This is a genomic window from Bartonella sp. CL435QHHD, from assembly GCF_042195095.1.
GTDB lineage: Bacteria > Pseudomonadota > Alphaproteobacteria > Rhizobiales > Rhizobiaceae > Bartonella.
The window spans coordinates 1-57,671 of record NZ_JBHINS010000061.1; the positions used below are offsets into that span (position 1 = coordinate 1).

Annotated in this window: 46 protein-coding genes, 2 other RNA genes and 2 pseudogenes; 19 read left to right on the forward strand and 31 right to left on the reverse strand. The window is 39.1% G+C overall.

What is annotated here, in order from left to right; genetic code table 11:
* The 6 genes and pseudogenes from ACFILH_RS03805 to ACFILH_RS03830 all read left to right on the forward strand — a co-directional run.
* Positions 1 to 138: pseudogene (locus ACFILH_RS03805) on the forward strand (exonuclease); the annotation flags it as partial.
* 119 nt (positions 139 to 257) lie between these two features.
* Entirely contained in the window at positions 258 to 476 is a 219-nt protein-coding gene (locus tag ACFILH_RS03810) for a hypothetical protein (protein ID WP_273791657.1), read from the forward strand.
* Between the two features lie 6 nt (positions 477 to 482).
* Positions 483 to 1,520 carry a tyrosine-type recombinase/integrase gene (locus tag ACFILH_RS03815; protein ID WP_375631159.1) on the forward strand — a complete coding sequence of 346 codons (1,038 nt, stop codon included), beginning with the start codon at positions 483 to 485 and terminating at the stop codon, positions 1,518 to 1,520.
* Between the two features lie 152 nt (positions 1,521 to 1,672).
* Complete coding sequence (locus ACFILH_RS03820; RefSeq protein ID WP_375667409.1) at positions 1,673 to 2,599, forward strand: D-2-hydroxyacid dehydrogenase family protein; 927 nt, start codon at positions 1,673 to 1,675, stop codon at positions 2,597 to 2,599.
* A 70-nt stretch (positions 2,600 to 2,669) separates the two neighbouring features.
* Positions 2,670 to 2,771, forward strand: a pseudogene (locus tag ACFILH_RS03825) (integrase); the annotation flags it as partial.
* A 162-nt stretch (positions 2,772 to 2,933) separates the two neighbouring features.
* Positions 2,934 to 3,293, forward strand: a complete 360-nt coding sequence (locus ACFILH_RS03830; RefSeq protein ID WP_375658202.1) for a hypothetical protein — start codon at positions 2,934 to 2,936, stop codon at positions 3,291 to 3,293.
* A gap of 1,152 nt (positions 3,294 to 4,445) precedes the next feature.
* Here ACFILH_RS03830 and ACFILH_RS03835 read toward each other — a convergent pair.
* The 7 genes from ACFILH_RS03835 to ACFILH_RS03865 all read right to left on the reverse strand — a co-directional run bounded on the left by ACFILH_RS03835 (position 4,446) and on the right by ACFILH_RS03865 (position 13,419).
* Positions 4,446 to 6,245, reverse strand: a complete 1,800-nt coding sequence (locus tag ACFILH_RS03835; protein ID WP_375664791.1) for an acetolactate synthase 3 large subunit — start codon at positions 6,243 to 6,245, stop codon at positions 4,446 to 4,448.
* Between the two features lie 270 nt (positions 6,246 to 6,515).
* Positions 6,516 to 7,388: a tRNA (adenosine(37)-N6)-dimethylallyltransferase MiaA gene (gene miaA, locus ACFILH_RS03840; protein ID WP_273790753.1), complete on the reverse strand. Its 873-nt coding sequence runs from the start codon at positions 7,386 to 7,388 to the stop codon at positions 6,516 to 6,518.
* A gap of 855 nt (positions 7,389 to 8,243) precedes the next feature.
* Complete coding sequence (locus ACFILH_RS03845; RefSeq protein ID WP_273790754.1) at positions 8,244 to 9,767, reverse strand: Do family serine endopeptidase; 1,524 nt, start codon at positions 9,765 to 9,767, stop codon at positions 8,244 to 8,246.
* A gap of 151 nt (positions 9,768 to 9,918) precedes the next feature.
* Positions 9,919 to 10,857, reverse strand: a complete 939-nt coding sequence (gene hflC / locus ACFILH_RS03850; protein ID WP_273790755.1) for a protease modulator HflC — start codon at positions 10,855 to 10,857, stop codon at positions 9,919 to 9,921.
* A 2-nt stretch (positions 10,858 to 10,859) separates the two neighbouring features.
* A complete protein-coding gene (gene hflK / locus ACFILH_RS03855) occupies positions 10,860 to 11,999 on the reverse strand; it encodes an FtsH protease activity modulator HflK (RefSeq protein ID WP_273790756.1) in 1,140 nt (379 codons plus the stop codon).
* Between the two features lie 119 nt (positions 12,000 to 12,118).
* Positions 12,119 to 12,628, reverse strand: coding sequence for a dihydrofolate reductase (locus ACFILH_RS03860; protein WP_273790757.1), 510 nt, complete (start codon positions 12,626 to 12,628; stop codon positions 12,119 to 12,121).
* A complete protein-coding gene (locus ACFILH_RS03865; RefSeq protein ID WP_273790824.1) occupies positions 12,625 to 13,419 on the reverse strand; it encodes a thymidylate synthase in 795 nt (264 codons plus the stop codon). Before ACFILH_RS03865 ends, ACFILH_RS03860 begins: the two co-directional genes overlap by 4 nt.
* 213 nt (positions 13,420 to 13,632) lie before the next feature.
* On the opposite strand from ACFILH_RS03865, the gene ACFILH_RS03870 reads away from it, so the two are divergent.
* The 3 genes from ACFILH_RS03870 (at position 13,633) to ACFILH_RS03880 (ending at position 19,171) form a co-directional block, all read left to right on the forward strand.
* Positions 13,633 to 14,940 (forward strand): MFS family transporter, encoded by a 1,308-nt coding sequence (locus ACFILH_RS03870; protein WP_375667411.1) that lies wholly within the window; start codon positions 13,633 to 13,635, stop codon positions 14,938 to 14,940.
* 959 nt (positions 14,941 to 15,899) lie between these two features.
* Positions 15,900 to 17,210: an MFS family transporter gene (locus tag ACFILH_RS03875; RefSeq protein ID WP_273790759.1), complete on the forward strand. Its 1,311-nt coding sequence runs from the start codon at positions 15,900 to 15,902 to the stop codon at positions 17,208 to 17,210.
* A 653-nt stretch (positions 17,211 to 17,863) separates the two neighbouring features.
* Entirely contained in the window at positions 17,864 to 19,171 is a 1,308-nt protein-coding gene (locus ACFILH_RS03880) for an MFS transporter (RefSeq protein ID WP_273790760.1), read from the forward strand.
* 68 nt (positions 19,172 to 19,239) lie between these two features.
* Here the strand turns inward: ACFILH_RS03880 and ACFILH_RS03885 are convergent, their stop codons facing one another.
* Positions 19,240 to 19,545 carry a DUF2853 family protein gene (locus ACFILH_RS03885; RefSeq protein WP_273790761.1) on the reverse strand — a complete coding sequence of 102 codons (306 nt, stop codon included), beginning with the start codon at positions 19,543 to 19,545 and terminating at the stop codon, positions 19,240 to 19,242.
* Positions 19,546 to 19,642: 97 nt separating this feature from the next.
* On the opposite strand from ACFILH_RS03885, the gene ssrA reads away from it, so the two are divergent.
* The 5 genes from ssrA to ACFILH_RS03910 all read left to right on the forward strand — a co-directional run bounded on the left by ssrA (position 19,643) and on the right by ACFILH_RS03910 (position 23,644).
* Positions 19,643 to 19,999, forward strand: a transfer-messenger RNA (tmRNA) gene (gene ssrA, locus ACFILH_RS03890).
* 180 nt (positions 20,000 to 20,179) lie between these two features.
* The gene (locus tag ACFILH_RS03895; protein ID WP_375631167.1) at positions 20,180 to 20,731 is read left to right on the forward strand and encodes an SspB family protein; all 552 of its coding nucleotides are present in this window, start codon (positions 20,180 to 20,182) and stop codon (positions 20,729 to 20,731) included.
* A gap of 8 nt (positions 20,732 to 20,739) precedes the next feature.
* A complete protein-coding gene (locus ACFILH_RS03900) occupies positions 20,740 to 20,922 on the forward strand; it encodes a DUF4169 family protein (RefSeq protein WP_273790763.1) in 183 nt (60 codons plus the stop codon).
* A 10-nt stretch (positions 20,923 to 20,932) separates the two neighbouring features.
* Positions 20,933 to 21,184, forward strand: coding sequence for a ribbon-helix-helix domain-containing protein (locus ACFILH_RS03905; protein ID WP_273790764.1), 252 nt, complete (start codon positions 20,933 to 20,935; stop codon positions 21,182 to 21,184).
* Between the two features lie 120 nt (positions 21,185 to 21,304).
* A complete protein-coding gene (locus ACFILH_RS03910) occupies positions 21,305 to 23,644 on the forward strand; it encodes an ATP-dependent helicase (RefSeq protein ID WP_375643459.1) in 2,340 nt (779 codons plus the stop codon).
* 56 nt (positions 23,645 to 23,700) lie between these two features.
* On the opposite strand, the gene ACFILH_RS03915 is transcribed toward ACFILH_RS03910, so the two are convergent.
* The gene (locus ACFILH_RS03915) at positions 23,701 to 24,330 is read right to left on the reverse strand and encodes a DapH/DapD/GlmU-related protein (RefSeq protein ID WP_375631169.1); all 630 of its coding nucleotides are present in this window, start codon (positions 24,328 to 24,330) and stop codon (positions 23,701 to 23,703) included.
* A 135-nt stretch (positions 24,331 to 24,465) separates the two neighbouring features.
* Here ACFILH_RS03915 and ACFILH_RS03920 point away from each other — a divergent pair, with 135 nt between their 5' ends.
* The 4 genes from ACFILH_RS03920 to ACFILH_RS03935 all read left to right on the forward strand — a co-directional run bounded on the left by ACFILH_RS03920 (position 24,466) and on the right by ACFILH_RS03935 (position 29,318).
* Positions 24,466 to 25,047, forward strand: a complete 582-nt coding sequence (locus ACFILH_RS03920; RefSeq protein WP_273790767.1) for an SCO family protein — start codon at positions 24,466 to 24,468, stop codon at positions 25,045 to 25,047.
* Positions 25,048 to 25,073: 26 nt separating this feature from the next.
* Positions 25,074 to 25,943, forward strand: a complete 870-nt coding sequence (locus ACFILH_RS03925) for a 50S ribosomal protein L11 methyltransferase (protein WP_273790768.1) — start codon at positions 25,074 to 25,076, stop codon at positions 25,941 to 25,943.
* A 22-nt stretch (positions 25,944 to 25,965) separates the two neighbouring features.
* Positions 25,966 to 27,792, forward strand: a complete 1,827-nt coding sequence (locus ACFILH_RS03930; protein ID WP_375667413.1) for an aminopeptidase P family protein — start codon at positions 25,966 to 25,968, stop codon at positions 27,790 to 27,792.
* Between the two features lie 830 nt (positions 27,793 to 28,622).
* Positions 28,623 to 29,318, forward strand: a complete 696-nt coding sequence (locus ACFILH_RS03935) for a hypothetical protein (RefSeq protein ID WP_375667414.1) — start codon at positions 28,623 to 28,625, stop codon at positions 29,316 to 29,318.
* Between the two features lie 395 nt (positions 29,319 to 29,713).
* On the opposite strand, the gene ligA is transcribed toward ACFILH_RS03935, so the two are convergent.
* From ligA to ACFILH_RS04040, 21 genes are all read right to left on the reverse strand, one after another.
* A complete protein-coding gene (gene ligA, locus ACFILH_RS03940) occupies positions 29,714 to 31,873 on the reverse strand; it encodes an NAD-dependent DNA ligase LigA (protein ID WP_375637655.1) in 2,160 nt (719 codons plus the stop codon).
* Positions 31,874 to 31,985: 112 nt separating this feature from the next.
* Positions 31,986 to 33,647, reverse strand: a complete 1,662-nt coding sequence (recN, locus tag ACFILH_RS03945; RefSeq protein ID WP_273790772.1) for a DNA repair protein RecN — start codon at positions 33,645 to 33,647, stop codon at positions 31,986 to 31,988.
* Positions 33,648 to 33,653: 6 nt separating this feature from the next.
* Entirely contained in the window at positions 33,654 to 34,547 is an 894-nt protein-coding gene (locus ACFILH_RS03950) for an outer membrane protein assembly factor BamD (protein ID WP_273790773.1), read from the reverse strand.
* Positions 34,548 to 34,707: 160 nt separating this feature from the next.
* Positions 34,708 to 35,592 (reverse strand): UDP-3-O-acyl-N-acetylglucosamine deacetylase, encoded by an 885-nt coding sequence (lpxC, locus tag ACFILH_RS03955; protein WP_375667423.1) that lies wholly within the window; start codon positions 35,590 to 35,592, stop codon positions 34,708 to 34,710.
* A 216-nt stretch (positions 35,593 to 35,808) separates the two neighbouring features.
* Positions 35,809 to 37,581 (reverse strand): cell division protein FtsZ, encoded by a 1,773-nt coding sequence (gene ftsZ / locus ACFILH_RS03960; protein WP_375667416.1) that lies wholly within the window; start codon positions 37,579 to 37,581, stop codon positions 35,809 to 35,811.
* A 63-nt stretch (positions 37,582 to 37,644) separates the two neighbouring features.
* Positions 37,645 to 38,946, reverse strand: a complete 1,302-nt coding sequence (gene ftsA / locus ACFILH_RS03965) for a cell division protein FtsA (protein WP_273790775.1) — start codon at positions 38,944 to 38,946, stop codon at positions 37,645 to 37,647.
* On the reverse strand, positions 38,943 to 39,854 hold the full coding sequence (locus tag ACFILH_RS03970; RefSeq protein ID WP_273790776.1) for a cell division protein FtsQ/DivIB: 912 nt from the start codon (positions 39,852 to 39,854) through the stop codon (positions 38,943 to 38,945). The genes ftsA and ACFILH_RS03970 overlap by 4 nt, the downstream gene beginning before the upstream one ends.
* Positions 39,842 to 40,762, reverse strand: a complete 921-nt coding sequence (locus ACFILH_RS03975) for a D-alanine--D-alanine ligase (protein WP_273790777.1) — start codon at positions 40,760 to 40,762, stop codon at positions 39,842 to 39,844. The genes ACFILH_RS03970 and ACFILH_RS03975 overlap by 13 nt, the downstream gene beginning before the upstream one ends.
* A gap of 238 nt (positions 40,763 to 41,000) precedes the next feature.
* A complete protein-coding gene (gene murB, locus ACFILH_RS03980; protein ID WP_273790778.1) occupies positions 41,001 to 41,978 on the reverse strand; it encodes a UDP-N-acetylmuramate dehydrogenase in 978 nt (325 codons plus the stop codon).
* The gene (murC, locus tag ACFILH_RS03985; RefSeq protein WP_273790779.1) at positions 41,956 to 43,383 is read right to left on the reverse strand and encodes a UDP-N-acetylmuramate--L-alanine ligase; all 1,428 of its coding nucleotides are present in this window, start codon (positions 43,381 to 43,383) and stop codon (positions 41,956 to 41,958) included. The genes murB and murC overlap by 23 nt, the downstream gene beginning before the upstream one ends.
* Positions 43,367 to 44,503 (reverse strand): undecaprenyldiphospho-muramoylpentapeptide beta-N-acetylglucosaminyltransferase, encoded by a 1,137-nt coding sequence (murG, locus tag ACFILH_RS03990; RefSeq protein WP_273790780.1) that lies wholly within the window; start codon positions 44,501 to 44,503, stop codon positions 43,367 to 43,369. Before murG ends, murC begins: the two co-directional genes overlap by 17 nt.
* Positions 44,496 to 45,650: an FtsW/RodA/SpoVE family cell cycle protein gene (locus tag ACFILH_RS03995; RefSeq protein ID WP_273790781.1), complete on the reverse strand. Its 1,155-nt coding sequence runs from the start codon at positions 45,648 to 45,650 to the stop codon at positions 44,496 to 44,498. The genes murG and ACFILH_RS03995 overlap by 8 nt, the downstream gene beginning before the upstream one ends.
* A gap of 145 nt (positions 45,651 to 45,795) precedes the next feature.
* A complete protein-coding gene (gene murD / locus ACFILH_RS04000) occupies positions 45,796 to 47,190 on the reverse strand; it encodes a UDP-N-acetylmuramoyl-L-alanine--D-glutamate ligase (RefSeq protein WP_375637657.1) in 1,395 nt (464 codons plus the stop codon).
* Between the two features lie 4 nt (positions 47,191 to 47,194).
* Positions 47,195 to 48,265 (reverse strand): phospho-N-acetylmuramoyl-pentapeptide-transferase, encoded by a 1,071-nt coding sequence (gene mraY / locus ACFILH_RS04005; protein ID WP_273790783.1) that lies wholly within the window; start codon positions 48,263 to 48,265, stop codon positions 47,195 to 47,197.
* A 21-nt stretch (positions 48,266 to 48,286) separates the two neighbouring features.
* Complete coding sequence (gene murF / locus ACFILH_RS04010; protein ID WP_375667418.1) at positions 48,287 to 49,708, reverse strand: UDP-N-acetylmuramoyl-tripeptide--D-alanyl-D-alanine ligase; 1,422 nt, start codon at positions 49,706 to 49,708, stop codon at positions 48,287 to 48,289.
* Entirely contained in the window at positions 49,705 to 51,156 is a 1,452-nt protein-coding gene (locus tag ACFILH_RS04015; RefSeq protein ID WP_375631181.1) for a UDP-N-acetylmuramoyl-L-alanyl-D-glutamate--2,6-diaminopimelate ligase, read from the reverse strand. The genes murF and ACFILH_RS04015 overlap by 4 nt, the downstream gene beginning before the upstream one ends.
* Positions 51,157 to 51,179: 23 nt before the next feature.
* Positions 51,180 to 52,922 carry a peptidoglycan D,D-transpeptidase FtsI family protein gene (locus ACFILH_RS04020; protein ID WP_375637659.1) on the reverse strand — a complete coding sequence of 581 codons (1,743 nt, stop codon included), beginning with the start codon at positions 52,920 to 52,922 and terminating at the stop codon, positions 51,180 to 51,182.
* Positions 52,922 to 53,326 carry a hypothetical protein gene (locus ACFILH_RS04025; protein ID WP_273790787.1) on the reverse strand — a complete coding sequence of 135 codons (405 nt, stop codon included), beginning with the start codon at positions 53,324 to 53,326 and terminating at the stop codon, positions 52,922 to 52,924. The genes ACFILH_RS04020 and ACFILH_RS04025 overlap by 1 nt, the downstream gene beginning before the upstream one ends.
* Positions 53,323 to 54,321, reverse strand: a complete 999-nt coding sequence (gene rsmH / locus ACFILH_RS04030; RefSeq protein ID WP_375643449.1) for a 16S rRNA (cytosine(1402)-N(4))-methyltransferase RsmH — start codon at positions 54,319 to 54,321, stop codon at positions 53,323 to 53,325. Before rsmH ends, ACFILH_RS04025 begins: the two co-directional genes overlap by 4 nt.
* 264 nt (positions 54,322 to 54,585) lie before the next feature.
* An RNA gene (rnpB, locus tag ACFILH_RS04035) (RNase P RNA component class A) lies at positions 54,586 to 54,976 on the reverse strand.
* Positions 54,977 to 55,059: 83 nt separating this feature from the next.
* Positions 55,060 to 55,569: a lytic transglycosylase domain-containing protein gene (locus tag ACFILH_RS04040; RefSeq protein WP_273790789.1), complete on the reverse strand. Its 510-nt coding sequence runs from the start codon at positions 55,567 to 55,569 to the stop codon at positions 55,060 to 55,062.
* 1,094 nt (positions 55,570 to 56,663) lie between these two features.
* Between ACFILH_RS04040 and ACFILH_RS04045 the strand changes: the two genes are divergently transcribed.
* Positions 56,664 to 56,819: a hypothetical protein gene (locus ACFILH_RS04045; RefSeq protein ID WP_273790790.1), complete on the forward strand. Its 156-nt coding sequence runs from the start codon at positions 56,664 to 56,666 to the stop codon at positions 56,817 to 56,819.
* Positions 56,820 to 56,925: 106 nt separating this feature from the next.
* Here ACFILH_RS04045 and ACFILH_RS04050 read toward each other — a convergent pair whose 3' ends face one another.
* Positions 56,926 to 57,300 carry a hypothetical protein gene (locus ACFILH_RS04050; RefSeq protein ID WP_375637660.1) on the reverse strand — a complete coding sequence of 125 codons (375 nt, stop codon included), beginning with the start codon at positions 57,298 to 57,300 and terminating at the stop codon, positions 56,926 to 56,928.
* Positions 57,301 to 57,671 lie beyond the last annotated feature (371 nt).

A 57,671-nucleotide genomic window follows, 5' to 3' on the forward strand; every position in this document is an offset into this window, starting at 1 on the left:
GAATTCTTTCACTTACGCATGAAAGTCAAGCGTATTCTCCGTGATGATCAACAAATTGAACAGATCAATCAAGCTGTTGAAACCTTTTTAGCAGAGATAGAACGAGAGATACAACAACTCTCAACAAAAGCTGCTTAACCTTATGGGGGTGTTTTGTTCCCCGCATATCTACGAGCACCCCCACCCTTCTTAACACTTTCAAGTAATACGTGATTCACGCCACACGTGAATTGCATCTCAATGTAAGGAGAAAAGATATGGCGCCTCGTCCAGCTGCTATAACGCAACCAGCCATTGCACGCGCTTTAAGAGAAGCTAAAAAACAAGGTTGTGAACTCGTAGAAATCAAACCTACAGGGGAACTGCTTATCTATCTTAAATCCGATATTCCACTACCAAATTCAGTTAACCACCCAGACAAACTTTTAGATTTGTCAAAGAATGAATATTACGAAACCGCACTCTCTAAGATGTAAAATACCATGCCAAAACCACGTCCTCCTCATCTTGTCAAAGAAGTCACACGTCATGGTAAAATTATATGGTATGTACGTATTGGTCATGGACCACGTATTAGAATACGCGGCACCTATGGAACGCAAGAGTTTGTTGATAACTACAAAAGCGCACTTGCCGAGTTACAAGGGCTTATACTTCCTAAATCAAAAACTGGTAAGCTAGTCGAAGGTTCATTCGCATGGCTCCTTAAACAGTATTTTAATAGCTCCAATTGGCATAACCTCGCTAAAGCCACAAAGAAACAAAGAGAATACACTCTTATGAAAGTGTGCGATACTATAGGTCACATTTCATACCAAGCAATCGAAAAGAAACATATCATAGCCGGTGTTGAACGGCGCAAAGAAACACCAGCAATGGCTAGAGACTTTCTACAATCCCTAAATGGGCTTTTTAAATGGGCAATTGAACAAGGACTTTTGGAAAGCAACCCTACTTTAGGTATCACAAGACCTCCTCTTAAAAATAAAGAGGGCTTTCCCGTTTGGACAGAAGAAGATGTTGAAAAATATTACCAACGCTGGTCACATGGTACCCATGAACGCGTTTGGATTGATGTTCTTTTATATACGGGTCTGCGTCGTGGTGATGCGGTCCGCATTGGCTGGAAAGACGTCAAAGATAATATCATTCACATCAAAACAGAAAAGAGCCAATTTAAAACAGATGTCTTTCTCCCAATTTTGCCAGAATTAGCCAAAACGCTTGAAGTTGGTCCTATTGGAGAAGAAACATTCATTTGTGGTAAACGCGGGAAAAAAATACCAAAAAAAAGCTTCGGAATTACATTTTATAATGCTTGTACCCAAGCAGGTATCAAAAAATCAGCGCATGGCTTAAGAAAATTAGCAGCAACACGCGCAGCTAACTCTGGTGCAACAGTATCACAACTCAAAGCACTCTTTGGCTGGACAAATGACAGTATGGCATCTCTTTATACCAAGAGCGCAGATCGCAAAAAACTCTCCCTTGAATCGATACAAAAGCTCCAAAAAAGTTAGGGATAGAGATAAAAAAACATAATAGAATCAATAAGCACCTAATCCCTTACTACAAATATAACTTTTTGATTTAATTATTATTTGTTACCGTTGCTAGAAATAACAATGAAATAATGAGCTCAAATATTGATGAATGAAACGGAAGGTTTAAATTGAAAATATTAATTCCAGATGACTATCAAAAAGCCACCCTAACATTACAGTCTATTACAAAATTAATGAAATTGCATGAAGTGCTGGTTATAAATAATTTAGCTAAAGAATGTGATTTAGAAGATAAGCTCAAAGAGATAGATATTCTTATCTTAATCAGAGAGCGGACTATAGTTGATAGAAATCTTCTCCTGAAACTGCCAAATTTAAAATTAATCTGCCAAACAGGCCCTATAGGTTCACATATTGATATAGAAACTTGTAGAGACTTAGGAATTGAAATATTAGACGGTGGTGGAGATCCAACTTCTGCTGCTGAATTTGCGTGGCTCTTAATTATGTCTGCGCGTAGAAAACTCTGTAAATCTGTATCTGATATAAAAAAAGGACGATGGCAAACAACATTTGGCAACCAAATGAAAGGGGCTACTCTTGGAATATTCGGGTTTGGCCGTATTGGTAAAATGGTTGCTCAATATGCTCAAGCTTTTGGCATGTCCATTTTGGTTTATGGGAGCGAGCGTTCAACGCAAGAAGCAAAAAATTTAGGTTATCATTTTACGCATTCAAAAGATGAATTTTTTACACGTCCTGACATTATATCCGTCCATTTACGTTTAAGCGATAAAACCAGAGAAATCATAAAATTAGATGATCTATTGAGCATGAAACCTCATGCTATTTTTGTCAACACAGCGCGTTCAGCTTTGGTTGAAAAAGGGGCGATAGAAAAAATACTAAGTTTGGAAAATTCAACTTACTTTGCACTGGATGTTTATGACAGCGAGCCAGTATATGAGAGCAAATTATTGCAATCAGATAGAGTTCTTTGCACACCGCATCTGGGCTATGTGACTGAAGAAAGCTTTGAGAATTATTTTGAAAAAGCTTGCCAAAATATAGCGTCTTTTATAAAGAGCGCTTAATGCCGGCTGAGCCAATGTTTGTAAAATTTATCTTATATCGCTAGCCTATCAAATTTGCACGACACATATTGGCTGGACAGATGACGCCATGTCATCTCTTTACACAAAGAGCGCAGACCGTAAAAAACTCGCTCTTGAAGCTATAAAAAAACTTCAAAAAGATGAGGAATAGAGGCAAAAAAACGTAATAGAATCAATAGCGAATAAAACCCTCACTATTAATATAACTTATTGACTTAATTATTATTGAGTATCCATACGGTGGTATTGAATATTCGGTTGAGCTAAAAAAATAGCATTTTCGCTGCTACCACATAGAATATTGACAATTCTTATGAACAAAAAGGGGTCTATTACCCCTAGACCATATTTAATCTTTAAAAACCTTCCTGTTGATAGACAAATTAATACGTCACCTAATCCTTATAATTTAGATGCGTCTTGTAAAAGTGGCTATATTAGCGAAAATTTAATTATGATGTTTTCTGTAGTGATCGGAGAGCCTTATTCAATTAAGTTTGAAGGCGAACATATAGTAAATAACCTGCTTCCTTTAGAGGATAATAAAAAAGATTATACAGAATTAGGATCTGAAGTTGAGTTAGATTTTCATACAGAAAATGCTGCACTAAAATTTATAACGGGTTTAAATTTATCTCTTAAAGGGGATACTTTTATCTGGTGTTCGCAATGATGTTGATGGCCCGTTAACGAGAATAGTCTGATGCACGTCTAGCTTTAAAATTTTTAAGTGAGGAGGATTTGAGGAGCTTAAGGGATAATTTATATATAATTAATGTTCCCTATAGATGGAGAAAAAATGGGGTAACCTCTACAAGTAAAGTGCCCCTAGTTCACAGGGACAGTGAATTCCCTGATATCAGCGCTGTTTTTTATCCTGGCATGTTAGAACCACAGTCAAAAAAGCCAAGGAAGCTTTAGATCATTTTTATGAAGCTATTAAGGCTGTATCTTTTGGAATTGATGTACCACTAAGGAAGATTATTATACATTGATAATAGAATGGCTCTACACTCTAGAGATAAGTTTTTTGGATCATTTGATAGTTATGAAAATCCAATGCGGTGGATTCAAAGAGTGTTTGTGTCTGCAGATTTATGGAATTATAGATATATAGAACAAATAAAAGAAAGAGTATTTAATTTTCAATGTTAATATCCTGATAATGATATGATGTTGAGTATTATTCTGATTTATATATTGATGATACATCTCATATGTATAGGTTTCTCCCGCATAATCAGGTGAGGTTACTACCTAATTATAAGCTATGGTGGCCAATTGATTTTCTATGGCTGCATTTGATCTTTGTTATTTTTGCCCTTCCTTCAAGCCGCTAGGGGGATTCCCCTATCAAGCCCTTGAAAAAGCGATTTGGAGTAATTTCATAATGCGAAACCAAAACATAGTGACAAACTTTTCTATTGTTTTCACAAGTATGACGGTTTGCATGGTTGCCCCCTTCAAGCATAGTGGATTTTTTTCTTGCACGATGGAATCTTTCATATATGAGACAACATAATTAATTTATAACAGATAATTCAATGTATTATCTAAAAAATGCAACGAAATAGCTATTAATGTGAACATATGAATTAAAAAAACAAACATCGCGTACAAATAAATTCAAACATAATTGTGCACACGACTTATAACATTTTTTAGATGAACAAATAATAATACACCCCATGTCTTTAAACAAAGAATGAAAATCATAAAATGAGCTCTAAGGATAATAGGAACTCTCCACAAAGAAAGAGACAGAGATGAGGACTCCAAAGACTTCATCATCACTATCCTTCACCATTTTGTTAACATATTAATTTTATACAAGAATCTTTCCCTCGGAAGAAATAGCATTTGCAATAGCTTCTTCGCTTGCCTCATCGGGTAATAACATCTCATTATGAGCACATCCCGATGGGATCATAGGAAAACAGTTTTCTAAATGATAAACACGACAATCAAAAAGAACAGGCTTATCACAGTCAATCATCTGCTGAATTTTATCATCAAGTTCATCGGGTTTTGAACAATGAATTCCCACGGCTCCATAAGCTTGTGCCAATTTCACAAAGTCAGGCATAGATTCCGTATAAGAATGAGAAAGACGATTACCATGCAGCAATTGCTGCCACTGGCGAACCATCCCCATATACTGATTATTTAAAATGAAAATTTTTACAGGTGTGTCATGCTGAATAGCTGTTGCAAGCTCTTGAATATTCATCTGAATGGAGGCATCACCAGAAATACACACAACAAGCGCATCAGGATGTGCTATTTGAACACCGATAGCGGCCGGAAGACCATACCCCATCGTTCCAAGACCACCAGAAGTCATCCAATGTTTTGGTTCATCAAAATGATAATACTGTGCTGCCCACATCTGATGCTGTCCGACATCCGTTGTAATATAAGCGTTCGCATCTTTGGTAAGGGCATACAGCCGTTCAAGAGCATATTGCGGCATAATGACATCTTTTTTCTCCGCATATGCCAATGAATTACGAGCTTTCCAACGGTTAATTTGCGTCCACCACGCCTCACGGACTTCACTGTTAAACGCTGGTTGCTGTATTTTTAAGAGTTGCGTCATATCTCCTAAAACACAAGCCACATCACCAATAATTGGAACTTCTGCTTTTACAATTTTATTGATGGAAGAAGGATCAATATCAATATGAATAATACGCGCATGAGGTGCAAATGCATCAAGGCGCCCCGTGATACGATCATCAAATCGTGCTCCAACAGCTAACATGACATCACAATCATGCATGGCCATATTAGCCTCATAGGTTCCATGCATTCCAAGCATTCCAAGCCAATTTTTACCGGAAGCAGGATAAGCACCAAGTCCCATTAATGTTGAAGTAATCGGAAAATCCCCCAATTGAACCAAATTACGTAAAAGCTGTATAGCTTTCATCCCCGATGAAATAACACCACCACCAGAATAAATAATAGGGCGTTTTGCCTCAACTAAAAGAGAAACGGCAGATTCAATAGCCTTAATATTCCCTTTCAACGATGGAAAAGAATGTAAAGACTCCTGAACTTGAGGTGCTCTATAAAGTCCTGAAGCAAATTGAACATCCTTAGGAATATCAATCAAAACCGGCCCAGGACGACCTGATTGAGCAAGAGCAAAAGCTTCATGAATAATAGCCGCAAGATCATTGACATTTTTAACCAGCCAATTACGCTTCGTACAAGGCTTTGTAATTCCAACTGTATCAGCCTCTTGAAAAGCATTTGTTCCAATCACCGTTGTTGACACCTGCCCAGAAAAACAAACAAGAGGTATCGAATCCATAAGAGCATCTTGCAAAGGTGTCACAGCATTCGTTGCCCCTGGACCAGAAGTCACAAGCATAACCCCTACCTTCCCTGTGCTGCGTGCATAGCCTTCAGCCGCATGCCCTGCGGCTTGTTCATGGCGCACCAAAATATGCTGGAGTGTATCTTGGTGATAAAGAACATCAAAAATAGGCAAAACAGCCCCACCAGGATAACCAAAAATATGTTCAACGCCTTGATCTATAAGAGCCTGAACCACTATTTCAGCGCCCGACATTATTTTTCCATCTGCACTCTCTTGCTTTCTTGGATCATTTCTCATTTTTCCCACTCACCTACTTTATAGGACAATAAAAAAGCCCCTAACGGAGCCCATAAAAAAAGCCCCCAAAGGAGCCCATTACACAACACATACTGTATGATTACCCCCCATTATTCCAACGTATAAAATATATAAAAAATTCCTTGTAGACAGATTTCTAATTCCATTGATACCATTCGTCAATAAAAAATTATATTTTCTAAAAAATTTCTTTTTTACGAATTATCTTTTATCTTTCGAAAATTTCTTTGCAAGGCTCCAGCTCTTTTATCAAAAAGTAAGCATCCATTCTTCATCAAATTGATTACGAAACCATGTCATTTGTCTTTTTGCATATCTCCTCGTTTGTATTTTCACCGCTTCAAGAGCACTCTCAAAGCTTCTATATCCATCCAAATAAGCCATAAACTCAGGTATACCAATAGCCTTCATTGCTGGTAATGAAGGGGAAAGTTTAAGTTTTTTCATAGCCACCACTTCTTCTAAAGCTCCTCTTTCAATCATAGAATCCAAGCGTTTATGAATACGTTCATAAAGCAAAGGACGTGGTGGCATGAGAAGAATTTTTTCGGTCAAATTCGGCGCAATGAGAGGTGTTGTTTTTTGTTTCTGCCACCAACTGAGCGTCTTACCGGTTGCATCATAAACTTCCAAAGCACGGACAATACGCTGTCTATCATGCGAAGAAATTTTTTCAGCAACAACAGCATCAATCTGCAACAACTGGCGATAAAGACTTTCAGGTCCCTCTTTATCAAGCAGCAAACGCCACTTCTGCCGCACAACATCTGGAACATGAGGGACTTCCGAAATCCCCTCTAAAAGAGCACGAAAATAAAGTCCTGTTCCACCAACAAAAATAACTGATCTTAAAGAAAAAGTAGCCAATAGCTCCTCGACATCACACAACCATTGCCCTACTGAATAGTTCAAAGTAGGACTCACATGACCATAAAGATAATGGGGAACAATCGCGGTGTCAGCCTCCCCCGGCCGTGCCGTTAAAATATTTAAAACATCATAAACCTGCATTGAATCAGTATTAATAATGAGAGCATTCTTTTCTTGAGCCATTTGCAAGGCAAGTTCTGACTTCCCACTTGCCGTTGGCCCTGCTATCAATGTAATTGTTCTTTGTGCCATAAATAGCAATTTCTCCCAATCAATAACTTATTGCAACATACAGACACCCCCAAAGCCACTATCTTCTCTCCATTATCATAGAGTAAATACTTCAAACAAAAATACGAACACAAATTCCCCTTAAGACAAAGCCCCTTATGAAACTTATAAAAAAGAAAAAATAGACTTAAGAACAACACCAAAGGAATTTCCAAGCATTTTTTGCTATCATAATTCAATAACAAACCACAGCTATAATAATTTTGTCCGTTTAGGCCATTAAAAACATACTCTTTGTCATCATTTATGAAAATAATACTGAGCTTAACCTATACAATCAAACAGCTTTATTTTTTCCTATAAAAACAGCATGCTACTCTGATTTATAATAGGAGATTCAGAAATTGTCTTCTTCACGCTCTTTTTTTATAACTATTTTTTCATCCATCACCAAGAAAGGTGTAAATATATATATAACTAATTTAGTCTAATATGATTTTTCTCTGAGAGAGCTTTTTTCAAACTGAAGTGAAAAAACGTTCTCTATAGCACACAAAATACAATCACAAAGTGCTAAAATTCTCACTAGATACAACATTATTTATAATAATAATTGACTTAAATACAAAACATAGATCTCTTATGCACTATTTTAAAGCCTAAGCTGTTGCAAAGTTGTAAATCTAGCAAATCTATGATGGTAGCAACTTGTACTTTTATTTAACGCAAAAATAGAGCTGCCCAATGAATTTTATATTGCACACCCCATGCTCTCTATCGTGAAATGAATTTGAGAAATATTGGACATCACATGCCTAGCTTGCAAAATATCCCATATACTAAGGCTGATAAAAAACAAAAAATAATTTTTAAGGATCAATCCATTAGGAGCGTTACGAACCGTAACTCTCCATCTGGACGCGCTACAATAAATAGAGCATTTTTGCGTCCAGCTTCACGTAATTTATGAATACGTTTTTTAGCCTCATCAATTGTTGTGATAGAACTCTGATTGATATCAACAATCACTTCACCAACGCGAATACGCTTTTTATCCGCTGCACTATTTTGTGCAACAGATGTCACCACTAGTCCTCGAAGTTTATCTGAAATTGAATAACGATGACGCAAATCCTCCGTCAGTTCAGATAACGTCATTCCCATAAATTGCATTGTCACGTTTTTCGACAGATCTTGATTTTTTTTATCATCAACTTCTTCTTCTGTATCTTCATTTGGATCTGTTTCAATCAAACGTCCAAGCTTAACTTTTACTGTTTCTTCTTGCCCATTCCGTAAAACAGTAACATCCACCACCTTTCCTTCTGAACTTTCTGCAACTAAACGCGGCAAATCACGTGCATGCTTAATTTTGGAATTACCAAAAGAAAGAATAACATCTCCAGTTTGTAACTGGCTATTATCTACATTATTTTCTTCCGTCTGTTCTATTTTACCAGCCACCAATGCTCCCACAGCATTGTCCAATTTTAAACTTTTTGCAATATCCTCTGTTACCGGCTGAATACGAATAGCCAACCAACCACGTCTTATTTCTCCAAAATCACGCAATTGATTAATAACAGAAAGAGCCATATCCGATGGAATAGCAAATCCAATACCGATAGATCCTCCCGAAGGTGAAACAATTGCTGTATTAATGCCAATGACTTCACCATTTCTATCAAATAACGGACCACCAGAATTGCCCCGATTAATTGCTGCATCTGTTTGAATAAAATTATCATAGGGACCAGCATTAAGATCACGGTTACGCGCAGAAATAATACCAACCGTCACACTTCCACCAAAACCATAAGGATTACCAATAGCCATAACCCAGTCACCAATACGTGCTTTTTCTGAGTCACCAAAACGCACAGCTTTTAATTTTTTACTTCCTGCATCGACTTGAAGCAACGCCAAATCAGTTTTGCTATCCTTTCCAAGAAGCTTTGCCTTTAGTTTTGTACCATCCGTAAAATTAACTTCAATATCATCAGCATCAACAATAACATGATAATTTGTAACAATAATCCCCTTTTGCGCATCAATCACAAAACCAGACCCTAAAGAACGCACCTTTTGAAATTGACTATCTTTTTGAGCATCCTTGGGTGTAAAAAAATCACTAAAATATTCCTCCAGCAATGAATCTTTTGGGATAACGGGTACCGAGGTATTTTCATCCTGTTCTGTTCCTTCAACAGTCTGTGCCGTGGAAATATTCACAACTGTTTCCAAAAGCTCAGAAGCTAAATCAGGAATAGAAAGCAATGCCTCGCTTGTCTCTGCTCCCCAAGACAAACCTGACCCTGATAGAAACAAAGTCACACAAAAAACAACTCTTGTGATAAAAAACTTTAAAAACGTATTTTTACTCACGACACTTCTATCCATGACATGCCTTTAATCAAAGATGCAAAGAGCCCCACTAAATTTATCTACATAAAACCAGCACGGCTCGATACTCTCTACCACTTTTACCATAAAAGAAAATGGTCACAGATCATTCTTTTCATGCAAAATCTCGTATCTGCAATCCATTATTTTATCTATTCTCTCCCGATTTTGGATCAGTTTTACTAATGCCAGTATTCATTGTCGGTAAGAATGCTTTATTTGCCTGCGGCGGATTACGAAAATAGAAAAAGAAATCCTCATTTGGAGAAATCACCATCGGTGTTTTCTCTAAATTCTTGTATTGTTCCATCGCCAACCAAAAATCGTAAAAAGACGGATTAGCCTCCCTCGCATTCAATAAAAGACGAATACTTTCAGCCTGACCTTCACCACGAGTAATTTCAGCATCACGCTTTGCCGCTGCTACAATTTCTTCATATTCACGATTAGCTTCTGCTACAATACGATCTCGCTCTTGTTGACCACGAGCACGGATATTTTCCGCAGCAGCTTCACGTTCAGCTGCCATTTGCCGATAGACATCTTCTGAAACAGCATCAGTCAAATCGGTTTTACGAATACGCACATCAACAATGGTAATACCCAACGAACCTGCATCTACAGAAAACTGCTTCTGTACTTCAGCCATCATCGCGCCTCGTTCATCCGATAAGGCTGCTTTAAATTCTCGCTTACCATAAACAGCACGCAAAGCGTCAATAAACCGTGGTGCAAGGTTTTCACGTGCCGCAATTTGTGGACGCCCAGAAGCAATGCGCTGTAAAAACAACTTAGGATCTGTAATACGGTAAATAAAGAACGCATCCACCTCATAATACGCACCACCACGAACCTGTACAGATTGTGTAGGAACATCGTAACGCAATAACCGATTATCAACAATGATCATCTTATCGATAAAGGGCGCCTTGAAATAGATTCCAGGATTAGATTCTACCTGAACAATTTGTCCAAAACGCTTAATTGCTACTTGTTGACGAGGATAGACGATAAATACGGACATCCACAAAATCATCAAAACAAACACTATAGCACTAAAAACAAACAAAAAGCGAGATTGCTGCATAATTAATCTCCTCCAGAAATACGAGAATCTAAGAGTAACGCAGGACGCGCTGATGTTGCCTTTACTTTTTCCGATGACTTGCTACGCAACAATTCGTTCAAAGGTAAATAAGGCACCGCTGGAGAATTTGCCTGATCAAGAACCAGCTTATTTGGTGAAGAAAGAATCCGCCCCATCGTCTCCATATAGAGACGATAGCGAGCAGCTTCTGGTGAAATCGCAGCCTCACGAGCTATCGCCTGAAAACGTTCAGCACGCCCTGTTGCCTCTTCAACCATTTGTGCCTTTTCACCTTTTGCGATTTCCCGTGTGCGTGAAGCTTCACCATTTGCTAAACCAATTTTCGTAAAACGCACACGATTCCCCTCTTCAATCATTCTTCCACGTTCCTGCTCCGCCTGCTGAACAGAATTAAACGCAGCAGCAACCTTTGTCGGAGGAGCAGCTTCACTGATAGACACACGACTTATTTCAACACCAAGTTGATATTTATCTACAGTCAACTGAATAATCTTTCTGACGTCATTAGCAACTTCTTCTTTCTTGTCACGTAAAACATCATCAACCGGCCGCGAACCAATGACCTCACGCATTGCACTCTCAGCAACTTGGCGAACTGTTCCCTCTTGATCATTCACATTGAATAAAAACTGACTAGGGTATGAAATCCGATAGTAAACGGAAAAATTAACATTAACGATATTCTGATCACTTGAAAGCATTAAGCCATCACTTTGTTGCGCCTGACCAGGCTTCCCACCAATCGCAATTGTTTTTTCCGTTAAAGGTACTTTCATATAGGTCTCAATTGGCCAAAAATGAAAATGCAACCCATCACCAATAATGCCTTCTTTAGGGATGCCAAAGCGCAACTCTACCGCTTGTTCATTTTGCTGAACAATATAAATTGACTGGTATAGCCAAAAAAACACAATAAGCAGAAGGAATAAAACAGAAAAACTGCTTCTCCCGAATTGTTTAAACTGATCCTGCCCTTTGCGCAAAATATCATTAAGATTAGGACCATTTTCGCCACCATTACCGCCACCAGAACCAAAGAGATTCTTAGCTGGTGTTTTTTTGTCACCACTGTTTTTATCGCCACTCCACGGGCCACCACCATTTTGATTTGTCCAGGGCATTATCACCTCTTTAACTGATTACCACTACTCGAACACCAACCATTTGCTTGATCTTATAGGGTGTCTCTTACCTCATTACAATACAACTGATAACCCCTTCCACTTCATATTACAAAAAATTATTTCCGCTCATAAACAACAAAACGTGTCGGATGACTATCTTTATCCCCTTTTGGAATATCTTGTGTTTGCACAATAGTCCACTTTTCTTTATCAAAAACAGGAAAAAAACTATCACCTTCTATAGAAGCTAAAACTTCTGTAAGAAATATTTTATCAGCCATATGCAACCCTTGTTGAAAAATTGCACCACCACCAATAATAAAAATTTCCTCTACATCATTTTGAGAAGCAACGCTTGTTGCAAGAGAACAAGCTTGCGATAAAGAGTGAGCAACAACAGCCCCCTCAGCACAAAAGGTACAATCACGCGTAATGACGATATTTGTACGCCCTGATAAAGGTCTCCCGATAGAATCCCAAGTTTTTCTTCCCATAATAATGGGCTTACGCAACGTCAAAGCTTTAAAGCGTTGCAAATCCGTCGATAAATGCCACGGCATTGCACCTTCACGACCGATAACACCATTTTCTGCAACAGCAGCAATTAAACAAATGGAAATCGTCATATTGCTACCGGCGCTTTAATATGAGGTTGTGCTTCATAATTAAGCAACTCAAAATCCTCAAATTGAAAAGAAAAAAGATCTGTTACCGCTGGATTTATGCGCATACATGGCAAAGCATTTGGTATACGAGACAATTGATATTTTGCCTGTTCAAAATGATTAGAATAAAGATGAGCATCTCCCAGAGTATGAATAAAATCGCCTACTTTAAGACCGCTTACTTGCGCAATCATCATCGTTAGCAATGCGTAGGATGCAATATTGAATGGAATACCTAAGAAAATATCCGCCGAACGCTGATAAAGTTGACAAGATAATTTACCCTCCGCAATGTAAAATTGAAAAAGACAATGACACGGAGGTAACGCCATTTCCTCTATTAATGCAGGATTCCAAGCTGATACAATCAAGCGACGAGAATCTGGCGTTTCCTTAATCATCGTTAAAAGATTGTTAATTTGATCAATATGGCGTCCATCAGGAGCAGGCCAAGAACGCCACTGATAACCATAAACAGGACCAAGATTTCCCTTTTCATCAGCCCATTCGTCCCAAATCGACACACCATGCTCTTTCAACCAAGCGATATTTGTATCGCCTTTAAGAAACCACAAAAGCTCATAAATAATTGAACGTAAGTGTAGCTTCTTTGTTGTCAACAACGGAAATCCTGCTTGTAAATCAAAGCGCATCTGATACCCAAAGATAGATCGCGTGCCAACACCCGTTCGATCTGTCCGATCAATACCCTGATTTAAAACATGAGATAAAAGAGCAAGATATGACTTCATAGGGCTATTATGTCCGATTCTTCTCATTATAGAAAATAAAAACTGTAAAATCCGTACAAACATAATTCAAATCTTTTTCCAAAAACATCTTACACAAGAAATTATCATGATCTGACTAAATTTTTGATGCAAAAGATAAAATACTATAGACAGCTTCTAAGAAAATGACATAAATGAACAAAGATGGATAAACATCAAATAAAGGGATCGACTATGGAAAAACAAGAAGCTTTAAAACCACATGATACAAGAAAACGTATCTGGGCTATCGTGTCCAGTGCATCAGGTAATCTAGTAGAATGGTATGACTTTTATGTTTATTCCTTTACATCCATTTACTTTGCATCACAATTCTTTCCCTCAGATGGCAATGACGTTACGCAACTTTTAAAAGCGGCGGGTGTTTTTGCTATTGGTTTTCTTATGCGCCCAATCGGCGGATGGCTTTTTGGCTTCATTGCCGATCGTTACGGACGCAAACGCTCAATGCTTATCTCTGTTTTTATGATGTGTGGTGGTTCGTTCTTAATTGCCCTACTTCCTACCTATGAAACCATTGGAATGGCAGCAGGAATTCTTTTACTTTTACTCAGAATGCTTCAGGGGCTTTCTGTCGGCGGTGAATATGGTACAACAGCAACTTATATGAGCGAAATCGCCCTCAAAAATCGCCGCGGATTTTTTAGCTCTTTCCAATATACCACACTGATTGGTGGTCAACTTCTAGCCAGTCTCGTTATATTCATTTTAGCGCTTTATCTCACCGAAGATCAGCTAAAAGCGTGGGGCTGGCGTATTCCATTTGCCATTGGTGGATGCGGCGCAATTGTTGCGATTTATCTACGCCGCACACTCCATGAGACAACGACCAAAGAAAGTCGTTCTAGTGCACAAGCTGGTAGTATTAGGGGACTTCTGAGTAACCACCGAAAAGCTTTTTTTCTAGTTATCGGCTTTACCGCTGGAGGATCGCTCACATTTTACACCTATACGACTTACATGCAGAAATATCTGATCACAACCACCGGCTTTGATAAACATACAGCCACAACTATAATGACTGCTGCACTCTTTGTTTTCATGTTACTCCAACCCCTCTTTGGTTCTCTCGCAGATAAAATTGGAACAAGAACTTCTCTCCTTATTTGGAGTGTCTTATCTATTATCTTTACCATTCCTGGACTTAATATGATTGGTAATACTGATAGTATATGGATTGCTTTATCAGTCATTACTGGAATGCTCTGCATTATGAGCTTTTATACATCTATCTCTGGCATTGTAAAATCAGAAATGTTTCCCGCTTCAGTACGAGCAATAGGAGTTGGGCTCTCTTATGCTATTGCCAACGCACTGTTTGGCGGTTCTGCTGAATATGTCGCGCTTGGATTAAAAGATCTTGGATATGAATCTGTCTTCTATTTTTATATAACCGGCATGATGATTATTGCCTTCATCGCAATTCTCTTAATGCCAGATGCTCGCAAAAAAGGGTATTTACAAGGAGACGATATTCATTAACCTTTAATGTTAACAAACAAGGGTTTCAACAAAAAAAGCAAAGCCCAGTATTCTGGGCTTTTTTATATTCTTTCCAATAGAAGTTTAAAGCTCACAGTTTTTTATCCCTTCAAACACTCTAAAGAAGCAATGTTCCCTCCTACACACGCCGCTTATAAAAATAAATGGCTTCATATTATTATGTAATAAATACTTCTTTTGCTGAATTTAATTCACTGAAGATAAAAAACGTTTGATTTATTTTAATATTCCCATTCCCACTCAACGTTGAAGAAAAGTGATTATCTTTCAAGAAATTTTATCAATAATAAAGATTACACTCATGATTTTGTTTAATACGTTCTTAATAGTACCCCCTCATGCAAAACAAATCCTTTCATGAAAAATAGAAAATACCATTATATTATGAATTCGCACACTTTTTTGAGAAACATTTCTCAATGCACCCAACTCCATTTCACAACGGCACCCGTGAATGACATAACGTAAAAGCCCCGTAAAGTATAAACATGGGCATCACTCTCTTTACACTTAATAAAAGTGCAAGCCGCTATCATTATACTATTGAGGAACTCTTAATATTGTACTCCCCCTTAACACTTAAGATCATTCCTAAAAAGTATTTTAACTGATACACCAACCTCGCATGCAATAGTCAATAACATCATTTTACGAAACAACATCAAGCATATAAACTAAAGAGTATCATATCTTCATAAGCACTCTGCATATGCAAATAATTCACAATCAAACAAAAAATAATATTTCCTTAAGGATAGTAAAAAGCGCATGATTTACGCAATATAACAACACCATAAGCCCAAAACAGCACTGATAGCTCTAGAAAAAATCTTTATGTTTCCCTGAAAAATTATCATGGTACAATGGCGTTTTTATAATGCACATCGTAAATAGCTTTAAAAAGAAGAAAAGTTATAAATCTAAAAGGGGAATACTTCATGAATAATCAAACAACTTTAGACCCACATGATACAAGAAAACGTATTTTTGCTATCATGTCCAGCGCATCAGGAAATCTGGTAGAATGGTACGACTTCTATGCTTACTCCTTTGCATCGGTTTATTTTGCCTCACAATTTTTTCCTGAAGATGAAGATATCGTTACACAACTGTTAAAAACAGCAGGAATCTTTTTTATTGGCTTTCTTATGCGTCCAATTGGAGCATGGCTCTTTGGATTCATTGCGGATCGTTATGGACGTAAACGCTCAATGCTTATTTCTGTTTTTATGATGTGTGGTGGCTCTTTTCTCATTGCCATACTTCCTACTTATAAAACCTTGGGAATAACAGCAGCATTCCTTCTCCTTTTTGTCCGTATGTTTCAAGGACTTTCCGTTGGAGGTGAATATGGTACAGCAGCAACTTATATGAGCGAAGTTGCACCCAAAAATCGTCGCGGGCTCTTTGCTTCTTTTCAATATGCAACAACGATCTCAGGTCAACTTCTCGCAAGTTTTATAATATTTATTTTAGCCCTTTACCTTACTGAAGATCAGTTAAAAGCGTGGGGATGGCGTATTCCTTTTGTGATTGGTGGCTTTGGAGCAATCGTTGCAATTTATCTGCGTAGTTTGCTCCATGAAACAACAACCCACAAAAGCCGCTCTGAAAAACATGCTGGTAGTCTTCGAGAACTTTTTCGCAATCATAAAAAAGCTTTCTTTTTGGTTGTTGGCTTTACAGCTGGTGGATCACTCACATTTTATACATACACTACTTATATGCAAAAATATCTGATCACAACCACCGGCTTTGATAAACAAACTGCAACAACGATAATGACTGCCGCCCTCTTTATTTTTGTGCTACTCCAACCCCTTTTTGGTTCCCTAGCCGATAAAATTGGAGCAAGAGCTTCACTCATTAGTTGGGGGCTATTATCCATTATCTGCACTATCCCTGTACTTAAAATGATCGGTAATGCCCATAATCCATGGACAGCACTCTTAATCATTATTGGAATACTCTGTGTTATGAGTTTTTATACGTCCATTGCTGGTATCATAAAAGCAGAATTGTTCCCTGCTTCAATCCGAGCAATTGGTGTTGGATTTGCTTTTGCCATTGGCAACGCACTCTTTGGCGGTTCTGCCGAATATGTAGCGCTTGGATTAAAAAATATGGGATACGAATCTGTTTTCTTTTTTTACATAGTTGGTATGATGGTCATTGCACTCATCTCTATTCTTCTTATGCCCGATATAGATAAAGGAGGATATCTCGATAAAGACGATAGACTTCATTAAACTTATTTTCTGGATAAAAAAAAAGCCCAAGAAATTGGGCTTTTTTTATCTCCTCTCCATCCTAACAAAGAACGAAAATTCTGCCCCGCATTCGTCTTACAAACAACTCAGTTTCTCTTAAATTGTCTATAGTTACTGCCCTCTTTATGTAATTTACTTGATAAGATTCTATAGGCAAGCCCTACCCTAAATATTTATCATGATATCTGAAAAACACCTCATACGGAAAACCTTATCTGAGCCTTACCTCCCCCTCCTAAATAATGATGTGTGGTGATACAACAAGATAAGCAAGGACACAAAATCCCCTTTTACATTATTTAAGCTTTATGAAATGTCTTCAGTTTTTGGGCTTTCTGCTCATAAAGACCATCTCTTCTATAATCTTCCGGTATGCCAATAATTGCATTCTTCTCATAAAGTTTAAAGGTATCTTGATCTACTTTTCAATGTTCTCTCCCTTTAAATGCAACGTGATAACTTTTTATTCTATAACACAAGTAAAAATCTTAAAACGAATGACAACATAACTCTAATAAATCATCTTAAAGAGTTTCCCTAAGAAATTATTATAATACAATTGAATTTTTCTGGAAATCATAAACAATTATGTTTAGAAAATATAAAATATAAATCCAAAAGGGGAACAATTCATGAAAAATGAAACAACTTCAGCATCACAGGATGCAAGAAAACGTGTTTTTGCTATTATAGCAAGCGCATCAGGAAATCTCGTAGAATGGTATGATTTTTACGTTTACTCATTTGCATCAATTTATTTTGCATCACAATTCTTTCCCTCCGATGGTGATACGATTACGCCACTGTTAAAAACCGCGGGTGTGTTTTTTATTGGCTTTCTTATGCGCCCTATTGGAGCTTGGTTTTTAGGATTTGTCGCCGATCGTTATGGACGTAAACGCTCGATGCTTATATCCATTTTTATGATGTGTGGTGGCTCTTTTTTCATCGCCATACTTCCCACCTATGAAACCTTAGGAATAACATCAGCAATCCTTTTACTTTTAGCTCGAATGATGCAAGGACTTTCAGCGGGTGGTGAATATGGTACAGCAGCCACTTATATGAGCGAAGTTGCTCTCAAAAAACATCGTGGGCTTTTTGCTTCTTTCCAATCAGCCACCCTTATTACAGGTCAACTTCTTGCCAGCTTCATTATATTTATTCTAGCATCTTATCTCTCTGAAGATCAGTTAAAAGCATGGGGATGGCGCATTCCTTTTGTGATTGGTGGTTTCGGGGCAGTGATTGCGATTTATCTGCGTCGTTCTCTCCACGAAACAACCACGAAAGAAAGCCGCTCTCACAAACACTCTGGCAGTCTTAAGGAACTTCTCACCAAGCATACAAAAGCCGTTGTCGTAATTGCATGCTTTGCATCAGGAGGATCACTCACATTTTACACCTTTACGACTTATATGCAAAAATATCTAATCACAACCACCGGCTTTGATAAACATACCGCAACAACGATTATGACAGCTGTACTATTTATTTTCATCCTATTCCAACCCATAGCTGGTATCATAGCCGATAAAATTGGAACAAAAACTTTACTTATCATTTGGAGTATACTCTCTGTCATCTTTACATTTCCTGGACTCTGGATAATCGGTAATACGCATAGTATATGGGTTGCCTTTTCCGTCATTATTGGCTTGCTCTTCATTATGAGCATGTATACATCCATCTCTGGTGTCGTCAAATCAGCAATGTTTCCCTCTTCAATACGCGCATTAGGCGTTAGCATCTCTCATGCCATTGGCAACGCCTTATTTGGTGGTTCTGCTGAATACGTCGCGCTTGGATTAAAAAAGTACGGTCATGAATCACTCTTTTATTTTTATATAACCGTCGTGATGATCATGGCATTCATTGCTCTTCTCTTTGTCCCGAGTATGCGTAAAGGAGGCTACCTCCAAGAGGATGAAAAACATTAACCCTTTTTATCAACGAAAAAGCCCAAGAAATTGGGCTTTTTTTATCATTATCACAAATTTAATATTGTTTAAATTTTATGAAGTGCATTAAGGTGCTTAGCAACTAGATAATAAAAAGTCAGTCGACTTTTTCTACGCTCTCCAGACATCATCTCAGCCACTTTTGAAACAGCCATTTTAGCACTCTTCTCATCGGCTTCTAAAACATCTTGAACCCATTTTTCAACACGTTCTAACTCTTTTGGATCCGATGTAGCAACAAGCGCTGCATCCTGCTTTTTCATCACTAAAGCTAAACGACGGCTAAGTCGTTCTACTGCTGCTTCATCGGGATTTGAATCATATAGTTTAATATCTGCTAAATTATTTGTCATTTTGCATCATCTCCTCTCCAAAAATGAGCGGACTATACTTTACAGCCGCATCATATAGCTCCATAAATAATTAGAGGATTAAAAATATTAACAACCCCCCCTTTTCCTAAGACTGTTCTTCATCTATATTTAGAGGGCTGGTTTACCAGCTATGGTAATAAATGGACGGTGAAATAAACCTATTGGACCCGGGGGCGGTACCCGGCGCCTCCACCAAAATATAAGAAACCAAAGTTATATTTTGGTGGGGGCGAAATAGGATCGACAAAGGTGTAAAGATCGCTCTTTTACTCGGCATTGTACCACCGTTATCGGGCTAAATGAGTAGTTGCAAATGACAACTATGCGGAAGCACGTCTCGCCGCTTAAGGTGGTGTGAATGTTTCAATTTGAGCCTTAAACCGTCGCAGGTTTAAGCGGGGTTCGGAGGCACCTGGCAACAGAAGCCTTCACTTTTTTAAATGTTGTTGATTGATCTTTCAGACGTTATCAGACATTATTTACCATAGAGTTTCGTATTTATTCGATTTATTGAGGTGCATCGTAAAAAAAATACTGCTAATTTAAAATATATTCTGTCACACAATATCAATACGCCCCATTCTGCTACGTGAAATAAAAGGAATAAACTTCGATGGTTAAAGATCAAATCCGTTACGATATTCTCGTTCAGGATGCGCTTCGTGGAGTTATCCGTAAAGTTTTATCGGAAGTTGCCAAAGCAGGTCTTCCGGGAAATCATCATTTTTTTATAACTTTTTTGACAAATGCCCCAGGCGTTAAAATTTCTCCTCGGCTAAAAAATCGCTATCCCGAGCAAATGACAATCGTCTTACAACATCAATTTAGAGATCTCAGTGTTTCAGAAACAGCTTTCGAAGTAACCCTCTCTTTCAGGGAAATAACCGAAAAGCTCGTGATTCCTTTTACTTCCATTCAGGTCTTTTATGATCCTGTAGCAGCATTTGAAGCAGCATTTGATCTGCCCTCAAATCTGACCTCTGGAGAAAGTGAAAATTCAGAAAATACCTCAACTACGCCCATTACCTTATCAAACAAACAAAAAATAGAAAATACGCTTACAAAAGAACAAAATCTCAGTACAAACAAAGAACCTTCAAATAACGATGCAAAACAAAGTCAAAGTGCTGATGTTGTATCTTTAGATTCCTTTCGGAAAAAATAATTTTTCTCATGACTGAATTGATTAATCTTCGCCAATTTCGAAAACAAAAAAAACGTACAGAAAAATCTCTTCGTGCTGAGCAAAATCGTTATCGTTTTGGACGAACAAAAACTGAAAAAAATTTTGAGCAACAAAAATCTTTAAAAACGCAAAAATTTCTTGATCAAAATCGTTTACGAAACGACGAGTAAAGGTGGAAAAATGCACGAAAATAATTCTATCGATTGGTCAAAAGTCATTCCACGAAAGATATCTGTTCGCGTTGATGGACACGCAACAAGTGTCTCTTTAGAACCACCATTTTTAGATATTCTAAAAGATATAGCCCGCCAAAAAGGACAATCTTTAGCCTTTATTATCACCGATATTGATAGCAAAAGACCACAACAAGTAAATCTTTCGGCTTCGTTACGCGTTTATGCCCTTCAAAGCGTTCTCACCCAGCGCCTTTAATGTTTGTGCTTATTTTTTTACGTTCTCTTTCTGTTTGTTTAACTGAAACTGTTGTGACTTTTTAAGAGAAGTTTTTTTAATCTAGAACTTCAATAAAAAAAAGACTACAAAAGAGAGATAATGAGTAATTTTTCTGATCACACCATACCTTTCTTTGAAGAAGATTCCCCTCCAGACCATGATAAGAAGAGCTCTGGTTTTTTCTCCCATACTCTAAAAGAACAAAAATCATATAACACAGATTATTTAGAACAACTCAATCCAGAACAGCAACAAGCTGTTATGAATACTGAGGGACCTCTTTTAGTTCTTGCAGGTGCTGGTACAGGAAAAACGCGCGTTTTAACAACCCGTATTTCTCACATTTTACGCTCTGGACTTGCCTCTCCTCAGCAAATACTTGCTGTCACTTTCACCAACAAAGCAGCACGTGAAATGAAAATACGTATTGGTGAACTTATTGGAGAAGTTGTTGAAGGTATGCCTTGGCTTGGAACCTTTCATTCCACTGGCGCTAAAATTTTACGCCGTCACGCAGAACTTGTTGATTTAAAAAGCAACTTTACAATTCTCGATAGCGATGATGTTCTTCGACTTTTAAAACAGCTTATTCAAGCTGAAGGATTAGACGATAAGCGTTGGCCCGCACGAAACCTTGCCATGATGATTGATTCTTGGAAAAATCAAGGACTTTCACCAAAACATATCTCAAAAAGTGATGCTCATTCCTTTGGTAACGGCATGGGACATGAACTTTATCACAATTATCAAAATCGATTAAAAGATCTTAATGCTTGTGATTTTGGTGACCTTCTACTTCATTCTATCTCTATCTTCCAACATAATCCAGATATTCTTCGCGAATATCATTCTCAATTTCGTTATATTCTTGTCGATGAATATCAAGATACAAATACAGCACAATATCTTTGGCTTCGCCTTTTGGCCCAACATCCTCAAGGTCAACATGTTAATCTTTGTTGTGTTGGCGATGATGATCAATCCATTTATGGATGGCGTGGTGCAAAAGTCGAAAACATATTACGTTTTGAAAAAGATTTTCCTTCTGCTAAAATTATTCGTCTAGAACGCAATTATCGCTCAACATCCCATATTCTCAAAACCGCCTCCCATCTCATTGCTCATAATGAAGAAAGGCTGGGAAAAGTCCTTTTTTCTGCTCAAATAAAGAGTGAGGAAGAAAAGGTAAAAATTCATTCAGCATGGGATTCGGCAGAAGAAGCACGAGCAATCGGAGAAGAAATCGAACGCGCACAACAAACCGGTCATGCATTAAATCATATGGCTATATTGGTACGCGCATCATTTCAAATGCGTGAATTTGAAGATCGCTTTGTAACACTTGGCCTTAATTATCGCGTCATTGGTGGTCCTCGTTTTTATGAGCGAATGGAAATACGTGATGCCATGGCTTATTTACGCGTTGTTGTCCAACCTACTGATGATTTAGCTTTTGAGCGTGTTATTAATACACCAAAACGCGGCATAGGAGATGCAACCCTGCGCATTCTTTATGAGAGTGCACGTGCACGTGCTGTTCCTCTCTTTTCTGCTGCCGCTGACATCATTGAAACAGATGAATTAAAGCCTAAGGCGCGCAGTGCGTTACGAAGCCTCATTGAAAGCTTCCGCCGCTGGCAAAATATGCTTCAAGACACTCCTCATAGAGAACTTGCCGAGATCGTCCTTGATGATTCTGGTTATACAACCATGTGGTTAGAAGATCGCTCACCAGAGGCTCCTACAAGACTAGAAAATCTTAAAGAAATGATTCGTTCCATGGAACAATTTGAAAATCTTCAAAGTTTTTTGGAACATGTTGCACTCGTTATGGAAACGGAAAATAATGAAAATATAGATGCAGTCAACATCATGACACTTCATTCAGCCAAAGGACTTGAATTTGAAACAGTTTTTCTTCCAGGTTGGGAAGAAGGACTCTTTCCCCACCAACGCTCATTAGATGAAGGTGGACGTTCAGGATTAGAAGAAGAACGGCGCCTTGCTTACGTAGGTCTAACAAGAGCAAAAAAACATTTGCATATATGGTTTGTATCTAATCGAAGAATTCATGGACTTTGGCAACCTGCTCTTCCCTCCCGTTTTCTAGATGAATTACCAGCAGAACATATAGAAGTTGTAGAAATGGAAACATCCTATGGTGGTTATGGAAAATCTTCCTTTCAACATCACGATTCCTTTTATACTGACTATGCAACAGCAAGACAAAAGCGTGCACAAAAAAACAAGAATATTGAAGGGAAAGTTATCTCTCAATCAATCTCTCATGCACCATCAGATTTTTCTGTCAATGATCGGATTTTTCACATAAAATTTGGTTATGGTCATATTACAGCAATAGACGATCATAAATTGACAATAATGTTCGAAAAAGCCGGAGAAAAGCGTGTACTAGACAATTTTGTAAACAAAGCTTAATTACAAGTAAACCACGATCAGTTTTTTCAAGAAACCACTTTATTTTATTCTGAATGTCATTTCCATTTACGAACAAAGGCTTCAATAGGCAAATTTTGCATATCAGGCAATGCGTTGTGAATTTTATCAAGCGGCCAATCCCACCAAGCCATATCTAAAAGGCATTCTATCACATTATTGGGAAAACGCATCCGCAACCGTTTAGCAGGCACCCCAACGACAATCGTATAAGGCAAAACATCTTTCGTTATAACAGCGTTCGCGCCAATGATAGCGCCATGACCAATAGTCACCCCAGGCATAATAACCGCACCATATCCAATCCACACATCATGCCCAATAATAACACGTTTTGCACAACGCCTTTCACGAAAACCACTATCTAATGCCATATAACGAAAATATTCGTTTGGACGATAGGTTATTTTATGCGTTGAAACGCGCTCCATAGGATGCTCCAACGCATTCATCCGTACATGAGATGCAATAGAACAAAAACGCCCAATATCGCTATAAATAGCCTCACTATTACGTTCTAAATAAGAAAAATCTCCAACGGTTACATCCCGTAAAATCACCCGCTCATTAACTTCCACATAGCGCCCTAATTTACAACCATGCAGCCGTGCCGTCGTATGGATACGAGGCTCACTTTCATGAAACCGAAGATCGTTCTCAATATTCATGCATCTTTCACCAATGTTTCATCATAGATATGGAAAGACATACCAATCAAGCCAATAAAATCAACCATGAAACACACATTGCAAAACAAACCTGCCGATGTTACAATTTCTCGATCTATTTAAGAGAGTCAAACTATGAAAAATGTAATACGCATCTTGGGGCTGACAATCATATTTCTTGCAGGTGTTTTTATTTATGATACGCTGACAAATAAGCCTTTAGGTGATAACTTTACTCTCACTGATTCTAATGGAAAAAATATTACTGAGGCTGATGTTCGAAGCAAGCCTTCAATAATTTTTTTCGGCTTCACTATGTGTCCTGAAAGCTGCCCTACCACACTGATGAATCTTGATCGATGGCTTACAGCCCTTGGGCCTGAAGCTGATAAATTAGGTATATGGTTTGTGACTGTTGATCCTGAACGAGACACACCAAAAGTACTCCATGATTATCTCAGTAATTTTAACAATAAAATTGTTGGCATCAGCGGAGATCCTGAAAAAGTTCATAAAATGGTCAATTCTTTCAACATCGTTGCTGAAAAAGTCCCTGAAACAGATGGAAACTATACATATAACCATACAGCAGCAATTTTTTTACTCAAAAAAGGTGGAAAATTAGCTGGCGTTATCCGTTATGACACGAAAGAAAGCGATAGCGAATTAAAAGATGAAATCGCCATTGAACGGTTAAAAAAACTCATCTTAAACTAAAAAAACCGATCAAAAGAAAGAACAGCATGTCGCAACAAATTCGCCTCTATTATACTGCTTCTAAAAATGAAGCAGAACGGTTCTATACCCTTATAGAAACAGCCTTTGACGAAGAAGGGTATCCTCTTGCTCTCACAGAGATAGATGAACAAAATGCTGTATATGAGCTTTCTCTATATGTCGATCAAGACAATCAAGAGAACGCATTGAAACGTTTTGCTCAAATCCTTTCTATAGATTTTGATAAAATTAATATGGAAGTTTTACCCAACATTGATTGGGTACAAAAAAGCCTAGAAGGACTAAAACCTGTGCAAGCCGGTCCTTTTTTCCTTCATGGAAGTCACAACCGAAACGCCATTCCAGCAAATGTTCTCCCTATTGAAATTGAAGCTAATCAAGCTTTTGGCACCGGACATCATGGAACAACAGCCGGTTGTTTAGAAATGATTGCCAAAGTCATGAAACACGAAAATCCCAAAAATGCCCTTGATCTTGGTACTGGGAGCGGTGTACTAGCCATTGGCATAGCAATGCTCAAACCAATTACTGTGCTTGCATCCGATATTGACCCAATTGCTGTTCAAGTTGCACAACACAATATCGAATTCAATGGTGTCAAGGAATATATTACAGCTATTACAGCAACAGATTTTGCCCATGATGCAATTGCATCACGAACCCCTTTTGATCTCATCGTTGCCAATATCCTTGCTAATCCGCTTATTGAACTTGCGCAAGAAGTGGTAAAGGCACTTCAAAAAGGGGGATCACTTATACTCTCTGGAATTCTTGAAGAACAACATGCCCATGTTTTGGAGACTTATATAAAACAAGGAATGAAGCATATCGAAACATACCACCGGCAAGGATGGGTTACAATACATCTGAAATAAAAGAAAAGAAAAGGACGTCGTTATGTATCAATCTTTTGAGGCGACAACAAATCCTGCTTATGCAGCAGAACGCATTTCTTGCCTTCGTAAAGAACTCGATCACCTTGGACTCGATGGTTTTCTTGTTCCGCGGTGCGATGAGCATCAAGGAGAATATGTCCCCCCTCATGCTCAACGCCTTAGCTGGTTAACCGGCTTTACTGGATCAGCTGGGATTGCACTGATTTTAAAAAACAAAGCCATCATATTTACAGATGGGCGATATAAGCTCCAAGTTCGCCAACAAACTGATCCTGATATTTTTAATTATGAAGATCTCATAACTTGTCCTCCCTCACAATGGCTTGAAAAAAATGGTCAAAAACTTTCTATTGGCTTTGATCCATGGCTCCACACGATTGCTGCCACCGATGCATTGAGAAACGCATTAGAAATGAAAGCAGGTGGAAAACTTGTAGAAGTTCAACATAATCCCATTGATTTGCTCTGGCATAATCAACCAAAGTTACCACAATCTGCCTTATCAATTCACCCTCTCAAATATGCTGGGTGCGATACAGATGAAAAACTCGCTTTGATTTACAAAGATATACAGCAAACTCATGCAAATGCTTTTATTTTTACAGACCCCTCTTCCATTGCATGGACATTCAATATACGGGGCAATGATGTTTCCAACACGCCTTTTTCCCTTTGTTTTGCTCTCATTCCACTTAACGAAACACCAGCCTTATTCATTGACAGCAAAAAACTTGGTGTAGAACAGAAACAATATCTGGAACGTTATGCAAAATTATATGAACCAGAACAGCTTATTCCCAAGATCAAAGAGTATGTTCAAAAAGGGACCGTGTTTGCCTTAGATCCACAGCTAACATGCGAAAAATTACGAACTGTTATTGAAGAAAAAAATAGCTCTTTTATCACAATTACCGATCCTGCTGCTCTACCACGTGCCATTAAAAATGACACAGAACTCAATGGCGCACGCAAAGCGCATCTACGCGATGGTGTTGCCCTAACCCGTTTTTTTTCTTGGTTAGATAAACAAATACCAGGGTCAATAAGTGAAATTTCTGCTGCTCAAAAATTAGAAGAATTTCGCATAAATACAGCAAACGAAATGGGAGAAAAACTTAAAGATCTTTCTTTTGATACAATTTCAGCAGCAGGAGAAAATGGCGCCATTATTCATTATCGTGTAACGACACAAACAAATAAACAACTCAATGCTGGTGAACTTTATCTTGTTGATTCAGGTGGCCAATATCGTGATGGAACGACAGATGTCACACGTACAGTAGCAATTGGGAATATTGGAGAAGAAGAAAAACGCTGTTTCACTCTTGTTCTCAAGGGCATGATTACTCTTTCAACTGCTTGCTTTCCCAAAAGAACCCGTGGACAAGACATTGATATTCTAGCACGCATTGCATTGTGGAAAGCTGGTTTTGATTATGCCCATGGCACCGGTCATGGTGTTGGATCTTATCTTTCTGTCCATGAAGGACCGCAAAATATTTCTCGCAAAGGGTGCCAAGAACTCATCTCCGGTATGATTCTTTCAAACGAGCCAGGCTATTACCGCGAAGGCGCTTTTGGTATCCGTCTTGAAAATTTGATGATAGTAAAGCCAGCACAAAAAATTGATGGTGGAGATATAGAAATGCTCTCGTTTGAGACACTCACACATTGCCCCATTGATCGACGGTTAATCCTTCCAGAGCTTTTGACACAAGAAGAACGGCAATGGCTCAATGATTACCATGCGCGCGTTTATCAGATGAATGCACCTTACTTAAATGAAGAAGATAAAAAATGGGCAAAAGAAGCAACAATGCCCCTTTAAATGAAGCAACCTATAACTTTTACCCTTTCTACAAAAACAGCACCGTCTTTTTTTAGAGAAAAATATGTACTTGCGTCAGGAAATACAAAAAATATTTCTACAAGATACTTCACGTTTTTTCTGATATGGCAAACACTGACCTAGGTGAAGCAGAGTGAGATACGCCTGCACGTGGTTAATGCTTATTTTGGGTATTACCATCTAGACACTACCATATCCCTAGTTTCTTTATATGGAAACTCTCGTTATATTTTGTAATCCTTCGCATCGTATTTCTAAAACACCTATTATAACCAGCTTATTACGCTGTTTGGATTCAAAAATTCTGCATATTTATTCGAATAAATTTTACCTTTTTGTTTGCTTCACAATGATAATTTATATTATTTTAATTCTTGAATCATTTTCAATAGTTGTAATTCATTATAATACATATTGCTACAATAAAATAGAATCTGCTATGAAATAAAATTAAGTATTTAGAATTAAAAGAAGGAGCATGCTGATAACATCAGCGTTAAAGTTTTTTATTTATTTGCATAGTTAACAGTAAAATATTATTTTCTAGACTATTACTTACTGTTGAAAAAAAGTTACCCACAATATAGATAGTTTCCAACTACACAGTATAAAAACAACATATATGGAGGCATGTGTTTTGACCTGAATGTGTTATTCAGCTAAAAATTAACAACAATAACAGAGGATATGAAAAATACACAATAAAACGTGTGTCTTATAGCTTGTTAGTTAACAAAATCTTAAGCACAGATCTTAGTAATCTATATCCTTTCCTTATCCAGTATTTTAGAAATAAAGTGACTATCCTAATGCGTATAATTTTATTTTGTTCCGTAATATTATTATTTGGATACTATATTGGGCCTTCTGTATTGAAGGAAATTACTAAATTTAAGCGAATTCCTATTGCTTTATTTTCTGAAAATCAAGTCATTACTCCAAATCAGTACGATAAATTATACGAAGAGTACGTAAAGACACAATATCCTGATAATATATACGAAGAGCGCCTAGAAATTGCAAAAAAATATCTGGATAATAAGAGTTATGGTGTATATCATGTTCTAAGCCCTGGGATGGTAGTACTAATTCCTGAAAATATAAATCTTATCCATGCGAAAGTTGTTTGGTGTGCATGCCTTGTGGACTTATTACAGGGAGAGTACAATAAAAAATTTCCAGCATTATCCCTACCTACCTACATACATAAGCTACGTTCTCAATATAATTGGAAAGAAAACGATTTCATTTGGGCAAAAAATTTGGTCATGAACTCGACAGATCCAATGTTTAAATACGCACGAATGGTATTTAATTCTGAAATATTCTCAATCCAAATACTAGCTCTAATAAACGAAATTTCCTATGCTGAGAAATTTGAGAGAGATGAAGGAAGTCAGGAAAAAAATTATGCTGCTAGACGCATTAGCGAATATCCGAAATTTTGTAATGAAATTGGACAAGTGTACCATCTAATAATGCCTGATAAGTATAGGTACCAGTAATCTTTTATAAATTCAACATAATAAACAACTCGCATTTATATCCCTTATTCATTTATAGCGGAATGTTTTATTATATTTTGTAATCTTCCGCGTTACATTTCTATTACGGCATTTTGGATTAAATTCTACATATTTGTTCAAAAATTTTACCTTTCTTCACAGTAATAATTTATATCTTTTACTAATAATAACCTTGCATATTCTTCATCATAATAGTTTAAGTTTAATATTTAAGTTCAACGTTAATTATTTTAATAACTTAATAAATATCAAAGTATATGGCGCTCTATTTTTGCAAAAAACAGCTCCTATTATCCCCTTTTTGATTTCATCCCCCCAAAAAATGTAAGAAAGATAATCATATCAACAGTATACGATCTTCTGGGAAACACCCTTTAAATATTATGTTTCTCAATCAGCTGTAGCCAAACCTCTTCATCGATAACCTCAACACCTAATTCTTCAGCTTTAGCCAATTTGGAGCCCGCTCCAGGTCCTGCAACAAGAAGATCTGTTTTTTTAGAAAGTGAACCAGATGTTTTAGCCCCTAATCGCTCTGCCAATGCTTTTGCTTCATCGCGTGACATATGCGACAAAGTTCCTGTAAAAACAATGATCTTCTCCGCTATTGGTGAAGAATCTGCTATGATAGGCTCTTCATCAAGAGGTGTTACTTCTTCAAGCAAAACAGATAAAATCTCACGGTTATGCGCTTCTTGATAAAAATCAACAATTGCGCTCCCTACCTGTGGTCCAATTCCTTCGATATTGGTAAGCTCCATCCAAGCCTCATTTCCTTCTTCATTTTTCTTATCACATGGCATAAGTGCTTCCATAGCCGCGGTCTCAAAAGCTGTATAATTTTTATAAGCACGTGCAAGGCGGCGTGCATTCACTTCGCCAACATGACGAATCCCTAATGCAAACAAAAAACGGCTCAAAGGAATTTCTCGGCGCGCATTAATGGCATCATACAATTTCCGCACTGAAACAGTACCAAAACCTTCCATATTTTCCAAACGTATCAAAGATTTTTCTTGGCGCCGTTGTAACGTAAAAATATCGGCTGGTGTATGAATACAAAGCGCTTCATCTTGAACATGGAAAAAGAACTCCACTTGTTTTTTACCCAAGCCCTCAATATCAAAAGCATTGCGTGAAACAAAATGACGAATACGTTCAATCGCTTGTGCCGGACAAATAAGCCCCCCTGTACAGCGACGCACGGCTTCTCCCACTTCACGAACAGCATGACTCCCACAAGCTGGGCACAAATGAGGAAAAATAAAAACAGCAGCATCTTTCGGGCGTTTTTCAATGATAACATCAATAACTTGAGGGATCACATCACCAGCACGTTGTACAATCACGCTATCGCCTACACGGATATCACGTCCTTCACGAATGGGCTCTCCTTTATGACCAATTCCCTTAATATAATCCTCATTATGCAAACTAGCATTGGTCACCACCACTCCACCAACAGTAATAGGCGTAAGACGTGCAACAGGTGTCAAAGCTCCCGTGCGACCAACTTGAATGTCAATATCTTCCAAAAGCGCTATCGCTTTTTCTGCTGGAAATTTATGGGCGATAGCCCAACGCGGCGAACGAGAAACAAACCCCAAACGCTTTTGGAGCATCAAATCATTAACCTTATAAACAATGCCATCAATATCATAGCTTAAAGAATGACGGCATTCTTCGATATCGTGATAATACGAAATAATTTCTTTTACTGTCTTAAAGACTTTTGTTAATGGATTGATAACAAAGCCATATTCTTTTAGCTTTTTCATCATCTCCATTTGACTTTCTGCCAATATTTCACTCACCTCACCACAAGCATAAGCAAAAAATTGAAGTTTTCTGCTAGCGGTTATCCGTGAATCAAGCTGACGGAGTGAACCAGCCGCCGCATTTCGAGGATTGGCAAAGGTTAACTTGCCCTTCTCTTGTTGGCTGATATTCAGTGCTTGGAAATCTTCCCGCCCCATATAAACTTCACCGCGAACCTCAATGATATCAGGAAAATCACTTTGTAAAACTTGTGGAATATCAGCAATTGTTCGGGCATTTGCCGTCACATTTTCACCGACAGTTCCATCCCCACGCGTTGCCGCACGCACAAGCCGCCCCTTTTCGTAGCGTAAAGACAAAGATAAACCATCAATTTTTGGCTCCGCTGTTATTTCCAACACTTGTGTTTCTGGAAGCCGTAAAAAACGACGAATACGCTCAACAAATTCACTAACATCTTCAGAGCTAAACGCATTATCAAGTGAAAGCATAGGCTGTGCATGAACAGATTTTTCAAACTTTTCAGAAATTGGTGCCCCAATTTTATGTGAAGGAGAATCAATACGTATAAGCTCTGGAAAAAGAGCTTCAATTTCTGCATTACGGCGGCGCAAAGCATCATATTCTGCATCAGAAATTTCAGGCTGATCATCACGATTATAAAGCACATCATGACGTGCAATTTCTTTTGCCAACCACTCTAATTCACGTTCTGCTTCAACAGCTGTGAGATTTTTATCTGCATCTTTGTTCATAAAATCTATTCCAAATTACAAGCACTGCCACAAGGATTTCCACACGCATCCTCATCAAGTGAATCTCAATAAATTCAAGCTTTCCAGTATTTTTATCGCTGACTAATTACCTTTATGCTAGAAGCTTTTGAGCCGCTGCACGCGCTTCTTCAGTAATCTGTTCTCCAGCCAACATACGGGCAATTTCTTCTGCACGCTCATGCTCTTCCATTTTATGAATCGCAGTAACAAAGCGTCCTTTATCATGACTCTCAATTTTTGAAATAAGAAAATGACCATGCGCTTTCGATGCAACCTGTGGAGCATGCGTAATAGCGAAAACTTGGACATGTTCTGATAAGCGTTGCAACCGTTGCCCAATAGCCGCTGCAACAGCCCCCCCAACGCCTGTATCAATTTCATCAAAAATCAGCGTCGGTGCTGATCCTCGATCAGATAAAACAACTTTTAATGCCAGCAAAAAACGAGATAATTCACCGCCAGAAGCCACACTAAGCATGGGACCGGCCCGTGAGCCAGGATTTGTTCGCACCCAATATTCAACACGATCACATCCCTCTGCACTCCGCTTTTCCGTATCACTTTGCATTTCAACAATAAATTCAGCCCTCTCTAATTTCAATGCCGGTAGCTCAGTCATCACGCTTTCAGACAAGTTCTTTGCAACCTCTTGACGTTTTATTGACAACGCTTGCGCTAACATATCATATTTTTTTTGTGCTTGTCTTGCCTCATCTTCAAAGCGTGTCAATATAGTCTGAGCCTCTTCAAAATCAGCGAGTTCTGCATCCATTTTATCGCGTAACTGAATCAATTCATCCGCTGAAACTTGATATTTACGAGCAAAACCCCGAAGAGAAAAAAGACGCTCTTCTATCCGTTCCAATTCATCAGGTTCAAAATCTAATGCTCGTATTGCCGTCTCAATACCTTCTTGTGCTGTTGCAAGTGCATGCAATGCCTCATCAATAGATTTCACCACTGGTACAATAAGTTCTTGCGCCTCAGGAATTTTCCGCTCCAAACGCCTCACCAAATTAGAAAGTACTGGGATTGGTGATTTTTGACCCGTTAAAAGATCATCCGCTTCTTTAATATCTGTCGCTATTTTTTCTAATTTAAGCATATCAGCACGACGAAGAGAAAGAGCTTCCTCTTCACCAACTTTAAAATCAAGCTTTTCAAGCTCTTCTACACACGCACGAAGATAATCAACCTCACGTACGGCACTCTCTACTTTAAGACGCTGCCGTTGCAAACGCTCCTCAAATTCACGCCATGAGTGATAACACTGACGCAAATTTTCCACTTCATCTTCAAGACCACCAAAGGCATCTAATAATTGGCGATGTGTAGCAACATCAACAAGCGCACGATCATCATGTTGTCCATGGATTTCAACCAGCAAACGGCCAACACTCCGCATCAATGCAACACTAGACACCTGATCATTGATAAAAACACGGCTACGTCCATCACTTGATTGCACACGTCGTAAAATAATATCACCCTCATCATCAAGACCATTCTCACGAATAAGTTGACGTGCAGGATGTGAAACAGACACATCAAAAACAGCTGTGACCTGCCCGCGGTCAGCACCATGACGCACAAGCGAAGCATCACCCCGCCCCCCTAGAGCAAGTGATAAAGCATCAAGGAGAATAGACTTCCCCGCACCTGTTTCTCCAGTTAAAACCGTCAACCCCGCCGTAAAATGAATATCAAGCGTTTCGATCAAAACAATATTATGAATCGAAAGCTGTACCAACATAGAGAATCAACGTACCCTCTTCTTATCACCACCTAAAGCATTTGAGATCCAAGAAGATTTATGCTCACGTGGCGATATTTTATTCTTCTGCAAGAGATTATAAGAAAATTTATACCACTCACTTTTGGGATAATTACGTCCTAAAATAGCTGCTGCCGTCTGTGCTTCCGCCGTTAAGCCGAGAGCAAGATTAACCTCAGTCAAGCGGAAAAGCGCTTCTTCAATTTGATTTGTATCAGAATACTCTTCAACCACGGTACGAAACCGTCTACTTGCCGCAAGGTAACGCCGCCCCTCTTCATAATAACGGCCAATCTGCATTTCTTTACCAGCCAGCTGTTCGCGACCAAAACGGATTTTATCCTTAGCATCCTTGACATACTCAGAATTAGGATAACGCTCTATAAGAAGCTGCATAGCAGCAATAGCACGTTTCGTATCACGTTGATCACGTGTAACATCAGGAATCCGACGGAAAGAAGAAAGACCAATAATATAATACGCATAAGCCGAGTCAGTCGACCCTGGATAAAGAGTAATATAGCGTTGAGCCATACTAATTGAATCATCATACTTTCCGAGTCGATAATTAGTAAAAGCACCCATGACCAAAGATTTACGCCCCCAGTCTGTATAAGCGTACTGTTTTTCAATCTTCAAAAACTTCTTCGATGCATCCCCAAGCCGCCCACTTTCAAGGCTAGCAAGCGCCTGATTATAGAGAACATCTGGTGGCTCTATTTTCAAAACATAAGCAGATGGATCAAGGGTTTTTTTCTCTTTAAAGAGACATCCCGCTAACATACAGGTGCTTCCTAAAAGTACCACCCCCAATATCTTGCGTACAATGTTAGATTTTCTATATGTCATATTTCCAATGCACACATGAGATTTTTTCATAGTTTTTCCGGCCTCCAGAGAATATCACCTTGTAGCAAAAACAATTTATTAAAGTTTTTATACCATATCACTTTAAAATCCACATAACCAATTTAGCAGTTTAGGTCAATCATCCCCTTAAAAATCAAATAAACGATAAAAAAATCTTGTCAATTTTCTTTTACTCTTTCCCTAAAAAGCTTTTTTGGTAATATGATTCGTCTGCCAAAACAGCTTTCACCAATTGCGCATTAATTCTATGCCCACTACAATAAGAACGAAATAATCCAATAAAAGGTGCTCCCAGCAAAGCAGTATCACCAATCGCATCAAGCATCTTGTGCCGAACACATTCATTCTCCCAATAAGGACCATCGGGATTTAAAATTTTATCATTAAGGTCGATAACAAGAGAATTTTCCAAAGAAGCACCTCTCGCCTTCCCAGAAAGCCTTAATTCTTCCACGTCTTTGATAAAACCAAAAGTGCGCGCACGTGACAAATCATCCCTAAACCCTCGTGTAGTAAGATCAAAACTGAAATGTTGCTTACCAATAGCAGAAGAAGGAAAAGAGATCGTTATATCAAAACGACGTCCATCGAATGGCAAAAGCTCTGCAACACCATGAGATCCTTCAACTCGCACCGGCTTTTTTATAATGAAATAAGAACGCAACGCATTTTGCTGTACAATACCAACATCTTCAAAAGCTTGGCAATATAGCCACGCTGAACCATCCAAAATAGGAATCTCATTATGTGACACTTCAATAACAAGATTATCCAAATTATAAGCAGCAATTGCTGCCATCAAATGTTCAATTGTTTCAACCCTTACATCTCCATCTCCAAGTACTGTTGATAATTCAGTTTCTCCTGTTTGCGATGCATGAGCTTGAAATATTTTCTCTGTTCCGTCTAATCCACAACGCTTAAAAACAATACCACACCCAACATCCGCTGGACAAACCTTTACCACTGACAAACAGCCACTGTGAACGCCAATCCCCTTAAATGTTACTGTTTTTTTAAGAGTAGACTGATATTTTGGTACTAAATTCATCATAATCATTTTATTAAATTGCTTGTACATCTTTTAACAAAATTTATAAAATTATAAAGAATATTCATAGTAAATAATAAAAAAAAACCGCTTATAATAAGCGGTTTTTTTTTAAACAAAGTATTTTATCAAAAAAACAGCAATATATTTTACTGTATAATTTTTGACTGATCATTAAAGAAATAATAAATTTTCTTACTTTGCCTCACTTTTCATCAATTAATTTGCCTGACGACGTAAAAATGCTGGTATTTCCAACTGATCTTCTTCACTTATAAAAGTACGTTGATCTTGTGGTACCTGAGGGTGCAGCTCACCAGAACGACGTGGAACATACACAGAAGCATCTTGAGAAAGCGCCTGAGAATTTTTATTGTAAACATGAGACTCTTTCTGCTGAGACGATCTAACAGCAGGCTCCAGCCTCGCTTCTGGCTCAGTTTCTTCACGATGTGTCAAGCTCTGTTTCAAACGCTGCCAAAGATTACGAGGACCTTGATCAGTCACAAATGTTCTTTGACTTTGTCCATGAGCAACAGGAGGAAAATCCTTTAACTCAGGCATACGCATTGGAGCGCGCGCTTGCATTTGTTGCATTTGTTTTGGTTGCACTGGCTTTTCTTTTTGCTTCACAACCCCTGTCATCTCATCAAGAACATGTGCTGTTGCCTCCATACTCACAGGAGCCGTCATCGCCTGTTGAGAACCACGGCTTACTTGCATACGAGGCACATTGGATCTCTGTTCCTGAACAGCATTTGAACCATACGCAACAGCATTCGTGGCACTTCGTGTCGTCATTGATTCTGCAGGTTGTGCAAAAATTTGACTTTTGGGACGGAACTGTTCTCCGGTTGATTTACCCTTCTCTATTTCAAGTGATTCGATTACTTCTACCATTGACTCAGAACGCAGAGGCGATGACTGAACATGAAAAGAACTGTGTGACGTTCCAGGATCGCTCTTGCGTATTGAAGAAGCAGGTCTTTGAATCTGAGGATGAGAGGACTGAACAACATCACTAACTTCACGATCAATACCGGTGGCAACCACAGAAACACGAATAACACCTTCTAATGACTCATCATCAATAGCGCCAAAGATCACATTCGCATCAGCATCCACTTCTTCACGAATACGATTAGCAGCTTCATCAACCTCAAAGAGAGTCATATCACGACCACCTGTAATAGAAATCAGTAAACCACGCGCCCCACGCATAGAGGTATCATCCAACAGTGGGTTTGCAATAGCAGCTTCAGCCGCAGCCAAAGCACGCCCATCACCAGATGCCTCACCCGTTCCCATCATGGCTCGCCCCATTTCGTGCATAACAGAACGAACATCAGCAAAATCAAGGTTAATTAAACCCTCTTTAATCATCAAATCCGTAATGGAAGCAACACCAGAATAAAGCACTTGGTCAGCCATAGCAAAAGCATCAGCAAACGTTGTCTTATCATTTGCAATACGGAAAAGATTTTGATTGGGTATAACAATCAATGTATCGACAGACTTTTGTAATTCTTCAATACCAGCCTCTGCCGTTTTCATACGACGTGCGCCTTCAAACTGAAACGGCTTTGTCACAACACCAACAGTCAAAATACCTTTTTCACGCGCTGCGCGAGCAACAACGGGAGCAGCTCCTGTTCCAGTTCCTCCCCCCATACCAGCAGTAATGAAAACCATATGAGAGTCTGCAAGATGATCAATAATTTCATCAATACATTCCTCTGCCGCCGCTTGTCCAACTTCCGGCAAAGCCCCAGCACCCAAACCTTCTGTCACAGCTGCCCCAAGTTGGATAACACGTTCAGCCTTTGACATAGCCAAAGCCTGTGCATCCGTATTTGCAACAACAAAGTCAACTCCCTGAAGACCAGCATTTATCATATTATTCACGGCATTCCCGCCACCACCTCCAACACCAAAAACGGTAATGCGTGGCTTCAATTCCGCGATATCTGGCCGATGCAGATTAATCGTCATTTTCTTTTCCTTCTCATAAGACACCGCAAGCCAAAGCGATGAAATTTATCCAACTAGACTTAACTAAAAACTCTCACGCAACCACTCACCAACACGCTGAAAATACCCACGCGTGCCCATCGATAAATGATTTCCTGCCGCCTGCATTGTTTTTTCTTCAAAACCCACCAATTGCGGATAAATTAACAACCCAACAGCAGATGTAAACGCCGCCCCTTTTGCAAGAGAAGGAAGCCTCGAAATACCTAAAGGCCGCCCGATACGAACATTTCTTCCTAATATAGTACGTGCCATTTCTGGCAATCCTGTTAACTGGCTTGCTCCCCCCGTCAAAATAACACGTTTACCAATGATGTGACCAAAACCAGAACGATTTAAACAATCACGGACCATTTCTAAAATTTCTTCAACACGCGCACGAATGATACGCCCAAGAACCGCGCGAGGATATTGAGTTTCACGCTGTTCACTCCCAATTTCTGCTACATTAATCATTTGCCGCTCATCAGCACTTGTTAAAAGTGCTGAACCATAAACAACTTTTAAACGTTCCGCCTCTGTTAAAGACATAGAAAATCCGCGCGCAACATCAAGAGTGACATGATGCCCCCCAACAGCAAGAGCATCCGCATGAATAAATTTTCCTTCAAAAAACACTGAAAATGTTGTTGTTCCACCACCAAAATCAATACACGCAGCCCCTAAATGCGCCTCATCATTCATCAAGACAGCAAGACCACTTGCAAAGGGAGTAGCAACCATTGCTTCAACACTCAAATGTGCACGATTAATACAAGTTTCTAAATTACGCAAAGAGGCTGTTTCTGCTGTTACCACATGCACGTCGACACCAAATGTTTCCCCTGCCATGCCAATAGGATCAAAAATTCCTTTATCTCCATCCAATACATAAGAAACTGGAACTGAGTGCATAACATGACGTTCAGCATCAAAGGCTTTACGCGAAACATCTGAAAAGGCCATACGCATATCACGCTTGGTGACTTCACGACCATTCAAATGGACCTTTCCATTAATCAAAGCACTTTGTAATCGACTTGAGGAAAAATTCACAATCACTGAATCCACCACCAAACCCGCCATTTTTTCTGCCGCATCAACAGCCAATCTTATTGATTGTTCTGCTGCAAACATATCCATGACAACACCGGATTTAATACCACGTGAACGCTGCACTCCAAAGCCTAGAATTTCCGTAGAATGTGTACGACCATGTAAATAGTGTGCATGCTTCAAAGGACGCAAACAAGCAATAAGACAAACAATCTTACTTGAACCGACATCAAGTACCGTTAAAAAACGTGTTTTACGCCCCTTCAAATGATGTGATCTGAGTAGCATCATAGGCTTCCTGCCTTTCGCGCTTTTAAAATACGTTCTTCTTCTGCTACAGTAGCATGATAACGCTCCAACGTTTCATCTGATAAAGAAACAGTAATTCGATCAGCAAGACGTAAATCAACACTGAGAATATCGCGAGATAAAAGATCTTGCATTGTACCGGACGAAAAAAGAGAAGAAAGCCTTTCAAGAGCACCATTTTCAGGCAACATAACGCGCATTCCATTATTCAAAACAAGATCCCAACGTCGATCACCTACCCGCACAAAAGCACGAATACGATCATATACTTCCGGATAGACTGACAGCGCTTGAATAAACACTTTAGCAGCATTTTGTGCCCCCTGCCCAACCACAAGAGGTAAATCCCGAACAATTTCCCCTTTAAAAGGCACAATGACACGACCTGTATTATCAACAATATCCATTATGCCATCATGTTGCCAAATGGCATAGGGTTCACGCTCCACGATGGAAATGCGCATTTTATTAGGATAAATTTTCTGAACATTAGCCGATTGCACCCAAGCCTGTTTTTCCAAAAGAGAACGCGCTCTTTCAACATCAAAAGTGAATATAGAAGGCGCAACATCAAGTTTTAAAATTTTAAAAATATCCTGCTTTGCCAAGCGCTTATTACCGCTTATATCAACATGAGTGACCACAAAACTACTATCCAATATGATCGTGTTTACGATCACAGCCATCTGACCACTTGATGAAAGTCCATAAAAAGCCGTAACAAAGAAAAACCATACAACAGCAAAAGAGCCAAAATGGCGTGGAATATGAATATTAACAAAAACAAACTCAAACATAAACCGAAGAAAACGACGATAAAGACGTGGCAAAGCCGGCACTGAAAGCACCTCCATCGGAACATTTGTTTTACTAACATTCAACGCATACATGATGCGTCCTCCACCATCCATTGAACAATATCGCCGTAAGTACGGCCGCTCGCTTTTGCAATATCAGGAAGAAGAGACGTCGATGTCATACCGGGTTGCGTATTAATTTCAAGCCAAACCAACTCTCCCGTTTTTTCATCAAAACGAAAATCAGAACGGCTAACACCTCGACACCCTATCGCCTGATGGGCTGCTAAAGACATTCTTTGCACACTTTGGTAAATATTTAGTGAAAGTTGTGCAGGACAAATGTGAAGAGAACCACCCGTTTTATATTTTGAGTCATAATCGTAGAATGGAAAGTTTTTATCGGGAAGAATTTCACACACATCCAGCACTTCATTCCCCAAAACAGCACAAGTCAATTCACGACCAGGAATATATTTTTCAATCATCACCTCATCGGCATATCCCCACTCAGCTCCCCCAATATTATGCGGCGGTACAGCTTCATTTCCTTGGACAATGACAACACCAAAACTTGATCCTTCACACACAGGTTTAATTACATAAGGAGGCTCCATGGGATGCGTTCGGCCCAAAGCAAAGCGGCTCATGATACGAGAAGGAGCAACACAAACCCCAACATTTGCAACGATAATTTTTGCACGTCCCTTATCCATTGCCAAAGCAGATGCCATCACGCCAGAATGAGTATAAGGAATTTTTAAATATTCAAGAATCCCCTGAATCCGGCCATCTTCACCAAATGGACCATGCAATGCATTGAAGGCAATATCGGGCTGCAACTGTTCAAGAACAGAAGCAATACGAGCATCAACATCCACGCGGCTCACGCGATACCCCTGTACCTCTAGAACATCAGCACAAGCCGCCCCTGAAGATAAACTTACAGACCGCTCAGAAGAAAAACCTCCCATTAACACAGCTATATGTTTATCTTTCATAATAAATCACCCTCTTTCGCATACTATATGTAGTCTATATAGAATACATCAGCACCATATACAGGAAAAACAAAGTTTATCCTTGCGAATCAATAACCTAGCATTTTGCATAATGAATCAGACTCAAAAGCCTGATGCAAGAGATTCTTTGTTAATTTATTGATTCTTAATAGAAATTTTTTATTATCTCTTTGAAATGACTCAATTTTTTATTTTCACTTTTTTAGTGAACAATAAATCAATGAAATGGATCAAAAGGAGAAACACTTCGACCACGCTCAAATTGACCAATACGCTCTATTTCCCATTGTAAAAGGTGGGCTGAATTTGCAAAAACACGTGCACGCACTGTTTCTCCCAATGCTTCAAGATCATATCCTGTTGCTTGCCCTGTATTAATCATAAAATTACAGTGCATTTCACTCATTTGAGCGCCACCAATCCGTAAACCACGACACCCTGCTTCATCAATCACGCGCCACGCAGATCCATTCCCAGGATTTTTGAAAGTTGACCCCCCTGTTTTTTCACGAATAGGTTGCACTGTTTCTCTGTGGAGGGCAACTTCATCCATAGCAGCACGAATATCATCTTTATTGCCGAGTTTTCCTTCCAATAAAGCAGCCGTAAAAATAAAATCTTTAGGAACATCACAATGGCGATAGGAATAATGCATATCTTTCACACTCAAGATATGACGTTGCCCTTTACGATCCAGCGCATAGACCTCGACAACACGCGCTGCGGTTTCAACACCATTCGCACCAGCGTTCATTTTGAGAGCTCCTCCAAGACCTCCAGGAATACCATGATAAAAATGAAAACCTGCAATCTCAGCTTCTAAAGCGGCAGCAGCTAAATGTTTATCCGCCGCACCAGCACCAACTAAAAAGCCTTTTGGAGAAACCTGCTTCACTTGCCCAAAACTTTTTGGCGAAAGACGAATCACAACACCAGGAACCCCCCCATCACGCACCAGAAGATTAGAACCGATACCGACAATTGTTACAGGAACAAATTCAGGCAAATTTTGAAGAAAGAGAGCCAAATCTTCTTCATCAACAGGCTGATAAAAAAGCTCTGCCAATCCGCCCGTGCGAAACCACGTTACCTTACGCATCTCAACATTAGGTGTAAGTTTTCCTCTCACGCCACCCAACAATGGTTGCAATTGCGCCAATAGCGCCTCACCATCAATGTGCTGAAAATTTATCATGACCATCCAATACCGCTAACTGATGAGGCAACGCACAAGCCCATTGTGTGATATTGCCAGCACCAAGAAAAACAACATAATCCTCTGCCTGAGCAAATTTTGAGACAAGAGACACAACATCTTCCAAACCATGTATCAAGCGCACATCACGATGACCCGCCATTTTAATATGCTCTACCAATTCTTGAGAACCAAATCCTACAATAGGCTCTTCACCAGCCGCATAAACGGGCGTAATCAACACTGTATCTGCATCATTAAAACAAGCAGCAAAATCATCAAATAAATGATACAACCGTGAATACCGATGAGGTTGTGCAATCGCAATAACACGCCCTTTTGCACTCTCACGTGCAGCACGCAAAACAGCCTTTATTTCGACAGGATGATGTCCATAATCATCAAATATTTCAATGCCACGCCAACTTCCTGTTCGCGTAAAACGCCGTTTTACTCCGCCAAATTCTGCTAAGCCCCTTTTTATAGCTTCATTTGAAATGCCAAGTTCATGCGCAATAGCAATCGCCGCCGTTGCATTGGCAACATTATGCTGCCCTGCCATAGGCAAAAGCATATTTTTCAACTCAATCTTTCTTCCTGTTTTGCGTGAGCGAACAAGAACATCAAAATGCGTTTTTTGACCATCCATCGAAAGATTAAGAAAACGAACATCTGCTTGTGGATTTGCACCATAAGTGATCACCCAACGATCATCAATACGGCCCGCCAATGACTGAACCTCTGGATGATCAAGGCACAAAACAGCAAAACCATAAAAGGGAACATTTTCTACGAATTGCCGAAAAGCCTCACGCACAGCATCAAAACTTCCATAATGATCCAAATGCTCAGCGTCAATATTAGTAATAACAGCAATATCAGCAGGCAGCTTTAAAAATGTACCATCACTTTCATCAGCTTCAACAATCATCCAATCGCCATCTCCTGTACGAGAATTCGTACCATAAGCATTAATAATACCGCCATTAATCACCACTGGATCAAAATGACCAGCATCAAGAAGGGCTGCAACCATTGATGTGGTTGTTGTTTTACCATGTGTACCACCCACCGCAATTGCACGCCGAAACCGCATCAGCTCCGCCAGCATTTCTGCACGTCTAACAAGCGGTAAATGTCTTTCCTTTGCAGCAATATACTCAGGATTTGTTTTTTTAACGGCAGTAGAAAAAACAACAACCTCTGCATTCCCTAAGTTTTCAGCACAATGACCTATATGAACGTTAATTCCTTTTTTCCGCAAACGTTCAACATTTGCACTTTCAACTTGATCTGACCCTTGAACTTTATAGCCAAGATTATAAAAAACCTCCGCAATTCCACTCATACCGATCCCCCCGATTCCGATAAAATGGATAACGCCTATATCAAGTGGCATTTTCATTAAAAAGCTCCTCTTTTATATCTGACAACAATCGCCCTGCAATTAAGGATTCAGCCATATCAGCAAGGCAACGGGTTGCATGAGGTTGCCCAACTTTTTTTGCAGCAAGCGCTTGTTTTTCCAATAAATGGGGTGCACAACAAGCGTGCATTAAAAGAGAAAAAAGCTTTTGTGCATTCAAATCTTTTTCTGATACAATTTGCGCACCACCTACACGAGCAAGCAGAGCTGCATTGGCAGCCTGATCATGATCTAAAGCATGGGGATAGGGAACAAGCAAAGCAGGTCTACCAATCACCGCTATCTCACAAACGGACGAAGCCCCAGCGCGCGACAAAATAAAATGAGCATGTGCCATACGTTCAGCCATATCATCAAAAAAAGGAGCAACCTCTGCTTGTACGCCCATATCACGGTAGATTTTGATCAACCCTCCTGCTTCACCGCGAACTTGCTGTACAATTCGTAAACGTTTACGGTTCTTATCATCGAATAAAGCAATCGCTTCTGGAACAATATGTGAAAAAGCAGAAGCCCCTTGGCTACCTCCAAAAATCAAAAAATTAAATGGCTTTTCCCCCTCTGAAGAATGATAAGGAATTTTGGCCGCCTTCAACACAGCCTCACGGACAGGATTCCCCGTCAAAAGTATTTTATGAGCATAAGCGCCATTTGGCGACAACAAACCACCAGCGATTGCACGCACAAAAATTGCCAACACCCGATTGGCACGCCCCATAACAGCATTTTGTTCATGAATAAATGTCACACGCCTCGTTAAAGCCGCAATAAAAAGAGGAGGAAAGCTCGGATACCCCCCAAATCCTCCAACAAGAACAGGACGTAATTTATAAAACAACGCCAACGATTGCCCCATTCCCCTTAGCAAAGACCAAAACGTCTTTATCAGAGCAAAAGGATGACGTCGTATAAACGTTGCCGATGAAACGATATGAATATGCTCTTCATCAAAGCACCGAACAAAAGGTCGTGCTCTTTCATCTGTTATTAAATGAACATCATATCCACGCTTCCTTAATTCAACAGAAAGGGCTTCAGCAGGAAAAAGATGTCCACCTGTACCACCAGCCACCAAAACAATAACTTTTTTATCATTCATAAGGGGTATCCAAGACAGAAGAGGAAGAAAAAGCTGAAAGGCGTGCTTCTGGCCAACGACGTGTTAAACTAAGCAAAATGCCCATTGAAAACGCAATCGCCACCATCGAAGAACCACCGTAAGAAATAAAAGGCAATGTCATGCCTTTTGGAGGAATTAAGTGAAGATTAACGGCCATATTAATAGCTGATTGAAAGCCAATCATCATTGCTATGCCAGTAATACCAAGACGTATAAAGGAATCACGTGTATTCATGGCTATATACAATGAACGCATAACGATAAAGCCAAACAGCATCATAATTAATAAACAAAGAATAATACCATATTCTTCAGCAGCAACGGAAAATACAAAATCTGTATGGCTATCAGGAATGATACGTTTTACTGTTCCCTCCCCAGGACCTTGCCCAAACCAACCACCATTCAAAATAGCCTCACGTCCTACATCCACTTGAAAAGTATCTCCTTCACCTGTCAAAAAACCATTGATCCGCTCGCGCACATGATGCAGAAAAAAATAAGCTAAAATAATTCCTACAACGCCTAAAATGAGAAAGAGAAAAATAATAGTAAGAGGTACACCAGCAATAAAAAACAGCCCCCCCCATGTTGCACTTATTAAAACTGTTTGTCCAATATCAGGCTGCAAAACCAGAAGCACACAACAAATGCCATAAAGTACAATCGCTAACGTATAACCTAGAATTCCCCTCTTGCGTATCTGTTCCGAAAAAAGCCAAGCGGACATAACCACAAAAGCTGGCTTCATAAACTCTGAAGCCTGTACAGAAAAACCAAATAGCTGAATCCATCGCCGTGCTCCCTTTAACTCTGGACCAAAAAATAAGGTTGCAACCATAAGAGCAAGCGTTACAATGAGCAAAAGAGCACATAAACGACGAATATTAGAAAGCGAAAAAAAAGAAATGGTAACCATCGTAAAAAATGCTAAAATGCTGAAAATAATATGCCACCGAACAAAATAAAAACTATCAGCAATTCCGATTTTTTTTGTAATAATGGGGCTGGCAGCAAAAGACAGCATAATGCCAATTCCCATTAAAATTAAACAAGCTGCAAAGATAGAGCGATCAATCGTCCACCACCAATTAGCAATTGGATCTCTATCTGCACGCGTCACCATGATATACACACCTTATCCATTTTATAAATTGTCTCAAAGTGATATGGGTTCCCAGCCTGTTTAACAAACACTTTAAAAACTAAATTACACAAAAAAAGATTCTGGAGTCTTAACGCAAAAATATTTTTTATAATTGATGCTTTTTTTATTGTAACTGCATCACAAAAGAGACAAATGCTTCGCCTCGCATTTCATAATTTTTAAATTGGTCATAACTTGCACAAGCAGGTGACAAAAGAACCGTCACCTCTTTTGCCTTACAGCCTATTGCGTCAACAGCTGCTTCACGCACCGCATTTTTCAAAGTTAAGCTCATAGAAAAGGGAAAAGAAGATCCAATAGTGCGAGCAAATTCTTCCGCCGCGCTCCCAATCAAATAGGCTTTACGAATTTTAGGAAAAAATTCTCTAAGAGACTCTATTCCTCCCTTTTTTGCCTGTCCCCCAACAATCCAAAAAATATCATTAAAGGTGGAAAGCGCAGGAGCTGTTGCATCTGCATTAGTCGCCTTGCTGTCATTGATAAACAAAACCGCCCCCATTTTACGCACCTGTTGCATACGATGATCCAACCCTTTATAACTTGCTAAATGCTTGTCCATAGAAGGATCGGTTATTTTTAAAGCCTGCAACGTTGCTAATGCCATAAGGGCATTTTGCGCATTATGCCTCCCACGTAACACCGCCATAGGAGCAAGATCTGCAAGCATATGACGCTGTCCTTGACGAACAGAAAAGAGCTTGGTCCCATCTGCATAAAAACCATTTTCAACAAAATGATCCTTGGAAATTGCCTCAATTTGCTTCCCCTCATGAAGTAACTGTTGATATAAAACCCGGCAAGCTGCATCATCAACTGAAATAAAAGCCTGAGAAGCCTGAGCAATCAGATGCCTTTTGGTTTGCACATAACAGGCAAAACTTCCATGTCGATCAATATGATCAGGTGTGAGATTTAATAAAAGTCCAATAGTCGGCTGAAGAGAGGGAGTAAGATCAATTTGAAATGATGAACATTCAATCACATAGATACGTTTTTTAACAAAGGGCTTAAGCGTCAATATTGCCTTTCCAATATTTCCCCCCATCTGCACATCATAGCCCATTTTTTCCAACAAATGCGCAAGTAAAGATGTTGTGGTTGACTTCCCATTCGTCCCCGTAATCGCAATGAAAGGAACGTCTTTGTCACAAAAACCATAATGCTGTAAAAATTGATGGCGCGCCCGAACAAATAATTCAATATCACCGATAATTTCTATATTTTTTTTTCGTGCTTTTTCAACAACCCAATGGGGTTGAGGATAACTTAAAGGAACTCCAGGAGCTACAATCAATGCAACAAATTCTGACCAATCTTCATAACGGAGATCTCGTGTTGGAATATTGTGCCGAAAAGCCATTTGCACGCTTGAAGGACTATCATCCCACGCCACCACTTCTGCACCACCACACATCAATGCTTGTGCCGTTGCTAGTCCAGACTGTCCCAATCCAAACAGAGCAACTTTTTGACCTTTATAACACGCAACAGAAATCACATTCTCACCGCAATTTAAGTGTTGAAAGACCTATGAGAGCGAGAACAATCGAAATAATCCAAAAGCGTATCACGACTTGGCTTTCAGTCCAGCCTTTTTTCTCAAAATGGTGATGTATCGGTGCCATAAGAAACACGCGTTTTCTTGTTAATTTGAAATAACCAACCTGAATAACGACCGAAAAAGCTTCCACAACAAAAAGCCCACCAATAAGAACCAAAACAATTTCGTGTTTCGTAGCAACCGCAACAGTCCCTAAGAGTCCTCCAAGAGCCAATGAACCAGTATCTCCCATAAAAATAGCTGCAGGTGGTGCATTAAACCATAAAAAACCAAGCCCTGCCCCAACAACAGCTCCCAATAAAACAGCCAATTCACCTGTACCCGATACATAATGGATTTGGAGATAATCAGCAAAATTCATATTACCAGAAAGATAAGCAATCAGAGCAAAAGATAAAGCTGCAACCATCACAGGAACAATAGCAAGCCCATCGAGTCCATCCGTTAAATTAACCGCATTACCCGTCGCGACAATGACAAACGCAGAAAAAGGAATAAAAAACCAGCCCAAATTGATAAGATAATCTTTTAAAAAAGGCAAAGCGAATCCAGATGAGCCAATTTTCAGAATAACAAAAGCCGCAATTGCGGCAACACAAAACTCTAAGCTTAACCGTGCTTTCCCAGAAAATCCTTTGTCTGTTTGTTTTGTGACCTTAAGATAATCGTCATAAAATCCAATTGCCCCAAAAGAAAGCATAACCAATAGCGATACCCAAAAGTAAATATTCGATAAATTACACCACAAAAATGCCGATACCACAATGCCGGTTAAAATCATCAATCCACCCATTGTAGGTGTTCCAGCCTTTTTAAAATGTGTTTGAGGACCATCAGCACGAATCGGTTGTCCCTTACCCTGCCGCAATTTAAGAGAAGCAATGATGCTAGGTCCAAACAAAAAGACGATAAGTCCCGAAGTAAGCATAGCCGCTATCGTGCGAAAAGTAATATAACGAAATACATTCACACCTGGAAGCCAATCACTAAACGAAGAAAAAAACAGCATCATTGTACAAAAAACCTCTTAAAACTATGAAGAAACCGCTTTATAGCGATCAAGCAATGCAGTCACAATATTTGATGAACAAAGGCTATTGGATGATTTAACCATAAGCAGATCCCCAGAAGAAATTTCTGCTAAAAGAAGCGGTAAAATTTTCTCAATATTTTCAGCATAATGAACCTTAACACCAGTAGACAAATCACTGACTAAAGATTTCATCGCCTCACCAAATAGAAAAACCGGATTAGCACCGGAAAGACGTATTGGTTTTATTAAATCACGATGAAGCTTTTCACTATACTCCCCTAATTCTAGCATATCCCCTAAAATAGCAATTCGCCGCCCCTCTTTCCCTACAGGTCCTGTAGCAAGAAGCTCAAGTGCAGCACGCATAGAAGCAGGATTTGCATTATAGCTTTCATCAATGAGATAAAATTCACCCCCATTTGATAAAGACAATTGATAACGAACACCTCGCCCCTTTTGAGAAGAAAAATGGCGAAAAGAAAGAAAAACAGGCTCTAACTCAACCCCCATAGCATCACAAGCAGCAATAACCCCTAAACTATTTTGCACAATATGGCGTCCTGGAGCACCAATTTGAACCTCCCTATCCCGCCCCCCAATACGCACAATCATAGAAGTACTATCAGTTAGAAGACGTATACCTCGCGCTTGATAATCAGCATCTTTAGTCTCACCAAAGCTTAAGATCTTCTTTACACCGCATTTCTTTGCTTTTTGAACGAGATAAGAAAAAAAATCACTATCCGCATTTAAAATGGCAATTCCTTTTTCATCTAATCCTTCAAAAATTTCAGCTTTTGCCTTTGCTATTTCTTCAAGATCTTTGAAAAAACCCATATGTCCTGCACAAATATGCGTAATGAGAGCAACATGCGGACAAACCAGTTTGACCAGAGGGCGAATTTCATCTCTATGATTCATACCAATTTCAAAGATACCATAATCACTCTCCATAGGCATCCGCGCTAAAGTGAGTGGAACCCCCCAGCAATTGTTTAAAGAAGCGAGATTCGCATGAACATTCCCAGCAGTTGCAAGAGCTTGTTTCAAAGCTTCTTTTGTCGTTGTTTTTCCCACTGATCCTGTTACCGCGATAATCTTAGCTCTTGAACGTTTGCGTGCAGCTTGTGCAAGTTGTTCTAAGGCTTGCAAAACATCAGGAACGACAATGAGTGGAGCCGATATCTTTTTCATATCCCTCAAACAGTGTTCCGCAACGATAAGAACGCCTGCACCTCGTTCATAAGCTTGCGCAGCAAAATCATGACCATCAAGATGATGCCCCTTAATGCAGAAAAAAACATCCCCTTCCGCAAGAGTACGGCTATCAATGGAAACCCCAGAAAAAGTTTCTGGCATGCTTCCCATTACAACACCATTAATTGCAGCAACAAGTGCTTGCTTATCCCATAAAGCTGTCATTTCTTTCGGTCCTCTAAAGCTTCTATCGCTTTCAGACGATCTGAAAAAGGATAAGTTGTCTGCCCTATAATTTGGCCATCCTCATGACCTTTTCCAGCAATGATTAATGTGTCACCAACTTTCAAAAGCTCCACCGCGTAAGAAATAGCCTCACCACGATCTGCTATCTCTATTGCTGTTGGCACCGCCTGTAAAATATCCTTGCGTATTTTTTCTGGCATTTCTGTGCGAGGATTATCATCCGTTACAATAACAATGTCCGCTTTATCCGCCGCAATTTTTCCCATCAAAGGTCTTTTTCCTTGATCACGATCTCCTCCACAACCAAAAACAACGATCAAGCGCCCTTGCGTAAAGGGACGAACAGAAAGCAAAACCTGCTCCAAAGCTTCTGGTTTATGGGCATAATCAATATAAACAAGCGCATTATTTTCTGTCTTTCCCACAAACTCTAATCGCCCAGGTGCCCCCTGCAAAGTTTCAAGCGCAGAAAAAACCTTACGAGGTGAAGCACCCGTTGCAATTGCTAACCCCGCTGCCATAAGCGCATTGGCTACCTGAAAATCTCCAGCTAAAGGCAAAACAAATGTATAAATATTGTTTTCCACACGACACTCAATACACTGTTTTGAGCGTTGATGTTCGACACGATTAATCGTGATAAATTGCCCCTTACGACCAATTGTCAAAACACGGCGACGCGCTTGTGTGACAACATCAATAACCTTTTGTGAATAGACATCATCAGCAAAAATCAAAGCAGGAGCAGATACAGGCAAAAGTGTATCAAATAACCTCATTTTAGCCCGCAAATAATCCTCTACCCCCGTGTGATAATCCATGTGATCTCGCCCTAAATTGGTGAAGGCACCAGCCGTTAAACGGACTCCATCAAGTCGCCCTTGATCAAGCCCATGCGAAGAAGCTTCAAGAGCTGCATGTGTCACACCTTCATGAGAAATTTCATAAAGAAGACGGTGCAAGACGACCGGATCAGGTGTTGTGAGAGAACCATAAACATTCCGTTTAGGAGAAACAACACCAACCGTTCCTATACTCGCAGCACAAAATCCAACATAAGTCCAAATTTGCCGAAGAAAAGAGACAACAGATGTTTTACCACTTGTACCAGTCACAGCAACGACCGTTTCAGGCTGAGAACCGTAAAAACGTGCAGCTGCCAACGCTAAACTATGACGAACATTAGAAACACGTAAAATGGGAACAGATAAATCCTCAAGAACAGCATGACAATCTGTAACGATTGCTCGTGCACCACGCTTTATCGCATCATCTATATAGTGTCTTCCATCACTTTTTTTTCCTTGAACAGCAACAAAAACATAGCCTGGCAAAACTTGTCGAGAATCCGCACTTATTCCTGTTATTTCTATTGAAGAAAGACTTTCATCTTCAACGCATTCTGTAAAAACTGTTCCCAACAACATGATAACGCACCTTTATATTCATTTTACCGTTGTTTAACGAAACTTGAATTGCTCTTTTTACTTAAAAGAGGCTCATATTCTTTTTTAAAATCGGGTTTTACACCAAGAAAACTAGCTGTGCGACGAACAATATTAGCAAGCATTGGTCCAGCATTCATCCCCGCTGTTGCTGAACGCTGTCCCTCAGCAGGCTTTGGTTCATCAATAATTGTTAAAACAACATAAGCAGGATCCTCAATAGGAAAAGCAGCAAGAAAACTATTAAAATTTTTTGTTTTAGAATATTTTCCATTTTCAACTTTTTCAGCTGTTCCTGTCTTACCACCTACACGATAACCTTCAACTTTTGCATTACGTCCAGAACCAATATCACTATTTAATTTATAAAGGTAACGCATATTTTGACTTGTTTTAGCCTGCAAAACCCGTTTTGCATGGTGCAAAGTTTGTTCTTTTGGCCGTTTTAAAAATGTCGGAGCAATTAACCAACCACCATTCATTAAAGCAGCAGCCCCGACAGCTGTTTGCAAGGGTGTTGTTGCCATACCATGCCCAAAAGAAATCGTCATAGAATGGATATCCTTCCAATGATTTGGCACAATAGGGTGGGCAACTTCAGGCAACTCTGTTGTGAGACGATCCAGTAATCCAAGTTTTTGCAAAAAACCACGATGTTTATCAATCCCTATCGCCAACGCCTCTTTAGCAGAACCAATATTAGAAGAATAAATAAAAACCTCCCATAACGTTAAGGGTCGATTTTTTCCATGAAAATCATGAATAGTATAGCCACTACTTGCTTTTATTGGCTTTGAAGCATCAATAATACTGTTTAAATGAAAAATATCGGAATCAAGAGCCATAGCGGTCGTAAAACTTTTAATGATCGATCCCATTTCAAAAGCTCCTGCCGTCATCCGATTGAGACGATCACTTTTTAAAGCTTCAACAGGATTTCCAGGATCAAAGTCTGGTAGTGATGCCAAAGCCAAAACTTCCCCCGTATGTATATTTAAAATAACAGCTCCTGCAGCAATTGCCTTATAACGCTTCATAGCCTGAATAAGTTCATCATGAACAATTGACTGAACACGCACATCAATCGAAAGCTGAACTTGTTTTAATGATTCTTCCATGGCAAGACCAGCGGCACGCAAAGCACTCAGCCCCGCATCATCAATGTATTTTTCCATACCTGCAATGCCCTGATTATCAACATTCACCATACCGAGAATATGGGAAGTTACAGGTCCATCAGGATAAAAACGACGAATTTCAGTCCGAAAACCAATTCCTGGTATACCAAGAGCCATAATTTGCGTCTTCTGCATTGGTGTTAACCCACGCTGTATCCAAGAAAAACCAGATTTTCTTTTTAAGCGCTTATAGGTTTCCTGCCAATTAAGATCAGGCAAAACTGTTGAGAGCAATTCAATTGTTTCATCCACATCAATAATACGCCGTGGCTCAGCAAAAAGTGAATAAGTTTTAATATCTGTTGCCAATAAACGACCATTACGATCAACGATATCAGGCCGTGCCATCAATTGAAGCATTCCTGGCCCCTTTGCTTCTTCAATCTGTCCACCTTCCAACCCATAAGAAATAAGGCAAGCCCCCATGATTCCATATAAAATTAAAAAGCAGAACAACGAAAAAAGCAAACGTGGACGACTAGAATAGGGACGACGAACAGAAACATTATGATTATTCAACGAATTCTTTAAGCGCTTTTTCTTCTGTGAGAATAAAAAAGTCGATTTCATTACTGCGCGCCTTTTTGGACAACACTATTGATCTGAGAAGCTCGATTATTTGTCAAAATATCCTGATTATCTTCCAAGATATTTTGTTTAATCACTTCTTCAATTTGATCATGTACCTGTACCGGAATGTCTTTAAACTCCACGATTTGACGCGGCTGTATAACCTCTAACCCAAGTTCTTTCTGATAACGTTTCGCAAGTTTTTGCATGCGTGAAGGCCTTATCATCACAGCCCACTCAGCATGAAGCAAACTTACCGTATTTTTTGCTGCAGCAATTTCATGCTCAAGATGAAGAACTTCGTTCATTCGTTTTTGAACATCATATTTTACCTTATAAGTAAGTCCTGCCATACAAATCATAATCAACACTAAAATCATATCAAATGTACGAAAAACTGTCATTTTTTGCTGCCTTCAAAACTGGCAATCTCTGCTAAACCAAATAATTTCATATCTGCTGCAAGAGCCTCTGCTTCAGTCCGTACACCAATACGCAACCTCGCAGAACGTGAACGAGGATTTTTCTGTAACTCCTCTTTAGTTGCCGTGATCCCACCTTTAAACAAAGGAAAAAATGTTGCTGGAGCAGCCTTCATTTCAGGCAGATAGCGTGATCTCATACATTCTCCAGAACGAGCCGAAAAAAATCTTTTGACCATACGATCTTCAAGAGAATGAAAACTGACAACCCCCAAACGGCCTCCAGCTTTTAAAACGCGTTCAGCAGCAAATAAACCACATGCCAATTCACCAATTTCATCATTAACATAGATACGAAGAGCCTGAAATACACGTGTTGCTGGATGAATACGATCTCCCGGTTTACGTCCTATCAACGCTTCGATAGCATACGCCAAATCACCTGTACGCAAAAAAGGCTGTACAACACGACGCTTTTCAATCATCCGTGCAATTCGCCCCGCATAACGCTCTTCTCCTAATATCTTAAAAATACGTGCCAAATCCCTTGCTTTTAAATGATTGACAACATCGCTGGCTGTAAAACCAGTCTGAGCCATTCGCATGTCCAATGGACCATCTTTTTGAAAAGAAAAACCTCTTTCTGCTTCATCCAGCTGCATTGAAGAGACACCAATATCCAAAATAACTGCATCCACCTTCTCTTCAACGACACGATCGAGCTGTGAAAATGCCATATGGACCAAACGAAGACGTGGAAAAAATTCTTCAACAAGCGATTGTCCTGCACTGATAGCATGAGGATCACGATCAAGAGCGATCACCTGTGCCCCTGCCTTTAACAAAGCGCGCGTGTAACCACCAGCACCAAAGGTACCATCAATTACTTTTGCTCCAACCAATGGCATAAGCCCAGTCAAAACTGGCTGCAACAACACTGGAATATGGCGTTCAGCTCTTTGATCCTGCTTTATCAAAATAATCCGTCTTGAAGTTATGCTGTCTCAAATCAACAGCTCTCTCATGGCAACTGATCTTAGAATAACCTAGCCTTCAACTTTCATATTAATCACAATGAACGAAAAAACTAAAGTTATCCCAAAACAGATCCTAACGCATTATACTTAAAGAAATGTTATAATTTTTTAAAACACTCTTTGCTCAAGTGTCCATTTCAAACACATAGACTCCATAAAAGATCATATATAATTGATCTTATAAAATATCGCGTATCATCATGAAATATCAGTCGGCCTATAAGCCGGGTTCTGTAGAGTAAAGCTTACACTTTACATGGCAACCATTCATCTGGGACGGATGTTACCATCCGCCTCGTGCAACCTACCCGAATGACTCGCCCGGAAATCGGCTGCAAATTAAATTTTGCACGTCATTTCTATTTGGTCTTGCTCCCGGTGGGGTTTACCTTGCCACATTCATTACTGAATGCGCGGTGGGCTCTTACTCCACCCTTTCACCCTTACCTATAAAAATAGGCGGTTTACTTTCTGTGGCACTTTCCCTAGGGTCACCCCCGCCGGGTGTTACCCGGCACCGTCTTTCCATGGAGCCCGGACTTTCCTCACCTGCCATATTTCAGCATCAGACAAGCGCGGCTGCCCAGCCGACTGACATATTGATTTATAAAATATTTTTTGCTCAATGAAAATAGCATCTTAAAATATTTTATGACAAACCTCTCTCAACAGATGTTTTTATTTTAATGAAGCCAGATAAGTTTTCACTTTTGCGCAATATTTCGCCGAAATGGAATTCATTTTTTTTGCAGCATGACCTGCGTTATATTTAAGGATTGTACCACACGTACTTCCACCACTGAGTTTATACGCTCGTGCCAAATAACGCATACCATATTCAAGATTGGTCGCAGGATCGTACAAATCCTGTACAGAACCACTAAAGCCCAACCCTCGTGCCGTAGAGGGTTTAATTTGCATCAAACCTATTTCGCCAGCAGCCCCCTTTATACCTGCCTTATAATTACTTTCAACTTTTACAACAGCATGTGCTAAATTAACGGGAACATTATATTTATTCGCAAGTTTCTGAATAAGAAACTCATAAGGGCGATCAGGAATCTTAGGAGCAACAATCACTGAGGCTTCTCCTGATTCCGCAACATTTAAGACACTATGAGTCCAACTTATGTCAAATACAAAAAATACAGCACACGCTGTATTTAACAAGATTTTCAAAAATTGCATTTTCTTTCTCTTCACTCAAACATTCTCAAATTCTAGCCGCAAGTAATTTGCAAACGTATTATACAAAAAAAGAAAGCAAAAGAACGGCTTGAAAAAGGAAAGAGTAAGACAATTTCAAGATAAAATCATGTAACAAAAGAATATCTCTTTATTCACAAATCATAGATTTCTCTATATCATAAAATAAAAAAATAAAGAAACTATGGTTAATCTTATAGCGTATTAAATAAAATGATATAATCTATAAATTGCTGCTATCGCTATTGTATCACTTAATTTTTATATTAAAAAAATAGCATCTTAACTAGATGTAATATTTTTTACATAAGATTATTAATTTTTTTATTGGGATCAATCCCACAAAGTAAGAGAGACAAGAGCATCTTTTTACCAGAGATGCTCAATATCAAGAAAGTTTCATAAAAATATAAACCGCTATCAACGCTTCTCTCTGGTTAAAACACCCACAGCACTCTTTATATCCGATAAAACCTCAACAAATCACAAAACAAATCCCCCCATTATCGCACATAAAAAATTCATAAATATACTAAAACCATCATACTCTTTACCAATTCAAAATATTGCAACAGACTTTTAGCTCTCAAGATGTCTCAAAGAAGCTTTTTAATTCCTTTTTAAAAGAGCTGTTATCCACACAGTCCTCCCACTGGTAGTGTACTAGAAACTAATTTTGATTTTTTCACCATGGATAAATTTAAAATGAGAAAATTTTACAATTCTTAAGATTCTTATTCAATATAATAATGATAATTTATCATTATAAAACAATATACTAAAAAAGTTATATCCGTCTTTGTCTCTACAATAAAGCCTAACAATTACTTGTGTCTGTTTTTCTGAAAAATGTTAGAAAACTCAATACCCCCAAAGCCTTTTTAAATAAAAATAGACCTCTCATCTTCATTCAAATATTTTTTCTTTGTCACAGACTATCACCTTATCAGCCTTGCACCTCATTTTCAGAAATCATACAAGTGGATAAATATCCTAAAACCCGTAGAACAAAGAAAGCTTAAATCCTTTAAAAAATTTTTTTCTCATATCAAATAAAAAAATAACTGGCATATAAAATGCGATTAACGTATTTTATTATAGTCAATACTGCTTTTGTCATTGTAGCGATTGATAATGCAATTAACTTGACCAATACCCTTGATAGATTTTCTATCTCTCCTGTAATGATTGCAACATTACCGTTATACTCCGACTGCACACCTTTTGAGTAAGATAAATTTGTTAATTATCTTACAAATTGATTATCTCCTCGCACTTTTCAAAACTTCACGAAAAGCTCTTTCTCCTTTAAAACCCAAAAGCGCAATTAAAAAATAGCTAAAAATAAGCATTAGCAATGGAAGGACGAGAAATCGCTTTTGAGAGAGCCATAGCAACAGTTTCACCAGATTTTTGAGCCTGCTCACGACTCTGACCACTTTTAGCAGCAAGCGCAATTACATCACGACGCAGCTGCGCAATAAACAACTCTTGCTGTTGAGGGTCCATCTTAGAAAGATGCTTGATAATATCTGGAAAAGACACGGACAATCTCTCTAACAACTCCTCCTCTGTTACATCAAGGTTCTGAGAAGAAGAAGAACGACCGGAAAAAAACTGATAAACAACACTACTTTGAGAAGCAAAAAAGACAGCGCCAAAAATAAAAAATACGAATAAAATAAAAATAATACGATGCGAAAAAGATCCCATTATCTCTTACCTAAAGATCACAGAATACAAACATAGATTCCTTTTATGATTCCCCTTATAGCATTCAACAATGCCTCAATAAAGAAAAATCAAATTATTAAAAATGAATACGCTAACACTCTCCGCCCAATAAGACCCGCCCCTCTATGTATTTAGGTACTATAGGCGAAACAATAACAGATCTTACACTTCCCCCCCCTAATAACACTTTACATTTCCTAAAATAATTACAAAAAGCCTGACTGAGGAAATCCTCAGTCAGGCCAGACAATCTAGGGGATCCACGCGGGGGGGGGGGAGGAGGTTCCCCGATTGTCCTCTTACATCAACCACTAAGATAGCCGATGCAATATTCTTGCTATGGAATAAAA

Excerpts from the sequence above, each read along its gene's own strand:
- ACFILH_RS03810 (WP_273791657.1), top strand. The coding sequence starts at position 258 with ATGGCGCCTCGTCCAGCTGCTATAACGCAACCAGCCATTGCACGCGCT.
- ACFILH_RS03815 (WP_375631159.1), top strand. The coding sequence starts at position 483 with ATGCCAAAACCACGTCCTCCTCATCTTGTCAAAGAAGTCACACGTCAT.
- ACFILH_RS03830 (WP_375658202.1), top strand. The coding sequence starts at position 2,934 with ATGAACAAAAAGGGGTCTATTACCCCTAGACCATATTTAATCTTTAAA.
- ACFILH_RS03835 (WP_375664791.1), bottom strand. The coding sequence starts at position 6,245 with ATGAGAAATGATCCAAGAAAGCAAGAGAGTGCAGATGGAAAAATAATG.
- miaA (WP_273790753.1), bottom strand. The coding sequence starts at position 7,388 with ATGGCACAAAGAACAATTACATTGATAGCAGGGCCAACGGCAAGTGGG.
- ACFILH_RS03845 (WP_273790754.1), bottom strand. The coding sequence starts at position 9,767 with ATGGATAGAAGTGTCGTGAGTAAAAATACGTTTTTAAAGTTTTTTATC.
- hflC (WP_273790755.1), bottom strand. The coding sequence starts at position 10,857 with ATGCAGCAATCTCGCTTTTTGTTTGTTTTTAGTGCTATAGTGTTTGTT.
- hflK (WP_273790756.1), bottom strand. The coding sequence starts at position 11,999 with ATGCCCTGGACAAATCAAAATGGTGGTGGCCCGTGGAGTGGCGATAAA.
- ACFILH_RS03860 (WP_273790757.1), bottom strand. The coding sequence starts at position 12,628 with ATGACGATTTCCATTTGTTTAATTGCTGCTGTTGCAGAAAATGGTGTT.
- ACFILH_RS03865 (WP_273790824.1), bottom strand. The coding sequence starts at position 13,419 with ATGAAGTCATATCTTGCTCTTTTATCTCATGTTTTAAATCAGGGTATT.
- ACFILH_RS03870 (WP_375667411.1), top strand. The coding sequence starts at position 13,633 with ATGGAAAAACAAGAAGCTTTAAAACCACATGATACAAGAAAACGTATC.
- ACFILH_RS03875 (WP_273790759.1), top strand. The coding sequence starts at position 15,900 with ATGAATAATCAAACAACTTTAGACCCACATGATACAAGAAAACGTATT.
- ACFILH_RS03880 (WP_273790760.1), top strand. The coding sequence starts at position 17,864 with ATGAAAAATGAAACAACTTCAGCATCACAGGATGCAAGAAAACGTGTT.
- ACFILH_RS03885 (WP_273790761.1), bottom strand. The coding sequence starts at position 19,545 with ATGACAAATAATTTAGCAGATATTAAACTATATGATTCAAATCCCGAT.
- ACFILH_RS03895 (WP_375631167.1), top strand. The coding sequence starts at position 20,180 with ATGGTTAAAGATCAAATCCGTTACGATATTCTCGTTCAGGATGCGCTT.
- ACFILH_RS03900 (WP_273790763.1), top strand. The coding sequence starts at position 20,740 with ATGACTGAATTGATTAATCTTCGCCAATTTCGAAAACAAAAAAAACGT.
- ACFILH_RS03905 (WP_273790764.1), top strand. The coding sequence starts at position 20,933 with ATGCACGAAAATAATTCTATCGATTGGTCAAAAGTCATTCCACGAAAG.
- ACFILH_RS03910 (WP_375643459.1), top strand. The coding sequence starts at position 21,305 with ATGAGTAATTTTTCTGATCACACCATACCTTTCTTTGAAGAAGATTCC.
- ACFILH_RS03915 (WP_375631169.1), bottom strand. The coding sequence starts at position 24,330 with ATGAATATTGAGAACGATCTTCGGTTTCATGAAAGTGAGCCTCGTATC.
- ACFILH_RS03920 (WP_273790767.1), top strand. The coding sequence starts at position 24,466 with ATGAAAAATGTAATACGCATCTTGGGGCTGACAATCATATTTCTTGCA.
- ACFILH_RS03925 (WP_273790768.1), top strand. The coding sequence starts at position 25,074 with ATGTCGCAACAAATTCGCCTCTATTATACTGCTTCTAAAAATGAAGCA.
- ACFILH_RS03930 (WP_375667413.1), top strand. The coding sequence starts at position 25,966 with ATGTATCAATCTTTTGAGGCGACAACAAATCCTGCTTATGCAGCAGAA.
- ACFILH_RS03935 (WP_375667414.1), top strand. The coding sequence starts at position 28,623 with ATGCGTATAATTTTATTTTGTTCCGTAATATTATTATTTGGATACTAT.
- ligA (WP_375637655.1), bottom strand. The coding sequence starts at position 31,873 with ATGAACAAAGATGCAGATAAAAATCTCACAGCTGTTGAAGCAGAACGT.
- recN (WP_273790772.1), bottom strand. The coding sequence starts at position 33,647 with ATGTTGGTACAGCTTTCGATTCATAATATTGTTTTGATCGAAACGCTT.
- ACFILH_RS03950 (WP_273790773.1), bottom strand. The coding sequence starts at position 34,547 with ATGAAAAAATCTCATGTGTGCATTGGAAATATGACATATAGAAAATCT.
- lpxC (WP_375667423.1), bottom strand. The coding sequence starts at position 35,592 with ATGATGAATTTAGTACCAAAATATCAGTCTACTCTTAAAAAAACAGTA.
- ftsZ (WP_375667416.1), bottom strand. The coding sequence starts at position 37,581 with ATGACGATTAATCTGCATCGGCCAGATATCGCGGAATTGAAGCCACGC.
- ftsA (WP_273790775.1), bottom strand. The coding sequence starts at position 38,946 with ATGATGCTACTCAGATCACATCATTTGAAGGGGCGTAAAACACGTTTT.
- ACFILH_RS03970 (WP_273790776.1), bottom strand. The coding sequence starts at position 39,854 with ATGTATGCGTTGAATGTTAGTAAAACAAATGTTCCGATGGAGGTGCTT.
- ACFILH_RS03975 (WP_273790777.1), bottom strand. The coding sequence starts at position 40,762 with ATGAAAGATAAACATATAGCTGTGTTAATGGGAGGTTTTTCTTCTGAG.
- murB (WP_273790778.1), bottom strand. The coding sequence starts at position 41,978 with ATGATAAATTTTCAGCACATTGATGGTGAGGCGCTATTGGCGCAATTG.
- murC (WP_273790779.1), bottom strand. The coding sequence starts at position 43,383 with ATGAAAATGCCACTTGATATAGGCGTTATCCATTTTATCGGAATCGGG.
- murG (WP_273790780.1), bottom strand. The coding sequence starts at position 44,503 with ATGAATGATAAAAAAGTTATTGTTTTGGTGGCTGGTGGTACAGGTGGA.
- ACFILH_RS03995 (WP_273790781.1), bottom strand. The coding sequence starts at position 45,650 with ATGGTGACGCGTGCAGATAGAGATCCAATTGCTAATTGGTGGTGGACG.
- mraY (WP_273790783.1), bottom strand. The coding sequence starts at position 48,265 with ATGATGCTGTTTTTTTCTTCGTTTAGTGATTGGCTTCCAGGTGTGAAT.
- murF (WP_375667418.1), bottom strand. The coding sequence starts at position 49,708 with ATGACAGCTTTATGGGATAAGCAAGCACTTGTTGCTGCAATTAATGGT.
- ACFILH_RS04015 (WP_375631181.1), bottom strand. The coding sequence starts at position 51,156 with ATGTTGTTGGGAACAGTTTTTACAGAATGCGTTGAAGATGAAAGTCTT.
- ACFILH_RS04020 (WP_375637659.1), bottom strand. The coding sequence starts at position 52,922 with ATGAAATCGACTTTTTTATTCTCACAGAAGAAAAAGCGCTTAAAGAAT.
- ACFILH_RS04025 (WP_273790787.1), bottom strand. The coding sequence starts at position 53,326 with ATGACAGTTTTTCGTACATTTGATATGATTTTAGTGTTGATTATGATT.
- ACFILH_RS04040 (WP_273790789.1), bottom strand. The coding sequence starts at position 55,569 with ATGCAATTTTTGAAAATCTTGTTAAATACAGCGTGTGCTGTATTTTTT.
- ACFILH_RS04045 (WP_273790790.1), top strand. The coding sequence starts at position 56,664 with ATGCGATTAACGTATTTTATTATAGTCAATACTGCTTTTGTCATTGTA.
- ACFILH_RS04050 (WP_375637660.1), bottom strand. The coding sequence starts at position 57,300 with ATGGGATCTTTTTCGCATCGTATTATTTTTATTTTATTCGTATTTTTT.